Source organism: Nostoc sp. DSM 114161, from assembly GCF_052692665.1.
On record NZ_CP195141.1, the window covers coordinates 6,205,927 to 6,263,597 of the forward strand.

A 57,671-nucleotide genomic window follows, 5' to 3' on the forward strand; every position below is an offset into this window, starting at 1 on the left:
GCTTTATCTAACTCTGCAATTTCACCTGCATCTAATTGCCAACCCAACGCACCAATATTTTCCCTGGCTTGTTCTACATTCTTTGCTCCAGGGATGGGAATGGTTCCTTTACAGATGCACCAGTTAATTGCTACCTGTGACATGGTTTTGTTTCTAGACTGTGCCACTGCTTGCAAACATGCTAAAAGCGATCGCACTCCTGGTAATATCTGCCTAAACAGCAAACCTCGGATACCTTTAGGGAAAGAACCTCCAACAGAGTATTTTCCTGTCAACAGCCCCAAAGCTAGAGGACTGTAAGCAATCAATTTGATTCCTAACTCATCACAAACATCTTTTAGGTGGAGTTGAGTCACAGGATATGTAGACAAGAGAGAATATTGAACTTGCAAAGTACTAATTGCAACGCCTCGCTGGGCAAACTTTTTTTGTACTTGTTTGAGCCGTTTCGGCCCGTAATTGGATAGTCCTACTCCCTTAACCAACCCTTGCTCATAAACATCGGCCAGACCATCCAATAATTGCCCTTCTTGCCAGGGAGCATAGTTGGCTGTAGACCAATGCATTTGTACTAAATCAACATTTCTTCCCAGACGTTGAGCAGATGACTGGCAAGCCTTGACCATTGACTGGCGCGTCCATCTCCACGGGTAAGCAGCAAGCTTAGTCGCAATACAAATATTTTCTTGATTGGAACCTACATATTCTCGATTGAATCGTCCCAATAGTAGCTCACTTCGACCATTCAATCTGCCAGTTCCGTAAGAATCACCCGTATCAAATAAAGTCACACCGTTGCTGACACAAAGGTTAAAGACAGCTTGTAACTGGTCATCCATGCTTTCGTCATATCCCCAAAGCAATTGGTTGCCCCAAGCCCAAGTCCCGCAGCCCATGTTTGGGAGAGATTTTTGGAGAGTCTGCATTTTTGCTCTCTATAAATTGCCTTAATAATTATCAGACAATTCGTTGGAACTGGGGTAAAATACATCCCAACTTATTAAGAAAGCGATCGCACTGATTTATAATCAATTGTGGAAACTTCTACGCTGTTTATGCTTAGCGATCGCTTTACGTTTGCGCTTTTCCAGGGGTGTTTCAAAGTGGCGGTGCTTTCTGATATCTGGAAAAATTCCTGCCTTAGACACTTCTCGCTTAAATCTACGTAACGCTGATTCTATCCCTTCATTTTCACCTACGATTATTTGGGTCATAGTATATTCCTACTAAGTTTGCTCGATCGGTGTGCTTGGTCAACGAGAAAGCAAAAAAAAGCAGACCCCTTGTCTGCCCTCAAAACCTGAGAGTTAAATCCTTGGTTCTAGACCTTAATAGCGTCGAGAGTATCCACCACCACTACTGTTTCCTCGTCTACCACCAGAAGAACCTCCATCTGTCTTCGGTCTAGCTTTATTCACTTTTAAGCTCCGACCCATCCACTCAGCACTATCGAGGGCTTCAATTGCTGCTGCTTCTTCGGCGTCTGATTCCATTTGTACGAAACCAAAACCTCTTACCCGGCCTGTTTCTCGGTCGATAGGCAATTGAACTTCTTTTACGGTTCCATATTCTGAAAAGACTTGCCTGAGGTCATCTTCTTTGACCTCATAAGATAGATTACCGACATAAATTGACATAAAATGTCTCCAGAGGCATAGGAGTGTAGAGATTTATATCCGGAGATGTCTGTAATATCTTTAATACAAATATGTATATAAACAAACTACGCAGCCGAATTCAATCTTCCTTTGATACTTTAACATAAATTCAAGTGTGAATGTTCTTGAGTGTTGAGTGTTAACTGATAACTGTTGACTGAGGAGTTAGGAGTTATTAGTTATGAGTTGAAAACACAAAACTCCTGACTCCTCACTCTTGACTCCTCACTCCCCTGACAGGTACCTCTGTAGCGTAAAATTAATCTCCATCTGGTATTTGCTAATCCGTTGATGCCCATGTATTGTGACTACCTCATCCAAATCCTGACTGCCCGTGTGTATGATGTCGCTCAGGAAACACCACTAGAGTATGCACCAAATCTGTCTGCGCGGTTGAATAATCAACTTCTGCTGAAACGTGAGGATATGCAGTCAGTATTTTCATTTAAATTGCGGGGTGCTTATAACAAGATGGTGCAACTGCCGCCAGATATATTGGCACAGGGTGTAATCGCTGCGTCGGCGGGGAACCATGCTCAGGGGGTGGCCTTGGCAGCTAACCGTCTGGGAACGAGAGCAATTATCGTCATGCCAATAACTACACCCCAAGTTAAGGTAGATGCAGTTAGAAGTAGAGGCGGAGTAGTTGTATTACATGGAAATACCTACGACGATGCTTATGCTTATGCTCGTCAATTAGAAGCCGAAAAAGGGTTAACTTTTATTCATCCCTTTGACGATCCCCATGTCATTGCTGGACAGGGAACAATCGGGATGGAAATTTTACGGCAATGTCAGCAGCCCATCCATGCGATTTTTGTAGCTATTGGTGGAGGCGGATTAATTTCTGGGATTGGAGCTTATGTCAAACGCTTGCGTCCAGAAATTAAAGTCATTGGCGTTGAACCCGTGGATGCTGATGCCATGTCTCAATCTTTAAAAGCCGGACATCGGGTGCGCTTGTCCCAAGTGGGGTTATTTGCTGATGGGGTAGCGGTGCGGGAAGTAGGCGAAGAAACCTTCCGTTTGTGTCAGCAGTACGTAGATGAGATTATATTAGTGGATACGGATGATACTTGTGCGGCGATTAAAGACGTGTTTGAGGATACGCGATCGATTTTAGAGCCAGCAGGTGCATTGGCGATCGCAGCTGCCAAAGCCTATGCAGAACGAGAAAAAATCGAAGGGCAAACCTTAATTGCTGTAGCTTGCGGTGCAAACATGAACTTCGATCGCTTGCGGTTTGTGGCAGAACGGGCAGAGTTTGGCGAACGCCGCGAAGCTATCTTTGCAGTTACAATTCCTGAGGAGCGGGGCAGTCTGCGTCAATTTTGCGAACTGATTGGCAAACGCAATCTTACCGAGTTTAATTATCGCATTGCCGATGCCAAAACAGCCCATATTTTTGTCGGCGTGCAAATTCAAAACCGTGCTGATGCTTCAAAGATGGTAGAAACCTTTGAAGCTCACGGATTTGAAACCCTGGATTTAACAGACGACGAACTCACTAAATTACATCTGCGGCACATGGTGGGCGGACACTCTCCCCTCGCTCATAATGAATTACTCTACCGTTTTGAGTTTCCCGAACGTCCTGGTGCATTGATGAAGTTTGTTGGTTCCATGAGTCCCGACTGGAATATCAGTCTTTTTCACTACCGCAACAACGGCGCAGACTACGGCCGAATCGTTATCGGTATCCAGGTTCCTCCCCACGAAATGAAAAATTGGCAAGCATTTTTGGATACCCTTGGTTATCGGTATTGGGATGAAAACAAGAATCCAGCATACAAGTTGTTTTTAGGGTGAGTGGAGAGATGGGGAGTGTGGGGAGTGTGGGGAGTGTGGGGAGTGTGGGGAGTGTGGGGGGAAAGAGAATTTATACTTCCGGCTTTTCCTCCCACACCTCCTTTTCCTCCCATACCCAATGCCCGATGCCCTGTTTGGCCAATGCCCAATCCCTAATTCTGATAACTACCTTTAGATATCATATTGGAGTCCCAAGTATACAAGCCGATTTGGTCGGGAACTTTAGAGAATCTGCCTGTCCGATAGCCTCTAGATAATTCATTGAGCACCTTATTTTTGATCTCTCGAAGTTCTTGAGAAGTTAGTTCTCCGTAAATTCCGGCAATTACTTCAGCGACTGTGAAAACTTTACCTGGATTTTGTTCAAACAGAGAAGTCAGGGCATCAATTAAGAATTGACCTTCATAGACTTTGAGCATTGGTACTGTTTTGGGATTGGGAGGTATGAAAGGTTTCTTCTTTTTGTTTTTGACATTCCTAGAAGCACCATTGCCATTTTTTGGAGCGACTAAACTTAAATCCAAAGTATAACAACCGGGTTCTTCGGGAATAATTACCCAGTAATTCCTTTCTCTGCCTTGGGTGAGGGAAGATTGAACTCTACCTTTAACTACTTTAAACAGATTAGAATCTAATTCCCCATAAAGCGATCGCACGATGAAATCAATATGACACACAGTACCTGCCTGCTCTTGCAATAGCTGTTTTATGGCTTCCATTCGAGACAGAGATTGATACTGCGGTAGCATGGGGATTTCTGGCACCTTGCTTGAGTTATCGTTGTTCTCTAGAGATGCCTGTATATCCGGGGATGTGGTTGGAAGTTGATTTGTTTTTGTATCAACAGTGGAATTATCTATTTCAATGTTGTCTGAATCTGTAAGTTCTGACTCTATAGACTCGACCAATTTGATTTGGGAGATATCATCGTGGGCTGACAAAAACCGCACAGAGCCTTCTGGGGAAGAATTGGATGTTTCATCAGCTGCTTTGAGTCTTGATATCTGCTTGTTGCCATCAGAAAAAGACCACGTAGATAACAACGCTTCTACATGATCGAGTTGCGATCGCGCCTCCACGAATAGGCGTTCATACTCTTCTGTGAGGCGAGCATAATACTCTCGTAATTCCAACAGTGGCGAGACAAAATTGCCTGGAGGTGGTTCTAATTGTCCTTTTGAATTCATAATCGTTCAATCAATTTAAATCGGTGTCACTTGTGTAAGACATTGGCCTGGGTTTAGCTTTGCGAGATGCTGGCTGGGATTTCTTCGGTGCTTGGGGAGGGCGACATCTCTCACAATATAAAGGTCGGGGGCCATAAGTCTCACGTTTTGTCATATCGTTACACTCTTTACAGACAAATTGGAAAACACGAGTGTGAATCTGTCTTTTGTGCGCTCTAACTGTATATTCCTTAACATCGATGAATTTACTTGCCATAATTAGGAATCTTGAATTTCCTTCGTATCAATGTCCTATCAATATAGCTATTCAAGCAAATCAAACTGCATCAGTGTGTGTTTATGTAGAAGTTTTATTCAAATCAGTGAATTTGATGCCGAGGACAAGGTGTGAATATTGTTTAGCAACGAATTCAGAGTTAGTCTAGACTATCCCCTAAGCATATACTTGGTGATGAGCAAACACTATCACCATTTATATAGTGCTTGATTTGAAAAACAATTCCTACTGTCTATAACTAGCTGATTTTGCCTGACCTGATGCACTTGCAATGCAGAGTGTGTAGCCTTCAACTAAAGTATAATCCGTCTGAATCATGCCAGTGTTGTAAATCAAGCACTACATCATCAGATAATCCTGCCAACAAAAGGCAAGCACGGACTTGTTTGGTTCAATAAGACTAGTTTTGCACAACAGTGTCTTAAAGACCTCAAAGGAGCTGCTCGAACAAACTGTAGAAATCTTACCAAAGTATCCGCGCTTCAACCCCTGAACTTTATTTATAAAGATATAGACAGAGGAGATTTTCCTGCTCTCGATCGGGGAAATTTACATAGATTGACAAATCGAGTTATTGCCAGTGTATTTAATTGTTCATCCTATTTATAACCCTTCTTCCTTCTGGTAGAGGGATATCGATCGTCAAAGCCATCCTTGTATAACGAACAACCGCCTCCTGATTTTTAGAAGGCGGTGATTATCGTCGATCTAAGCATTACCAAAAACCTAAAACTCCTGAATATTTAATAGTTAAATTCTTTGGCTATACCCAAATGTTGAGTTTTGTAAACATTACTTGTTCTAGGGCAAAATACATCATCAGTGCCTTGAGGTTGTTCGCCACTCGTACTGCTGGCTGCTTGGGCGTAGACAGCGCTACCCATTTGCACTAAGGCTTGCTGTAACTTACTAGATAAAGATTTAATGCGATCGCTACTATCTTGGTTAATATAGGACTCATATTTGATTTTTGAAATATAAGTAGTCCAGTAGGGTGCGTTAGCCTTTGGCGTAACGCACAGTTAACGATTTAGGTGGGTTATGGCGTAGCCATAACCCACCCTACTAGCGTGGCAAGCTTCCCCAGTCCCTAAAATCAACCAATATTAACTTTGACGGCTCTGCCTTTTTCAGATTCGGCTTTCGGCAAAGTTAAGTGGAGAACACCATTTTTGTATTCAGCTTGTACTTTGTCGTTTTGAACTTGGGAAGGTAACGGAATTACTCGATGAAATTTGCCATAACGAAATTCAGAGCGAGTGACACCGTTTTCTTCAGTCCTGGTTTCAGTCTTACGCTCACCGCTAATCGAAATTGATTCGGGAGTGGCTTCTAGATTTATATCTTTGGCTTCCAAACCAGGTACTTCTAGTCTCAATTTGATTGCATCATCAGTTTCTTCTATTTCTGCGGCAGGAATGAAGGTAAATCCAGTCCTTTCACCACCATCAGCGGGTATTAATCTATCAAACAAGCGATTCATTTGCCGCTGTAAGGTGTCGATTTCTCGGAATGGTTCCCAACGTTCGCTATCCCGGAATGTTTGTAAGCGTTCGATATCCCGGAATGGTTCCCAACGAATGAGTGCCATAACTATCACCTCTAAAACGAGATATCTAGTCTTAGGAGGCTCAATCTTAAGCTTTCTAGCCTACGAACAACTGATATAATACCTTTGGCAAGCAATCCTCAATTTCCACTAAGCTCAATCTCAAGCTTCCTATTCATCACACTAGATCGAGATTCAAATTGAGCAGGTTCGGTTTTATGGTCATGAGCGATCGCAATAACCGTACCTTTTAGGGATTTATAAAAAATCTGAAAATGACTGTTGAGGGTTGACTGTTGAGGCTTAACAGTCAACCATCAACAATAGACCTGCCTTGAAAATAGGGACTGGGGACTGGGAAAACCAAGATATTTTCATTGTTCCTTGTGCGTGCAACTCATGGAGTCTCTTGCAAAAGTAACTTTTGCAAGAGGGGGAAAGGGAAAAGGGTTTTTATGAGCCGCTTTCCCCTGGTTGGTGAGCTTGTCGAACCATACCCCTTACCCTTTTCCCCAATAAAAGCAAGAAGTCTAATCAACATATCCCAATCAGTTTTGTAGCCCTACTGCTGACTAGGTGCAGCAGGTTGCGATTGAGGTTGACGTAAACGGCGCAAAGAGTCCCGCAACTTATTTTGGCTTGTGTTTTCTCTGCGCCGCCGTCGATTTGTGCTAGCTTGTGGCTTCTGTGATGAATTAGTAGTTGTTCGTTCGCTACGGATGCGCCGTAGAGTTTCTCTGGCACTTCCTTGAGAACTAGTTGTCCTTCTTTGGGATGATGAGCCTGCGCTTGTTGTTTCCCCTGTCTGACGACGCAGACGCCGATTAATTCCAGATTCTGCTGCTCTTGTGGCTGTAGCTTCATTAGTTGACGGTGTAAATTCTCGCCGCCTACGTCTTGAAGTTCCCTCTGTGGTATTGGAATTGGATGCTGTGGCTTGCTGGGTTTTCTGTTCTGTTTCTCTTTTTCTTTCTTGTTGGTATTGACGGTATCGTTGTGAATTTTCTTTAAAAGCCCCAGAGTTGACTCGTACCCCTCGTCTGCCACCTTGTGCCGGGTTGAATTTCCACTCACGCGCTTGTCTCAAGTGTTCTTCATCCAATTCCCGGTTGCCACTGGAACTCGCTATCCGCACATTAACAACATTACCTTGATCGTCAGTATCAAAAGCCAAACCTGTACGGCCTTCGATTCCTCGCCGTTTAAATGACTCTGGATATTTAAACTCACATTTACGGCAAGCTGCACGACCATTACTATTACCTGAAGTGTTAATTTTTGGAGGTGTTGGAGTTGTTGGCGCTGCTGCTACCGGACGGTTTGCTGGTTGATTGCCAATTCCACTGCCAGTACCGCTACCAATGCCACTGCCAGTACCGCTACCAATGCCACTGCCAGTACCGCTACCGATTCCACTACCAGTACCGCTACCGATTCCACTTCCAATGCCACTGCCAATGCCGCTACCAGTACCAGTACCAGTACCACTGCCAATACCACCGCCAGTACCAGTACCAGTTCCTCCACCAGGGCCAGTTCCGCTGCTTGTACCAACAGCGATACCGCTACCGGTACCTAAACCAACACCAGAGCCGCCACCGCCGCCACCACCTCCACCGCCACCAGATGAACTTGCTTTGGAATCTTGAGATGGAGCTGTTCGTGCGATGGGTGCAGATTTCACAGGAACTTGTGGTGCAATTGGCTGTGTAATTGTCGGCTGTGGTTTCTGAGCGACTGCTGTAATTTGTTCAAATTGCTGCTGAATTTTTTCTACTGGTGGAGTTTCTATAGGCTGTTTTTGTACAATTTCTGTTTCTTTTTTGGGTTCTTCTGTAATTTGTTCGAGTGGTTTTTCTGGTTCCACAGCTGGTGAATCAACGATCGCCACTTCTATTGATTCATCATTACCTTCAGGCATTCTTGTTAAATAATTACCTATACCTGAGGATAATACACCGATATGCAGCCCCAGTGAGCCTATTAGACTGTAAGCTAGAAAAGACTTGAGAGCCTGAACTTCTTTGGAGCGTTGCTCGACATTAATGCCGGAAAAGGTCATAGCTATTGCTACCTATTCTCACTAATTTAGTCATCTTAGAATGCAAGGTTACAAATATCAAGTAAAGAACTAAAGTTATTTTGGGTACTGTTACGTAACCCCGACATTAGTGGCAACATCTTCAAAAACTTTCAATATCACAGTTTCTAAATAAAATAAATTTTTATTTTAATTAAATTAACTTATACAAAGTCAGCAAATCATCTACAGAACTTAGGTAGCTTTGCCTGCAAAAATCTGGCTTTGAGTAAGTTATGAGAGTGGCAATTAAGCAAAATTTATTATACGTGCTGGAAGGTAAATCTGAAGAATAAGCTTATAGCGTAATAATTTTACCTCACGCTTGTCCTTTAGTTATGTGTAATTAATTCTCCACAGTACTTATATCAAAATTATAAAAATATGATTTGAAAAAGTTATCATTATATTTTAAATTTTATTGAGAAAAAGTTTCAGCTTTTCTCTAGATTCTGCTAGTCTTACTGTGTATTGTTAATGACGTTTAGAGAACATGGGAATTCAGAATCTTTTTATAGCAGGCGGTGTGGTCATGTGGCCGCTGCTGGCGTTTTCGGTGTTGGGTGTGGCGCTGATTATTGAACGTATCAGGTTTTGGGCAAGAATTAACAAGCGTCAAAACCGCGTGGTGCGGGATGTTTTGAATCTCTATCGCATCGATAATGTTGTCGGTGCAATGGATAAACTCCAGCAAAATGCAGATTTGCCACTTGCCCGGATTTTTCTTGCAGCTTTAGAATTAGAGGAGCCAAATCCAGAAGAATTTCGTTTGGCATTAGAAAGCGAAGCGCAGGCGGAAATCCCAGTACTCAAACGCTTCCAAAACATTTTCGAGACAATCATTAGTTTAGCGCCACTGTTGGGCCTTCTGGGTACAGTATTAGGATTGATCGCTTCTTTTGCCTCTTTAAATCTTGGCGATGTGGGAGGTAGCAAAACCGCAGGCGTTACCTCTGGGATTAGTGAAGCGTTGGTATCTACAGCATCAGGATTGATTGTTGCTATCTTCATACTGTTGTTTGCCAATACGTTCCGGGGATTGTATCAGCGGCAAATCGCTTTAATTCAGGAATATGGCGGGCAGCTAGAATTACTTTACCGCCGTCGTTATGAAAGAGGAGGAGAGAAGACCTATGCGGCTACAAGATGAACCAGATATTCCAGCACAGATTAATATTGTGCCGATGATTGACGTGATTTTTGCAATTTTGACATTTTTTATCATGTCAACTCTGTTTTTAACGCGATCTGAAGGCTTGCCTGTCAATTTACCAAAGGCAGCCACGGCAAAACAACAGCAAGTTCCCTCCAAAATTACTATCACGGTAGACGAACAAGGAGTAGTAAGTCTAAACCGCAAACCAATTGCTGTTGATGATTTGACACAGCAAGTACGGAGTTTAATTGGTTCTAACTCAGAAATGTTAGTGATTATTAATGCTGATGAAAAAGTTGGTCACGGGAAAGTGGTGGCTGTGATGGATCGGGTGCGTGAAGTTCCGGGGGCAAAATTAGCGATCGCTACTCAAAGAAGATAGGAAAGGGGAGCAGGGGGAGCAGGGGGAGAATAATAATTCCTAACTCCTAACTCCCAACTCTTGAGATATGAGTTTAAGTAATGAATTTTGATGAGAGTGTATAAAAAAGTGGTCGCCGTCAAACATTTGTAAAGAGATAGACATTGCTTGTTCTCGCCATGCTTGCAGAGCTTCATGACTAACTTCTTTGTCTTGCCAACCACCAAATATACTAATGGGGCAGTCTAGTGGCTGTTGTGGAGTATAAGTGTAAGTTTCCAGAACTGCAAAATCAGCCCGCAAAATTGGGAGAAAAATTTGCATCAGTTCTGGATTTTCGAGTACTGCTTTGGGTGTACCGTTGAGAGTGCGTAGTTCTTCGAGTAGCTCTGCGTCTGGTAAGACGTGGATGGGTGGTTTTGTGGGGGGGATTTGTGGGGCGCGGCGAGCAGAGATGAAAAGTTGAAACGGTTGAAGATTATATTCTAAGCGCAGTAGACGGGTTAACTCGAAGCTAACTAATCCGCCCATACTGTGCCCGAAAAAGGCGAATGGTTTGTCTAAATATGGTAGAAGAGATGAAGCGATCGCCTTTACAAGAGGTTCCAATTTTGCGATCGGTGCTGACTGCATTTGTCTTCCTCGTCCGGGATATTCCACACCACAGACTTCGACATTGCGAGGTAAGCTATTAGACCACGTGCGAAAAATCATAGAGCTACCACCAGCATAAGGAAAGCAAAATAAACGCAGATTTGCTTGCGGATTTGGTTGGGGACAGTTAATCCAAGAATTGAAAGTTGGTTTAGTTGTCATAATAGAGCTTAGAGTTAGATAACATAACTCTGCATTTAATTATTAAATATATTCACTGATAATCTTATGACAGGAATGGAACCTTGGGCGATATCAGCCGTTAGCGGTATCGCCGCTATGATTTTCCAAAACGGTGGTCAAGCTTTAGGAGTATTGGGTAAAACCCTAGATGAAAAAACCAAGAACTTAATTTTTGCTGCATCAAAGGAATATGAAAAGAACTATGAAGAACGGCATGGTATTCTCAAAGTGTTAGTAATGCGTGAACCTGTCAAGCTGGAATCGCTCTATACAGCAGTGCAGTTTTTAGATGATGATAATATTCAGAGTTTTGACTCTATTGAAAATTTAGAAGAAGTCTATCGCCAAGCTAATAGCCGAAGGTTTCAATCTCAAAATGGGGGAAAACAAGTAGGAATTAAAGTTGCTAATAATAAACAATATCTGATGGTGCTTGGTGGGCCTGGTGCAGGAAAGTCTACATTTTTACGGAAGATAGGGCTAGAAGCAATCAAAGGTCAAAAAGGAGAGTTTATACACGATTGTATTCCAGTTTTTATTGAATTAAAAAGGGTTGCATCTAGTAATATAAATATTGAAACATTTATTGTTGAAGAGTTTCGTATTTGCGGCTTTCCATCACCAGATAAATTTACAGCAAAAGCTTTAAAAGAAGGGAAATTATTAATTTTGCTCGATGGTTTAGATGAAGTACCAACAAAAAAATTGGCTGAGGCAAGTACCGAAATTCAAAACTTTGTTGACAAGTACGATCGAAATCGTTTTATTGTGTCCTGTCGCACGGCAGCTTATCGGAGCAGTTTTCGTCGCTTTAGCGATGTCTCAATGGCAGATTTCGACGATGCTCAAATTCAAAAATTTATTTGTAACTGGTTTAATTCAGATGGGGACAAGCAGGTGAAGACAAGCGAAAAATGCTGGGAGTTACTGCAAAAACCAGAAAATAAAGCTGCTAAAGAGTTGGCACATACGCCTTTGTTGTTGACATTTCTGTGTTTAGTTTATGACCGTTCCCAAAGTTTTCCAGATAATCGCAGTGTTCTTTACCGTAAAGCACTGCGGATATTGTTAGAAGAATGGGCATCAGAAAAGCGAATTCTCAGACATGAAATTTATCAAGGACTGCATACAGAATTAGAAGAGATATTACTATCAGAGGTTGCTTATACAGCTTTTGAGTCTGATAAACTATTCTTTTCACAGCGCGATATTGTTCAGCAAATTAAAACATTTTTAGCGAGTAATCTGAATGCACCTCAGCATTTAGATGGGGAATCAGTGTTGAATGCGATCGCTGTTCAACAAGGTATTTTGGTCAAACGAGCCGAGGATGTCTTTTCCTTCTCTCATCTAACCCTACAGGAATATTTAACAGCACAATATATTGATGACCATCGCCAAGTTGAGAAATTAATTAGTGAACACTTAATAAATGAACGCTGGAAAGAGGTGTTTTTGTTAGTAGCTGGGTTAATGCGGGGTGGTGCAGATGATTTGCTGCTGCTGATGGAAAAAGAAGCGCAAAAATATATTAATACCCCGAAGTTACAGGCTTTATTAAATTGGGCAGAACAGGTAACAGTTGGATCGCCAGGAGATTTTAAACCTGTGGGGAAACGTGCATTTGCCATCGCCAACGCCAATGCTTACGCCAAAGCCAACGCCATCGCTAACGCCAACGCCAACGCCATCGCCATCGCCAATGCCTATGCCAACGCCTACGCTTATGCCTACGCCAATGCCTATGCCATTGCCAACGCTATCGCCAACGCCAACGTCTACACCAAGCCCAACGCCAAAGCCTACGCTAATGCTAAAGCTTACGCCATCGCCTATACTCGTAAACTTGAAGAATTAAAAATTTTCAATAACGTTAATTTTATCGAATTGATTAAGCAATTAAAAGCACTGAAAGCTCAGGATGCTGATGATAAACAGCCAAGGGCAGTGAGTCTGGCATTTGCTAAACATCTGCAACAAACGTTACTCAATGCTTTCAATCTCACCGTAGAAATGATCGATTTATCTGAGGAAGAAATAAAAGCACTAAAAAATTATTTCTACGCAAATTACCTGATTATCCAGTGCAAACAAGCAGCGGTGCGAGTGTCGCCCCAAACTTGGGAAGCAATTGAAGCGCGGATGTTGTTGGCTCCAAATTATTAAGCAACAATAGGAAAATGACAAGATAGTTAGATCAAAACTCTATGAGTTCATTACAACAGGCTAAGGATACAAAAACTTGCACCTTTACTGTCATAACGACAAAACTTATTGTTGTTATGACACAAAGTCTTGTAGTTAGGAGTAGATAAGCTGTTGTTTTTTATCTTCTACATATATATCCTGTTCTCTGTTAATGAAAACCTCAGATAATGCCTGATAAGCTTCAGTCCAAGCGGCCATCACTTCTTCTGTAGCTGCTTCTTGCAAAACATCTTTCATCGCTTGCAATAAACTTTCTCCAACAATAGGATATTGTTCTGGTGTAACATGGGTCTGCACGTGACGATGGGCAATCTTTTCTACCATCAATTTTAAAGCAGGTAAATTATCAATTTGGTTAGCATAACTATAAACTGCTGTAGCTAATCTCGCAGGTTGAGAGCCATCTGCTTGAGCAGACATATCAAATTGTTCTTTGATTTCTGGATGGTTTTGAAACATAATTTCATACATCCGAGTTGTGATTTGTTGACCGTTTTTTTTCAAGACAGGTGCTGTAGATTTAACGATATCTATTGTTTTTTGGCTAATCATAGTTTTTTCAACCACTTAAAATATTGATTAACTTCAATTTATTGTTTATTTTTAGCAGTTACTATGAGCTAGCTCATATATAGCAGGAGTCAAAATTTACAAGTCAGAAGTCAGCCAGTAGAAAGAGTTACGGCTTTAGGTTAACGCGCCAATATACAACTCAGTCATGATGAAAATGTAAAATGCAGCTGTGTAGATTAATAATTTGTTAGATGTTAAATTTAGAATGCACACAATTAGTAAAAAGTCAACAAAAAAAGCTTGGGCAGGTGCGATCGCCAAACCAGCAACAGAATTCCCCCCTACCCAATTGCCAATTCTCTCTGGGAAAGTCCCAGATGGTTTGCGTGGTAGTCTTTATCGCAATGGCCCGGCGCGGCTAGAACGCGGTGGCGTCCCTGTAGGACACTGGTTTGATGGTGATGGCGCGATTCTTGGCGTGCATTTCACCGATGCAGGGGTGACGGGAGTTTATCGCTATGTGCAAACAGCAGAATATCAAGCTGAAAGTAAAGCAGATAAATTCCTTTATGGTGTTTATGGAATGCATACACCGGGGCCGATTTGGAAACGGTGGAATCAGCAAATCAAGAATGCAGCTAATACTTCAGTGTTGGCTTTACCGGATAAACTGTTGGCTTTGTGGGAAGCAACTCAGCCTTATGCCCTTGATTTAGAAACTTTAGAAACAAAGGGATTAGATGATTTAGCCGGTTTGGATAATGGATTACCTTATTCTGCTCATTACAAACGCGATCCACGCACAGGCGAAATTTATAATTTTGGCATCAGTTTAGGAAGTTCTGTACAACTGAATCTCTATAAAAGCGATGCCTCTGGCAAAATTATACAAAAAAATGCTTTCAAACTAGACCGCTATTCAATAATACATGATTTTGTTTTAACTCAAAGATATTTGGTATTTTTCATGCCCCCAATGCGGATGAAAATGCTGCCATTTTTACTAGGTTTAACTACCTTTAGTGACTCTTTATCATGGGAACCGCAGTTAGGAACTCAGGTATTAATTTTTGACAGAGAAAACTTATCTTTAGTGAGTCGCGGCGAAACCGAACCTTGGTTTCAATGGCATTTTGGAAATGCTTGTGAAAATCAAGACGGTTCGGTGATTTTGGATGTGGTGCGATATTCAAATTTTCAACAAAGTAATGAATATCTCAGAGAATTTGCAACTGGTGAAACGCACACCGCTTCTCATGGAACATTATGGCAAGTGCATCTCAATCCTCAAACTGCCAAAGTCACAGCAACCCACGAAGTTATCAACCGCATTTGTGAGTTTCCTGTAGTGCCACGAGGGCAAGTTGCACAACCTTGGCGTTATACTTATGTGGCATTGCTTCCAGAAAGAATGAATCCAGGTAAAGAATGGTTTAGTGCGATCGCTCGTTTTGATTACAAAACTGAAACCCTCACCGAAGTAGACTTAGGAGAAAATATTTATACCTCAGAACCCATCTATGCCCAAGATAGCCAAAACCCCGAACAAGGTTGGATATTAGTAGTAGTTTATGATGGCAATTCCGATAAAAGTGAAGTTTGGATATTTCATAGCGGCCTAGATGCAGAACCAGTTTGTAAACTAGGATTACCCAGCGTAATTCCTCACAGTTTCCACGGCACTTGGAATCCAGCGTAAAATTTAAAAGTTAGGAGTTATAAGTTAAGAGTTAGGAATGAGAATTAAAAATAATTCAAAATATTTCTAGCTCTCACTAATATTCTTAATTTTTCCACTAATCCAAAATCTCAAATCCGAAATGGAAAAATCGCATTTCTTGAACTCTTACTCTTTGCGCCTCTGCGTCTGGGCGTGACACTAATTTATATTTTCACTCAACAACCCCAAAATATAATATCCTATTAAAATTTGAGCAGGGAATTTGGAGGGAATCGCACAGTGGTTGATGATGAACGCATAGCCAATGCAGAACAGATTCATCCAAGGGACTTTTCCTGGCGATTATGGCCTGTTGTGCCACTTTACCCATACGGTAGGCGGCGGACAATCCGCAAAGAAGTCCTCAAGGATACAATCTGGAATTTTGACCAACTTCAAGGCATCTTTTACGTTGTCGTGCCAATTCGTATGACTGTGGTTAAGCTACAAACAGGCGGTCTTTTGGTTTATGCCCCTGTTGCGCCTACCCCAGAGTGCATCCGGCTTGTCAATGAGTTGGTAGCCGAACATGGTAATGTGAAATACATCATCCTGCCAACTGTCTCCGGTCTAGAACACAAGGTTTTCGTCGGCCCCTTCGCCAGATACTTCCCGACTGCACAGGTTTTTGTCGCCCCGAATCAATGGAGTTTCCCGCTAAATCTCCCCCTTAGCTGGCTTGGCTTACCTGCAAAACGCACTTCCACACTTCCAGAAGATAGCAGCAAAACACCCTTTGCTGATGAGTTTGATTATGCCATGCTCGGCCCCATCTACCTTGGGACTGGTAGGTTTGCGGAAGTTGCTTTTTTTCATAAGCGATCGCATACTCTTTTGGTAACAGATTCGGTACTTTCGATTCCAGAAGATCCGCCTGCCATTGTGCAATTAGATTCATATCCGTTGCTATTCCACGCCAAGGATAATGCTGGTGATATTGTTGCAGACATCCAAGCAAATCGCCGTAAAGGATGGCAGCGCATCTGTTTATTTGCTTTATACTTTCAACCAAGCGGTTTAGAAATACGTCCTTGGGGTAAGGTGTTCCAAGATGCCCTCAAAGCACCACAACGCTCCAAAAAAGCTTATTTTGGATTGTATCCCTTTAAATGGCAGGACTGGCAGCGATCGTTTGAAGCCTTACGAGGTAACGGTCGGTTGTTTGTAGCACCAATTTTACAGACACTAATTCTCAACCGCGCACCCAAAGAAACCATCGAGTGGGCTGATAAAGTTGCAAGTTGGAACTTCGAGTGGATTATTCCCTGCCACTTTGATGCGCCGATTAAAGCCCAGCCGTATCAATTTCGTCAAGCTTTCTCTTTTTTAGAAAAGCAGCCTGCTTTTGGTGCAGGTTTGTTTAACAGTAACAGCTATCCCTTACCAGAAGAGGATTTTAAAACACTTAAGGAAATCGACGCAGGTTTAAATAAATTTAGCATCGTCCCGCCAGCAAAAGAAAAGGTGTAGGAAAAAATGCAAAAAAGTTCCTAGTTTTAAGTAAAGAATTCCCCACTTCCAACAGACGGGATTAATCGCGTCTGTACCCATTTGCCATTTAATATCAGTGGTAAACTAAAACAACTTTCATAACAAGTCAATAAGTCTTTATTTTCGTTAGAGTTGGGATAATAATCAAAGTGTGAGGATTGATACTAAATGCGAGTATTGCTGGTGTATCCAATATTTCCCAAAACCTTTTGGTCGTATGAAAAAATTTTGGAATTAGTCGATCGCAAGGTTTTATTACCACCTCTAGGTTTAGTAACAGTAGCAGCAATTCTGCCCCAAGAATGGGAATTTAAGCTAGTAGATCGCAACATTCGTCAAGTAACAGAAGAGGAATGGGCGTGGGCAGATCTAGTAATCTTCTCGGCGATGATTGTCCAAAAACAAGATTTACTCGACCAAATCCAAGAAGCCAAGCGGCGTGGCAAGTTGGTTGCAGTCGGCGGCCCTTACCCGACTTCCGTACCTCACGAAGTGCAAAATGTGGGCGCAGATTTCCTGATTTTGGATGAAGGGGAAATCACTTTGCCGATGTTTATTGAGGCAATTCAACGCGGAGAAACTTCTGGGACTTTCCGCGCCACGGAAAAACCAGATGTCACAAGCACACCAATACCCCGGTTTGATTTATTAGAACTGGATGCCTATGACATGATGTCCGTGCAATTTTCGCGGGGGTGTCCCTTCCAGTGCGAATTTTGTGACATCATTGTTCTTTACGGTCGCAAACCGCGTACCAAAACCCCAGCCCAACTTTTAGCAGAATTAGATTACCTCTATGAACTAGGTTGGCGGCGGGGTGTGTTCATGGTGGATGATAACTTCATTGGCAACAAACGCAATGTGAAATTGTTGCTTAAAGAGTTAAAAGTCTGGATGGCCGAACATCAATATCCCTTCCGATTTGATACTGAAGCTTCAGTTGACTTGGCACAAGATCCAGAACTGTTAGAGTTGATGGTTGAATCCGGTTTTGCGGCGGTATTTTTGGGCATTGAAACACCAGATGAAGACAGTTTGCAACTAACCAAAAAATTCCAAAATACCCGCAATTCTTTAACTGATGCCGTGCAAACCATCATCAAAGCTGGATTGCGCCCGATGGCTGGGTTTATTATTGGCTTTGATGGCGAAAAAGCCGGTGCAGGCGATCGCATTGTCCGTTTTGCCGAAGAAGCAGCAATTCCCTCTACTACCTTTGCTATGTTGCAAGCGTTACCGAACACTGCGCTGTGGCATCGCCTGAAAAAAGAAGGACGACTGCGGGAAAATCAAGATGGCAACATCAACCAAACAACATTGATGAACTTTGTTCCCACCCGTCCTTTAGAAGAACTTGCCAGAGAATATATTGAGGCATTTTGTACTTTATACGACCCAGTGAAATACTTGGATCGTACCTACCGCTGCTTCTTAATGATGGGTTCGCCAAGTTGGAAAGCACCAGCTAAAATGCCAGAATGGATAATTGTCAGAGCCTTGTTACTTGTGATTTGGCGACAAGGAATCAAACGCGAAACCCGTTGGAAATTCTGGCATCATTTATTTAGCATTCTCAAACGTAATCCTGGAGTTTTTGAGCATTACCTCGCCGCTTGTGCCCATAACGAACATTTTCTTGAATATCGCCAAATTGTCCGCGATCAAATTGAAAGTCAGTTAGCAGAATATCTGGCCCAGGGTGCAGAAAAACCCTATGTGCCAGTACAGGAAAAAGCAGAGGAAAAAACTGAAGCCGCAGTTAGTTAAATGTAGTAACGGTTAATAGGTAAGTAGAAGGACTAAATTAAACCTAACTTGAAATTACCGGGTTTCGACTGCGCGGAAGTTGAGCGTAGTCGAAACTCAACCCTCTTTTAGTCAGGCTACTGAGCATTGAGCGGAGTCGAAATGCGTCTTATAAATAATTGTGTCCAACTACTTAAAAGTAAAAAAATTACTTATTAGCCGTTATTAAAAAAGGAATTCAAATGAATTTGTCATTTAAAGACATAAAGTTGATCCTTGAAGCCATCGATCGCCTGATTGATAAATACCAAGAGCGACTCAATGAAATCGAAGATATCGATGAAGATGAAGCTTCCGAGCTTGGTAATGATACTATGTTTTTAGAGTCACTTCGTAGAAAACTAGCGAATAGTTTGAATAACAGTACTAATGTCAACACGTTGGTAGTCAATGAACTTGTCCAACCTTCATCTCATGCTATGCCAGAAAAGCCGCGATCGTAGCAAAGACGAATATCAATAATTCATAATTCAGTCAAGCGGTGCGTTACGCCTTCGCGATAACGCACCCTACAAAAACTTTTTTCTAATTATTATTCAAAATTATATTTTGCCTTTCCAATCCGAGTTATTTCAAAAATTAGCTCTGCTGCTTTACTGATTAACGAAGTGTTAATTTCAATTTGATACTTGTCTTGTTTTAAAACCTCTGTTACAACTTTAACCAAATCTGCGTTACCTTTCCTCGCACCCAAACCATTAATTGCACATTCAATTTGCCTCGCGCCGCAACTTAAAGCAATGAGTGAATTATCTACCGCCATGCCCAAATCATCATGACAGTGTACTGAAACTACAACTTCATTAATATTGGGAACTCGATTAAAAATCATTTGCAGAAGTTGTGAAAACTCTTCTGGCAATGCCAAACCTAAACTATCAGGAATGCTAACAGTAGTTGCACCACTTTTGATTGCAGTTTCAATAGATTTACACAAAAAATCAGGCTCACTTCTAGGAGCATCAAAAGCACTCCATTCTACATCATCACAATAATTGCGTGCTAGAGATATGCTATCTTTGATTGTTACTAATACTTCTTCTTGACTTAATTTAGATTGATTTTTCAGATTGACTGGAGTATAAGTGTGAATTCTACCTCTGATTGCTGGTTTAATTGCTTCAGCAAGACCCATTATTTCGTTTGGATTGTAACTCGCTAGTCCACAAATAGTAGAATTTTTAATTATTTGAGAAACCTGAAAAACTTCATCAAAATCTTTTTGAGAACTTCCTGGATAACCAACTTCAATAATATCTACTCCCATTTCTTCGAGCAATTGGGAGATTCTGATTTTTTGTTGCAAATTCATTTTGACACCAGGCGTTAATTCTCCATCACGCATAGTGGTATCAAAAATGATTATTTTATTATTATTTTTTAACATTTTGACTAGAGAAAGCGATCGCTAATATCAAATACAATTTTAAGGAATACCCTCGCTTGAAAAAATTGTTTTTAAATCTTGGTAACCACTGAGAATACGTGCAACTTCACTCCGCCATCAATGGGGCGATAAAATATCAAGTAATCTTCTACTGGGAAACTACGTAAACCGCTGCCAAAAAGTTAATTTGCTGCTGATTGGGCTTCTTGATAAATTATTTCTTGAAACTGAATTAAATCTTTTTGGGGGTCGGCGTGGGCAACTTTCACTAATATCTGTTCGCCCAAATTCACAGAACGTTTGAAAGACATTGGTAACTGCAAACCCAAATCTTCTAACAAAATTAGGGCTAAGTTGCTGTCTTCCCGCAGCCACATTAACACCGTCACATTCCAAATTTGTTCTGGATGACGGCGCAAATACTCCAAAGCATAATATCTATTTGTTTGCCGTTCTACCATCGTCACTTCTTGGGTGATGGTGGTGACTGTCATCATCACTTCTTTGAGTTGTTCGGCAGAAAATGGCAAAACTTCACCGCGCAAATGGGCTTTGAGTTGAAAGTGAGTTAGCAAATCGCTGTAACGACGGATGGGAGAAGTTGCTTGGGTGTAGGTATCCAAACCCAAACCCGCATGGCGCAAAGGCGTAATGCTCATTTCACTTTTGGGCATACAACGCCGCATGGCGCAGGCGCGAACGAATCCAGCTGGTAGCTGGAGTAATTCTTCGTCTGGAGGTAATTCCGGTTGGGGCTGACCGCGAAATGGCAAGGGAATGTTATGTTTTTGGCCGTAGCGGGCAGCAACTTCACCAGCAAGTATCATCATTTCTGCTACTAATTGCCGGGAGCGTGAATCGTCCAAAATGTCAATATTAATTTCCTCGCCTTTGACTTTGATTGCTGCCTCAGGCATGGTGATGCTAATTGCTCCTTGGGCATAGCGCCAAGTTTTGCGCCGATTTGCCCAAGTGGCGATCGCTTCAATTTCTGGTTCTGCTTGTACCCCTAATTGCAGCATTTCATCTACATCTTCGTAGGTGAGGCGATAAGTCGGCTTAATTAAGCTGGTATGAATGCTGTAATCTTCTACTGCTCCAGTTGTCCCTAAAACAACTCCAAAACTCAAGGCACAACAAATCCGCCCCTGTACCAGACTCATTGGCCCAGTTGCCAAGATTTCTGGAAACATAGGAATCATACCTGTAGGTAAATATACTGTACTCCCTCGTTTTCTCGCTTCTAAATCTAATTCATCTTCTGGCACTAACCATCTAGTAGGATCGGCGATATGTACCCACAGCCGTTCCCGTCCATCGGGGAGTACTTCCCAACTCAAACCGTCGTCGATTTCTGTGGTGGTTTCATCATCAATGGTGTAGACCTTCAGGTGAGTCAGATCCAAGCGGTTGGTATCTGAGTCAATGGGTGGGAAATCCAAACGTTGTTGCGCCACTTCTAATACCTTTTGAGGAAACTGAACGGGAATTGAAGAACGACGCAGGAACAAGTTTTCATGAGGACTCCACCATGCCAAATCTACTAAGAGTTGAAAGGCTCCTTGGGGTGTTGTGGGGCGTCCCAGCAAGGTCATAGTTTCTAATACTGGGGCTGAGGGAGGATAAGCACGAGCCAGAGTGTCATAATTTACTCCCATCCGCACGGTGTCAGCAAGCAGCGCTGCGTATTTTTCTATCCCTTCTAAGCGTTGGCGATCGTGGCGCTGCCACTCTACTGCTTCACCTTTGAGCGCCTGCTCTACACGAGCTAAAAATTCCTGCTGTCCCTTAGCTTTGAGTGCCTCTACTTCTATCTGGTGCTTGCGTTCTGCAACCTGAGCAGCAGTTCGGGCTTCGTAGGCCTCTCCTTTTTGCTTGAAATACAGTTTGTCGTCTGATAACAGGCAATGGGCAGCGTAACAATGGGGCGCACCCGATTCCGAAAATAGCAAATTCGCCATTTCCTCTGGGGTGATTGTTTCCCCACCTTCAACCAATAATTCCCAAGCTACTTCCAAGCTAGATGGATCTAAATTTGGCTTGACCTGCTCTAGAAACTTGGGAATATCCGCGGGCTTATAGGTCTCTTTGTTAACTGTATAGGTTACTTGTCTCGGCGCGAGGCTGTGGGATTGGCCGCGTTCGTCCACCACAAACCAGCGAGTTTTACCGTCCGGACGTTCTACGACGCCCAGACGGCGATCGCCTTGAACCCTAAATTCAACTAGCGTCCCCTTCTCCACAACTCTCGCACTTTATTTTTTTAATGAACAGTTTAAATAATTTTAAGTTAGGAGTTAGGAGTTAAGAGTTTTGATTCATAACTCCTGTACAGACGCGATTAATCGCGTCTCTACCGATCGCTCATAACTCTTTTTAGCCTTCCGCGTTGATAAATGGCAACAAAGCCACAATCCGCGATCGCTTAATTGCTAATGTTAACTCTCGCTGTTGCTGAGACGTAAGCCCTGTAATCCGCCGTGGCAGTATCTTGCCCCGTTCGGTGATAAACTTACGCAACAAATCAACATCTTTATAATCTATTGGTTCTCCTGGCTTAATTGGAGAAAGACGACGACGGAAATAACTCATCTCTACTTAATTTCCTTGTGAACGGTATGTTTATTACAGTGGGTGCAGAACTTTTTCAGTTCTAGGCGGTTGGTGGTGTTGCGGCGGTTCTTAGTGCTGGTATAACGTGATACACCTGGAGACCGCTTTTCTGGGTTTGTCCGACACTCGGTACACTCTAATGTCACAATTATGCGGACACCTTTACTCTTAGCCATAATCTTACAAACAGTAAAGCCTGGAGAGAATTAACACAAATGACTATCTTCTCACATTCTGGCGGATATTTTCAACTAATTTTTTGATTTTGATATCCAGCGAGTAGCCCCGACGGGAAGAGACGATAAAAGTTCCACAAAAGCGATCGTGTAAAGCCTGCCGCATCTGGGCATCAGATAAGGCAGTACCACAATCAATGAATAAAGGAAGTACTAGCAGTATAGCAGTGGGATTGGCTCTAATATTGTTTAAGGCAATTGAGACAAGAAGCGCACCTAAGCCGATAATTGCCTCTCGCTTCAGTAGAGACTGTAAATCTGGGATTCTACCGATTATTTCGCCGTTTCTGACTTCCAGCACCTTTAAATCGAACGCCCAACGCCCTAAACTTTGTCCTTGATTGTTGTATGCCACCACCACCCGCAAAATCAGCCAAAGCGTTATAAAAACTAGGATTTGAGCAAATTGAATGCCGATATTGCCACTTCCCAGCAAAGAACTGACTAACCAGACAACAACAAAATCTAACCCCAATGCCATACCTCGCCGCCCAATATCAGCCTTGGGATAGTGTTTTTGCCGAACGCGTTCGATGGTCATACAAAACAAGTATTTTTATTTAAGGGTTGGGAAATAACGATCGCTCCTGTTTTTTATATTATGATGATGGCCTAGCTACTTGCTGCGGTATAAACCTTGATTATCGACGGCGTTGAGTCTGGAAAACTCGATGAAACTCCATAAGAGACGCGATAAATCGGCGTCTCTACAAGTTTTTTGGTCTATGCTTCCGTGGTGTGTGTTGAAACGAATATTGTTCGATTGCTATCCACCGCCGCAACCACCACAACCACCACCACAACTACTGCCACAGCTGCTGCCACAACTACTACCACAACTACTGCCACCACAACCACTGCTACTACTACTAGTGCTAGTAGATACTGGTGTAAATATCTTCTTCAAGTCAGCAAACATATCATTTGGTAAAACTGTCGTACCCAAAAGAGCAAATGCGACTATGAGTTTGGGATCTGTATTGCTAATTGCTGTTAAGGGTTGTATTTGTTTGTGAAGTTCTTGGAGAATGCGATCGCCATAACGACTCCGATGGGTAGAACTTAGCAACAACCATAACGCAATAATACCGACAAAGATACACATTATGGTTAGATAAGCAACAGGCTTATGGCGAGAGATTCCTACACAAATCTTGGCCATACCCAATCCTAACAAGCCAGCTATTAATATTGTTGGGTAAGTTTTAACATTGAAAGATTGTTTCTGGTTCACTAAAAGACCAAGTTCGCGCAATCGCTCCCGAACCTCATCTGTTGCTTGAATAACCTGGCTGCGAATGGTATCAATATGTCCATCTAATGCAATGGCATCTGCGACAGCTCGCTCCACAGGATGAGATAACTTTTCTACAGATTCGTTTAAAGCAAGCATTCGTTTTTTTCTGTCTGCGATCGCGTATTGCTTCTGTACTAAACTGGCGATCGCAGTATCTACAACGTGATTTTTGCCATTTGCAAGGTAGGCAGTTTCATAGGCATCAAGATGTACGGGTTGTTTCACCGGATTGCCATCAGGTAGCCGCAGAAAATCTCGGATAAATAATGCTAGACATACTACAATAATTGACACCAAAAGGTAAAAATTTAAAAATTCCGGCCCTGTAAAGTTGAGTGAATTAAGCAGGATAGGAATGACTTGCCAGCAAACAACCCCAACTATTAAAACGAACAAAAGAAACGAAAATACTGCTTGATTTAGCTGCACCTTCGGTAAATAACTCAAAAATGACTTTGGGATAATCGAATTTTGTTCTTCGTTGGTTTGTGGAGAGTGCAAATCTTTTCCAAATTTCTCTTTTGGTTGAGGCCAGATATCTATTGGAGGAACCTCACCAAAAAAGTGTTTATAGCTTTCTAATGTTTTGTTATACCATTCATCAAACTTTAACCGCTCCGATGAACCTCCACGACCTGGTTCGTGATGCAATGGCATCTTTAGAATATTTGGACAAAACTCCTGCCAATACGAACGCGTATAGTTCAAGTGCAAATGCCAAACTCGATCTACTGAATCTGATGGTGTGACTGGATGACCTGCTGCAACTGCAATAAACGCGAATTTTTTGTATTCTTCAATCACCCTCTGAGTATAATCTAACGACCAGGAATTTTCCTTTGCCAATCGTTTGCTAAAAGTTAACTCGGAATCGGACTCATCTAATGAAAAAGCCTGAATTCGTTCGTATAACTCTAGTTGCTGCAAATTCATAGATTGGTTGTTTTCAAAGTTCAACATACAGTTTTGGGTAGTGGTAAAGATTTCAGAACGAGCATTCCAGCCAAAAGGCCAGATTTTTGATTTATCGTTGTGCAATACCCCATTCCTACATTGATTTCAGCGATTTTTTAGCTACCATAACAGCCACTTTCTGACCAGATATCAGCATCCTCCTTATTTATGCTTGCTACTCTACTTACATTCACATGAAGTATTTCTATTTTTATGAAATGACTGAATGAAAATGGCACTAATATTAGCTAAAACTATTGATTGAAAGTGCTTTTGGCTATGGGGTGTGGCAATTTCAAACAAATATTAGGGAAGTTCAGTGCGAAAATAGCGTTAGGGGTAACAAGGCTGATGGAAAAGTTTGTTGTTTAGGAGCATTCAACGAAAGGAAAAAGCAATGACGACAGTCAACTTGAAACTCAGACGCACCTCACAAGAGGGATTTTTAGTAATTCTGAGAGTGAAAAACTTGGAGGAAGAAACAGAAGGTTTGTTACCTCCATTACCCCCAGAACTAAAATCCTCCTTCAACCAATGGCAGTCAGCCTATCGTCAAATTGAAGCTGTGCGTTCTTGTGTTGCTCCCGCACCAGGGTTACGTATCGTACCCAAAACAGTGACTATTTATTCCCACGAAGAACACACAGTAGCAGTAAAAAAGTACCTCAATGAATGGCTGAATTCTTCAGAGAGTAGGTGGCGGCCAATTCGAGATAGATTAATAGCGATCGCACATCAATTACATCAGTCAAATGAAGAAATTTGCATCATCATTGATGTCAAAGATATAGATTTACGTCGCCTTCCTTGGCAAGAATGGGATTTATTTGAACAACACTATCCCCAAGTCGAAGTTGCCTTCAGTTCGCCGAAAAATGCCAATCAACTGAGAAATAAAGTAGTACCGAAAGCTAAAAATATCAGGATTTTGGTTGCTGTTGGTAGAAGCGATGGTATTAATACAAAAGATGATTTAAAAGTAATTCAAGAGCTAGAGGAAAATGGGGTAGAAGTAATCTGTTTAATGCAACCAACTCGAAAGGAATTGTCTGAAGCTCTTTGGAATGAACAAGGCTATCATATTTTTATTTTCACGGGACACAGTGGCAGCCAAAAAGATGGACAAATAGGTTGGATTGAGCTTAACGATAAAGATAGCTTGAGTATTGAAGAGTTTCAAGAAGCTTTAAAGCAAGCTATTTCTAAAGGTTTGCAGTTGGCAATTTTTAATTCTTGCGATGGTTTGGGATTTGCTCACCAACTTTTACAACTACATTTACCTCGGATTATAGTCATGCGCGAACCCGTGCCAGACTTGGTGGCTGTAGAATTTTTGAAATACTTTTTTCAAGAGTTTACTAATAATAACTCTCTATTTGCTTCTGCCCAAAAAGCACGTAAACGCCTAGAACACTTTAAATCAGAATATCCAGGTGCGATTTGGCTACCGACAATTTGTATTGAACCCAATATTGAATCATTGACTTGGGAAGTCATGTGTGGCAATAACCGAAAAGACCCTACTTATGAAACGCCACACAATTTCAGCCATACAATTAATAAAAATCTTAAATTGCGGTTATTAACTGGCTTAGTTAGTATAGTTTTCGTATGTATCTTATGGTTTGGCTGGAATGTAGTGTTGCCATTACCGCCGTCAGGAATATTTCTCTATGGAGGAAGTAGTTCTTGGGAACCAATTAGAGAATTAGTCGATAAAAAAATTCGAGCTAAATGGCCGCAATTTAACCTGATATACCATACACATCCTACTTTGAAATTAGGTTCGGCTACGGGAATCAAAATGTTATTAGAAGGTCAAATTTCCTTTGCCGAATCTTCACGACATATTAAAGATGATGAGTTTTTGCGTGCAGCTGGTTTGGGGATAAAGCTAAAGCAAGTGCCTGTTGCCATTGATGCGATCGCGATCGCTGTTCATCCTAGTTTGAATATTCCTGGTTTGAGTATAGACCAATTTAAAGGTATTTATACAGGTGAAATTACCAACTGGCAACAGGTGGGGGGCCCGGATCTTCAAATCACGCCCTATTCTCGTCCTGATGGTAGTGGTACAACTGAATTTTTCAAAGAAAATATTTTGGTAAACGATAATTTTGGCGCAAATGTTAAGTTGATTTCTACTACTAATCAAGCCCTAAAACTAGTAGGTAAAAATCTCAATGATGGAGCTATCTATTATGCTTCAGCTTCTGAGTTGATTAACCAATGTATTGTTAAAACTCTACCAATTATTCGGGAGCTTGGGAAAGTAATTGCTGTAAATAAGCCTGGAAATACACCAGGATTTAAGTGTCCTTGGGAAAATCACAAAATTAATATCGATGCGTTAACTAACAATGATTATCCGCTGACTCGTTACTTGTTTGTAATTGTGAAGAAAAATGGTCAAGATGAGGAAAAAGCCGGAGAGTTCTTCGCTAATTATCTGTTAAGCGATCGAGGACAAAATATAATTGAAAAAGCTGGGTTTCTTCGGATTCATTAAATTCTAATTATTTGATTTGTTTTTCTAAATCGGATCTGCCTTAGAGGTTGTTTGAAAAGTAGTTGGCTGTAATTTGAGGCACTTATCGATCCCCCCACTACACCCCTTCAAAAGGCTATGGTGTACACACAAGTCGAATTACCCCCCTTGTCAAGGGGGGAAACAAGAAAATCCAGTTCCCTCCCCTTGACAAGGGGAGGGTTAGGGTGGGGTAAAACCTTGGTTAATCAGCTATTTCAGACTTGTGTGTACACCGTAGCTTATAAAGGGGGAAACCGGAAAATCTAGTTCCCTCCCCTTTTAAATTTCTGAGGATTGGTTTAAGTAACTACTTTGTCTTGATTTTTGAGAACTGTCGATCGCGGTGATTTGCGTCCAGAGATATCGTGTAGTAAACCCATGAGTGCGGGTACGACGGTGGGAGTCAAAATGGTGGAAAAAGCTAGACCACCAGTTAAGACGATGCCTAAGCCTTGATACAACTCTGAACCTTGACCTGGTAGCACCGCCAAGGGTAACATTCCCAGGACGCTGGTGCCGGCGGACATGAAAATTGCGCGGAGGCGATCGTTTGTGGCATTGTATAGCGATGCATCATAATCTTCGCCTGCTTCTTGGAGCTGCAAGGCGCGATCGACCAGCAAAATGGCGTTGTTAACAACCACGCCTGTGAGGATTACAAATCCCAAAGCGGTAATCATATCCAGCGCCACATTCATTCCGGGAATTTGGTTGGCAATTACTAAACTCAATAATGCGCCACTCATTCCCATTGGTACTGTTGCCATAATTACCACTGGATAAAGGAATGAGCGATACAAAGCCACGAGTAACAAGTAAGTAATCAAAATTGAAAAGACAAATGCAGCGGCTAACTGACTGACAGTTGTTGCTAACTGATCCGCTGAACCCGCAAGTTCTAGCCGATAGCCTGTTGGCAGATTGGCACGCAAAGGAGCGAGAATTTCTTCTTCGGTACGTTCTACCAGCGTCGCCAGGGGAGCGTCGGGTGCAAGGGTGACTGTGAGAGTAATTGAACGGTCTAAATCAACGTGGTTGATGGCGTCGGCTCCTGTTGTTTCGACGACTTCGGCAACATCCGCTAGTTGTACTTGTCGTCCCCGCGCATACAGGGGTAATTGGCGCAGTTGTTCTGGGGTTTCCACAGCGGTATTTTGCAATTCCACTGAGACATCTAGTTCTTCTTTGCCATCAATGAAATCGGAAGCAATGCGACCACCCAATGCTGCTTCTACCATTGAACCGATTTCGGCTTCTGAAAGTCCCACTTCTGCGAGGCGTTCGCGGTTGGGAATTACTTGTAATTCGGCTGCACCCAAGACAAAATTCGATCGCACATTCTGTACTCCCTGGAGCGATCGCAGTTTACCAGTAATTTGCTTTTCTAAATCGCCAATTTGATTCAGGTCATCGCCGACGATATCGATTTCAAATTCTTTACCGGGATCGCGGAAAATAGAAATTCGCGTGGGGATGACAAAGCGGTATCCAGCAAAGTTACTGCTTTGGGCGCGTAACCGATCTACCATGTCGGCTAGTCCGCTGGTTGTGGCAAATTCTGGTTTTAAAATAGTTGAAATCCCGCGCAAAGCCCCAGGACGGTCAACGTACATAATCCGGTCAACTTCCGGTTGCGATCGCAAAAATTTTTGCACGGGTTGAGATTGCCGAATTGCTTCGGGGATACTAGTTCCCGGCAAAGGTTCTGCCCGCAACACTACTAAGTTACGATTTCCTTCGGGCAAGTAATCCGCAGGTGGCAAAAGAAAAATACTAGTCACGAGTAAAACAACGGGAATTGACAGTACTAACAACCTGCGACCAATGCGTTTGCGTCCCAGCGACCAACTGACAGTATTAGCAAGAAAGTTTTCTAGTTTACCTTGGAAATGGCGAAAAACAGCGGAGGTTTTAGCTACCATCCGCTCAAACCAATTACCACCACGGTATTCACCGCCCTGCATCATTTGTATGGCTTCTGATTGCTTGAGGAATAACCCTGATAGCATTGGTACTAAAGTTAACGCCGCAAACAGCGAAAAGATGGAAGAGGCAGAAAGAGCGATCGCCATATCGGTGTAAAGTTGCCCTGCTTCACCCGTTACCATAATTAGCGGTACAAACACTACTACGTTGGTTAAGGTGGAACCAAGCATTGCGCCCCAAACTTCTTGGGTACCTTCAATTGCTGCCCGCAAGGCACTTTTACCTTGCTGCATGTGGGTGAAGACATTCTCAATCACGACGATGGAGTTATCTACCACCATACCCACGGAAAATGCCAGTCCTGCTAAGCTGATGATGTTTAATGTCCGTCCAAGTGCAGACATGACAATAAACACAGCAATTGTACCGATAGGAATCGTAATTGCAATTACAGCAACAGTCCGCATTGAACCAAGGAATAGCAATAAAACAATGGTTGCTAGTAATGCTCCACTAATCAAATTCTCTCCAACGAAGCTTACCGATTGGTTGATGTATTCGCTCTCGTCGTAGTTGTAGACAAAGCGAATGCCTTGGTTTTGCCGATCGAACTCCGTTTGCAAGGCGGCAATTTCCCCTCGGATGCCTTTAGCCACTTCTGGTACATTCGCCCCGATTTGCCGAATTACACCAATGGCTACCCCAGGTTTGCCGTTAAACACCAAGGCACTATCTTGGGGTTTGCGTCCCATTTGTGCTTTTGCCACATCCCGCAAATAAACTGTACCGGATTGGTCGCGCCGCAGCACAAAGCCTTCAATTTCTGATAAATCCTGAGAACGGCTGACTGTACGTACTCGATATTCCCTGCGTCCTAAAATTAACGGGCCGCCGCGGATATCGCGGTTGTTTTCTTGTAAAACTCTGACTACATCGCCGATTGTGAGATTGCGATCGCTCAATGCCTTAGGATCGACCTTCACCTCAACTTCTCGTTCTTGTCCCCCCACTACTAAAAATTGTCCGGTTCCTTCCACTCGCCGCAAACGGGGAATCACCACTTCTTCGGCTAAATCTCGATAGCGGTTGGCATCCGGTTGAAATCCTTCTTTTGTATCAAAGGGAATCCACATCATCGGCGAAGTGTTACCACCTACCAGTTCTACGTTCGATTCTTGAGCTTCTGGGGGCAAACTTTCTACCTGTTGCAAGCGGTTGAGAACATCCACCACCCGTTCTTGCACATTGGCATCCTGAGCAAATTCCAGGGTGATGCTGCTGCGTCCAGCACGAGAAGTACTACTGATTTCTTGAACGCCAAGCACCTCCTCCATCTGTTCCTCGATGGGACGGGTAATTAGGTCTTCTACCTCCGTCGGCCCGGCTCCAGGATAGGTAGTTGTAATTGTAATTTCCGGGCGATCGCCTCCTGGCTGCAATTCTAGAGGTAACTTGAACAGCGAGAATACCCCAAACATTGCCACCAAGCAAAATAGAACGAAAGTACCATGTCGCCAGCGAACGGCAGTTTCAATAAAGTTCATAGTAATTCGTAATTCAGAAAGTAATATTTAAACTGAGTTTGTAGGCTTTTAAAGAAGAAAGGGTTAAAGGAGAAAGAGAAAAGGAAAATTTTTACCTCTATTCTTCCTCTTTAACCGAATTCTGCAAGAAGTTTATAAGAAGTGTTGGTACGGCCTATGTTTTAAGTTGGATCGACTATCTTTACAGGCGCACCATCTTGCAAACCGTCACCACCGCGTAGGACAATGCGTTGACCAGTACGTAAGGTGGGATGATAAATTGCGACATCTTTACCCATGTCAGCAAGCATTTCTACTGGAATTTGTTTGGCTTTGCCATCGGCAACGGCGAAAACTAACCACTGATTTTGGCGTCTGGTTAAGGCATCTCTTGATATCACAAAACTAGCGCGGTTTGAGGGGAGGTTGAGATTGCCTGCGATCGCCATTCCTGGTATTAATCCTGTTGGCGGTTTGTTAATTTGGACGCGCACGCGCTGGCGACGGGAGGCGGGATCGGCGGCAGGAACTACGGCGGTAATGGTGGCGCGTTGTTTCCATTGGGGTAAGGCGCGGGCACTGAGATCGATTGTCATGCCTGGGGTAACTGTGCCGCTGAGTTCTTCTGGTAACTCTAGAAAAATGTCGAAGCGATCGCCAGCTACTAGGGTGACAATTTGACTGGAATTTTGCACTAAATCGCCGCTACTGATATGGCGAGTTTGCACTATCCCCGATTCCGATGCCAGAATTCGAGTGCGTTGCTGTGCTAATTCGGCTTGGGCTAGGGCGGCTCTAGCTGCTTCTACGTTTGCTCTTTGGGCGGAAATTTCTTCTTGAATCGGCCCGGCTTTGGCTTCAGCCAGTTCAGCCTCGGCTTCTAAGCGTTCTCCTTGGATGTTATTTAATTGTGCTTGGGCTTCAACTAATAATCTTTGAGATAAAGCACCCTCTTTCACAAGGTTGCTGGTGCGTTTGAGATTATCTTGTGCTTCTAGTTCTCGCGCCTTAGCAGATGTGACCGCTGCTTGACGTTGGGCAATGATTTCTTTGCGAGTACCGACTTCCAAGCGTGCCAGATTGCTGCGTTGTTGTGCCAATTGCGCCCGTGCTTGGCTAATTGCCAATTGCTGATCGGTATCGTCCAAAAACGCGATCGCCATACCTGTTCGCACGCGATCGCCTGGTTGCACGAAAATTCTCTTGACAATTCCACTAGTTTGAGCGCGGAGTATTGATTGCTGACTGGCTTCCACTTGTCCTAAAAGCTGAACACTTCTTGTAGCCCGTCCGTTTGCCAAAGCGATGGTTTCAATTGCCTTTGGTGCTGGTGCTTGCTGCTGTTGTGCAACAGAAGAACGTGGTGCCCCACCAGGAGCCAGCATCCGCCACAGAACAATACTACCAGCCGCCACAAATAGAATCAGCAATCTCCAGAACCAACGTTTACCCGAACGAGCAGGTGCTAACTCAGAAGGTGCAGAACTATCTGATTGAGTTTCAACCTTTGAAACTTGAGCTTCAGAAGTATCCATATTCACAGTGAGCTATTAAGGGTTAAAGATGGAGTAAAAGAAAATGGGGATTGAGGATTGGGAAAACTCCTCCCTAGTCCTGTTGAATGTCACCTATTTAAAGGTCAATTATTTTGGATAAATGTAAAATTACATTACCTTTTTTAGAGTCTATGGAATAAATATGACAAGCAAATGTCAAAGGCAATAGCACATAGGGCATGGGGCATTGTAAGCCTTGAGTTCAAAGGTGGATGAACGAGTATCAAAGCCTCATTAATGGGGTTCAAAGCCTCATTAATGGAGTTCAAAGACTCATTAATGCAGTTCAAAGACTCATTAATGGAGTTCAAAGCCTCATTAATGGAGTCCAAAGCCTCATTAATGCAGTTCAAAGACTCATTAATGGAGTTCAAAGCCTCATTAATGGAGTCCAAAGACTCATTAATGGAGTTCAAAGACTCATTAATGGAGTTCAATAATGAATAAACGAGAAGCTAATTAACATTTCAATTCCATCTTTACGTCCCCGCATCTTCCCTATCTCCCCATCTCCCTATTTCCCCATCTCCCCATTTCCCTCACTCTCCCACTTCTACAATCAATTCTTGAACTCGATCGCGTGGTAGCCCTAACTCCTGACTGAGAGTAGCTTGAAGTTGGCTCATATCGGTGGTTGGAAATTCAAATACTATCGTTTTGAGGACTGAATTATTCGTTTTCACGTTTACCCGTGAAAATCCTTGTTGTCTAAGAATTTCCACCTCAATGGCTACTACTTTTTTCATCATTTGCCGTGCTGATTGGGTATCAGCTAGGAGATATTTTTTGGTGGTGCGGGAATGACTCAAAATTCGATCTCCAACAAAGCCGCTTCCCAGCCAAAAAACTAGCCCAATCAAGGGTAAGGACAACCAAAACACCAAGCCCAGCGATCGCAACACTTGAAAACGTCGAAGTTGCTGCATGGAAAGCATGAGATAGAATACTTACTGTTACTTCTGTGTTATTATTTCACCTTAAATCTTAAGGCTAGGAAGTAAACAAAGACAGCAAGTTAAGCAAATGGAATGTTGATCTTACTAGTAGAAGATGACCCATCGCAGTTAGAGCCGCTACGAGCAGCATTGTTAAAAGCAGGGCATATAGTAGATGCGCTGACTGATGGTGAAACGGCGCAGTGGTATGTTTTTCGCAAAGACTATGATTTGCTGATATTAGATTGGATGTTGCCTAAAGTCAGTGGCGTAGAATTGTGTCAAGTGTATCGACAGGCTGGTAAAGTAGCTCCCATACTCATGCTGACAGCGAAAGATACGGTTACAGATAAAGTCAGAGGTTTAGATGCTGGAGCCGATGATTACTTAGTCAAGCCCGTAGATGTGATGGAGTTATTGGCACGGGTGCGGGCACTAGGGAGGCGATCGCCAATGTGGCAAGGAGATATACTTACCCTGGGCGATTTGCAACTTCATTTATCCAATTTGATACTCGAACGCGGTTCCTTAACAACTCAACTTTCCAGCCGCGAGTTTCAACTCATGGAATATATGATGCGTCACCCCCGCCAAGTTTTATCTCACGGCCAAATTGAGCAAGCCCTTTGGAATTGGGGAGAAGAACCCGAAAGTAACGCAGTTACCACCTTAGTTCGCCGTTTACGCCAACGCCTACAAACTATTGGCATCAAAGATTGGATAGAAACCGTACATCGCATGGGGTATCGGTTAAATCCGCCAAATTAGAGAAGGGGGGCAGAGGGGCAGGGGAAGCAGGGGAAGCAGGGGAAGCAGGGGAAGCAGGGGAAGAAAAAACTAATGACCAATGACCAATGACCAATGACCAATGACTAATGACTAATGTTTGAACATAGCCGCCGTAATCTTGCTCACTGGTTTGCCCTGTCGATGGGTGGAATTTTGTTTGCCTTTGCTGGGGTGGGTTACTGTCTGAGTGTGGAAGAACAGTTGCGGGTTTTTGATGAGGAACTATTTTCGCAAAGTAAGGCTTTTACTGCTAAAACTGAATACTCGCTTTATCAAAGTCAATGGCAAAATCAGCGCCGCCAACAAACTCCTGTAGAAAACGGTGCATCGTTGAATGGTGGACTAGTGTACGCCCGATGGTATAACTCTCAGAAACAACTGGTGCAATTTATTGGTTCGTCTGGTAACAAACAATTGACTGCTGAACCAGGATTTCAAGCGCTGGAAACACCACTCAATTCAGATTTACCCAGCAAAACAACCTGGGTTCGCCAAGTTACAGTTCCTGTTTTGTCAGATAAGGAGCTAATTGGCTACTTTCAAACGGCGGTTCCGATGAACTCTTTACACAGTAGCTTGAACCAAGCCCGCTTGTTTCTCACTTTGGGGGTTCCTGTTACCTTTGGTGTAATTGGAATTACGGGTTGGTTTTTGGGCGGGTTGGCGATGCGCCCAAGCTTACGGGCTTATCAGCAATTGCAGCGATTTACAGCCGATGCTTCTCATGAATTACGCGCACCTGTGGCTACGGTATTGAGTAATGCCCAAGTTGCGCTGATGCCACCGGAAGATTTATCCGAACAAAGATTGCGGTTGCAAAATATTGCCGAAACTGCTAAATCCATGAGTACGCTAATTAATAATCTGCTTTTCCTGTCGCGTCATAATGGTTCGCTGACGGACACGATATTAAAACCTGTTGATTTGCGTGAAATTTTGAAATCCCTTGCTCAGGATTTTGCAGCTCAGGCTCCTACCCAAAACCTGAATTTCAATGCGCGATTTCCAGAACAACCCGTAATGTTAGAAGCTGATGCTAATTTGCTCAAACAAGCGGCGATTAATCTACTGACTAATGCTTTCAAATATACGCCAGCAGGCGGCAAAGTCGAATTACTACTTTTTACCCAATCTCACTGGGCGGTAATTCAGGTTAAAGACGACGGCATTGGCATTCCGACTGCTGATTTACCACATATTTTCGATCGCTTTTATCGTGTAGATACTGTTCGTTCTCGTGAAACAGGCGGCTTTGGATTAGGGCTGGCGATCGCTCAACAAATTGTGCAAGGATACAATGGCCAAATAACTGTTAAAAGTACAGTTGGTCAAGGTTCAACTTTTCAAATTAACCTTCCCCTTAAAGTTTGATGCTAAAAGATATCAGTGAATAATGTAGAGACGTAGCAATGCTACGTCTCTACATGGGTTCTGGATAACGCATATTTAATTTCTGGAGATGCCTAATTAAATAGGTACAATTCCAATACTGCTCGGTTAACCATTTTTAACTCGGCATTGGGTTTGGGGTAAAGGTTAAAGGTTTTTTCTTTCCTCTTTTCCCCAAAATCCGACAAGTATTGCGTACAATTCGCATTCTCTCATCAATGGAAACATAAAAATGCGTAGTATCATTATTTCAAGCTCCAGATTTGAGTCATGGGGTAAAAATTACGAATTACGAATTACGTAGCTTGCTTCTCACGCCTTGGCGAGTATTACGAATTACAAATTACAAATTATTGTGGCTATGCTATCAGTCAGCAATGCACAAGCAATTATCTTAAATTTGGCGCAGCCGTTGGATAACCAGCGGGATACAGAAGTTGTGGATTTATTAGCAGCCTTTAGCCGGATTTTGGCAGCACCTGTCACAAGTTCTCTCGATTTTCCCCATTGGGATAACTCTGCGATGGATGGGTATGCAGTCCGATACGAAGATGTGCAGCACTCTAGCGCCGAACAACCAACTGTTTTGGAAATTATTGAAGAGATTCCGGCTGGTTATCAGCCCAAGTCTACCATTGGGGCGGGGCAAGCAGCGCGAATTTTCACAGGTGCGGTGATGCCAGCAGGCGGTGATACTGTTGTGATGCAAGAAAAGACGCGGCGGGAAGAAAACCGCGTTTTCATCCTAGCCGCACCACAACCCCAAGAATTTGTCAGATATAAAGCGTCTTTTTACCAAGCTGGTACACAACTACTACCAGCAGGTATTAAGTTAAATGCCCCAGAAATCGCCGTGTTAGCAGCAGCACAGTGTCCGCAATTAAATGTTTACCGCCGTCCGCGCGTGGCAATTTTTTCTACTGGTGACGAGTTGGTAACAGTTAATGAATCTTTGCAACCGGGGCAAATTGTGGATTCTAATCAATATGCACTAGCAGCTTTAGTCAAAGAATGTGGTGCAGAACCATTGTTATTAGGCATTGTCAAAGATGAACCAGTTGCCTTGAGGAAAGTTATTACCGATGCAGCTGCGATCGCTGATATAGTTCTATCTTCCGGTGGTGTTTCAGTGGGAGATTATGACTATGTTGATAAAATTCTCGAATCAATAGAAGCCAAAATCCACATTCAGGCTGTAGACATTAGGCCAGGTAAACCCCTCACCGTCGCCACCCTTCGCACAGACAAGGGTTATGGCGTCTCTACCCACCTCCCGCTTTACTTTGGTTTACCAGGAAATCCTGCATCGGTATTAGTAACTTTTTGGCGGTTTGTGCTACCAGCCATCAAAAAACTTTCAGGAATTAAAGAAGGTTGGGAACCAGTATTTTTAAAAGTGCGATCGCATGATGAATTGCGATCGGATGGTAAGCGTGAAACCTATCTTTGGGGGAAATTACATTTAATTGATGGAGTTTATGAATTTCACAAAGCTGGTGGCAGCCACAGTTCTGGTAATTTAATTAATTTAGCTCAAACCAATGCATTAGCTGTTCTACCTGTGGGTAAAACATTAATTTCTCCACAAGAAGAGGTGGAAATTTTACAATTGATTACGCCTTAAAACCTATCTTCCGCACCCTAACAATCTTTTGGGACAATTGTTGCTAACTGTTCGATAGTGGTATTTTGCAAGAAGGTTGCTAAGGAAATATCTTTACCAAACTGCTGTTTAATTTGAGCCATTAAGTAAAGTGCTACAAGGGAATGACCGCCGAGGTCAAAAAAGTTATCTTGTACTCCTAGCTTGTCAATTTTGAGAATCTTTAACCACAGTTGAGTTAGAACTAATACCAATTCTCTATAAACTTGCACTAAATAATTTAATCTCTCTTCTTGCTATTTTCTTGGCGCTCTTCTCTACGAGACGCTAAGAGCGAACGAGAGGCTTCTCTACAAGACGCTACGCGAACGCGTTGGCGGAAGCCTCTCGTAGAGAAGGCGGTTCGTTAATCAAAAATTATGCGATTGAATGTTGGGATTGTTTGTGTAGCCGTTTCTTTCTGATTAATAGGTGGTGCAGGATTTTCCTGAGTGTTAGCTGGTAGAGGATTATTATTTTTATTATTTAAAGATGGTATAGTGCTATCTTGACTAACAATCTTTCTTCGGCAATCATCAACTATGATATTATTAGGATTACCTGAGATTCTCGCTAGAAGTGCATAATAATGCACTATATGATGTGGTGATTGAGATTGAGATTCTAATTTTCCTTCATTGTTGGAATAAGGCAGGGGGCAGAGGAGAAAGAGTTTGAGCCTTATTTACTTTTCTTCACATAGTTTGGTTTTATTGCACTGACTTACTTAACTGTTCGTCTACAACCAATTACCAACTAACACATAAGGCGCCCAGTAAAGAGGACGAATGTATTCAGAACTAGACAGCAGCTTTAATTGAGCTTCGCGTAAAGCTTCTGCTGTAGTTTTGCCAGTTATTAACTGATGGTAGAATTCACTAATAAACAAAGCAGTAGAGTCATCCCCAATCTGCCATAGCGACGCTAAAGTACTGCGTGCCCCAGCACGCAGGGCAACTCCCGCTAATCCTAATACAGCACGGTTATCTCTTTGTGCTGTTTCGCAAGCACTTAAAACAAGTAATTCCACTGGTTGTGTTCGTTTTTGCTCTCTACTTTTGAGCAAGGTATCTAATTCATTGACGTAGATGCGTTTATCGGCTGCTAAGATAAAAGTGTCTTTTGCTTTAGAACTAAATTGTCCGTGAGTTGCCAAGTGAACAACTGTAAAAGGTTGGGCGTTAATCGTTTTTCTTAAAGTTGTACTTTTGAAATTTTCATCCAATAATATCTTTGTTGATACGCCCGATTGCTGAATCAATTTCAGTTCAACCTTTACGTTGGGAAGCGGTGCAAACTTTTCATGCTTGGGTGGTTGCGACAGTCCTCCAGCAAGAGCGTTTAATCTTTCTTGGGCTAGAGGTTTGGGGGTAAATAGTTGCAATCCTGGGCTAATGGCTACAGCATACTTCTGAACTGGCGTTGCATAATAGAGGGATGAATTGAGGTCGTCTACTGTGCAATGTCCATACTGTAGGTCTACGAAAATACGGAAGAATGGAAAACGCAGAGGTAAACAAAATCACATTTGTACAAACTGCGACGTGCGTTCCGCCCCGCTTCGCTAACGCCAATTTATCGACGTGTACGATCCGCCCAAAGGATATTCAGAGGAACTGAAACAAGAATGCTTAAAAATGTACTTGAATGGCATGGGTTTTCGTGGGATAGAACGGGTTAAAGGTGTACATCATACGACGATCATTTATTGGGTTAAGCAATTAGGAGAAAAACTTTCAGATGTACCCAAAGAAGAGGAAATTCCCGAAGTTGGAGAATTGGATGAGTTGGAAACATTTATAGGTTCAAAAAAAACATAATTTGGCTGTGGACGGCAGTAAATCACTTTAATCAAGGAATTTTAGCCTGGGTTTTAGGAGATCGAAGTGCTAAAACATTTGAGCCATTGTGGGAAACCGTGAAACAATGGAAAAGCTATTTTTATGTAACAGATGGCTGGAAAGTTTACCCTATTTTTATTCCCAATGGAGACCAAATTATTAGCAAAACATACATGACAAGAGTTGAAAATGAGAATACCCGATTACGCCATTATCTTGCACGACTTCACCGAAAAACTTTATGTTATTCCAAGTCAGAAGAAATGCTGAGGTACTCAATTAAATTATTACTGCACTATTTGAAGTATCAAAACTTACCTGCATAAATTAATTCATCCCTGAATTCAGCAACGCCTCTGAACTAAATACAATGCGCCATCATATAATGCAGACATCGGAATATTTTGTAGTGACCCGTCTGGAATAAAGACTAGAGTATTAACTTTACTATTTTTGAGTTCACTTTCAACTGGTTTAATTAACCAATCATAAAGCTGCTGGGAAACCGCTTGAAATTTCTTACTAGCTTCAGGTTGAACGATCGTATCTCGCATTTGGGCGATCGCCTGCTCTACTTGCTGATGGTTCACCACAGAAGTTTTATGTATCAAAGGTTGGTTGGGAAGCTTGAGGATAACTTCTAATATCATGTCCGGCTAAATACGTGTCATAACATTGGCGTAAGCCTTAAGGCAGGGTACGCAGCGATAGCAGAGTGAAGCGATCTCGCCGAGTCCGAAGTGATTGCTACTCTATGGGTTCACAAGTAATTAAGTTTTTACCATAATTACTGTGGAATTACTCTTACGAGAAATATTCTCGGCAATATTTCCTTGAATTGCTTGTTGCAATAGACTTTCACGGCTAGCTCCTAGAACAATCACATCACTATCATCAAGTTCTGCACACTCAAGTACAGCCTCAGAAACAGAATTGGCCTGGAGTGGAGTAGCCACCACCTTACCTTTAACTCGGCGTTGCAGAAAGCGAACAGATTTATCGAGTAATGTTGTATCAGGGATGGAGTTATTAGGCTGGAAAACCTGGCAGAGCTTGATTTGGGGTGAGGTACTTAGAGAAGCAAGGGCAGGTAATAATTTAATTGCTTGCCGAGAGTTAGGGCCGCCTGCCATCGGCAGCAGCCAACGGTCAAAGGCTTTTTTACCATCGAATTTAGCTAGGACAACATCACAAGGAGCTTGGCGAATTACAGTATCCACTACTCGGCTGAAAACTCTGCCAGGAGTTGACGTAGTACCTTTCCATCCCATCAACACCAAGTCAATATGTCGTTCTTTGACAGTCTCTAAAATTGCGCCAGCGACATTATGAGCAACTCGGATCTGGGTGTGAACGGGAATTCGCCACTTTTCTCCTAACAGGATTGCCCTTTGCAGAAGACGATCGCTTTTAGTGATGTCTACTGGTATTTCAGAGGGGATACGGCTAGATGGAACGGTAATCACTTGTAAGCATTCTATTTCGTAATTGCGATCTTTAGCGATCGCTGCTGCCATTTCCAGTAAAGTTTGGGCTGTCTGTGGATGTGAAAGCGGTACTAGTAGCCTGCCTTTGCCTGTAGCCGGAGCGCGAGTTTGGTAAACTACATAAGAAGGTGCTGATTTTGGTTCTAGCTGTTCGGTGTTGCCACTGAGTCGCTCTGCTTCTACACGGATAATATCACTACGGGTAATAATTCCTACTAACTTGCGACCTTCTGTAACCGGCAAGCAGCTGAGGTGATAACGATTGAGTATATGCAACACATGGGCCAGTGTAGCTGTGGGGCTGACTGTTACTGGCTCTGGTGTCATAATTTCGCTGATGGTTGTGTCTCCACTCAACTGCTGGGAGGCAATATTAATTAAATCTTTTTGAGTGATAATACCAACAACTTTGCCATTTTCCAAAATTGGGAAGTTGCGATGGTGAGAGTGGGAAAATGCCTGTACTGCTTCATCAATGCTCATCTGGCTAGATAGAGTTTCAACACGTCGCTGCATCACATCTGCGGCGCTTAATTCTGCTAAAAGTCCATCTGTAGTCGGCTCTTTTTTAATGTGAATTCCTTTCCACTCTAGTAGAAGATCGTAGAGCGATCGCGGGTCGATTTTTTCCGCTACTAAATAGGCAATTATAGACGCAATCATTAGCGGTAGCACCAGATTGAAATCAGTTGTCATCTCAAATACAATGACGACTGCTGTAATTGGTACTTTGGAGACGGCGCTAAAAAAAGCAGCCATGCCGACATGAGCATAGACTGTTGCAGCACTCATTCCCAGTAAACTGTGTTCGACAGCACCCACTAAGTAACCAAGGGCAGCTCCCAACGCCAAAGTTGGAACTAGTAAACCCCCTGGCGCTCCAGAGCCGTAGGTAAAAATAATTAGGGTAAACTGAACTAAAAGAGCGATCGCTGCAAATGACCAGTTAGTATTACCCACAAGCAAAATTTCTCTCAGCCCAGCATGATCGCGAAAGGTAACCGGTAATAAAGCGATCGCCAAACCACTGACTAACCCAGCAATTCCAATTCGCCAAGGTAAACTCAGGTGTAAGAAGCGGCGGTTAATTGCTAGACTCGCAAGAATACCTTTATTAAACACAATGCCTAGAAGTCCCGCCAGCACGCCCAAAATCAAGTAGAAAGGGATTTCCTGAGCGAAGAAAGTTGTATCGGGAAGACCTAAATTTAGATGATTCAGATCCAGGTTATGGCTACCATAGAGTCGGGAGATAACTGAAGCGATGAAAGAAGCCAAAATCGCAGTACCAAGAGTGATACCTGATACATCTTGCAGTAATTCTTCCACTACAAAAAGCACACCAGCGATCGGTGCATTAAAAGCCGCAGCTAAACCAGCCCCAGCACCGGCGGCGATGAGTTGGCGACGATGTTCTGGGGAAGTTGGCACCCAATTACTCAGCCCATTTGCCAAAGCTGCCCCAATTTGCACAGTCGGCCCTTCCCGTCCTAAAGGCATTCCAGAACCCAGCACTAGAGTAGCGCTCACCAGTTTGACCAAAGCAATCCGCAGATTTAGCGGCATCGGCACGCGAGCCAATACTGCTTTGACCTCAGACATCCCACTACCTGATGCTTCCGGTGCAAAGCGTTCTACTAACCAACCAGCTAAGATTCCTCCGCCTAGTCCAATGCCTGGTAGCACTAAGTAGCCAGGCCAAAGGTAAGAAATATGCACTCGCCATGCGCCTGCCCAGTCAACTGCCTGTCCTAACAGAACTGCCGCTAGCCCAGAAACTAGACCAATCAGGCAAGCTTCAACGAAAGCCAAGCGCCTGGGTTGAAGTAACTGACGCCAAATCCTCAACCAGAAAATTTTCCCCTTGACTAACATATTTTTAGCGATCGCTTGTTATAAATGGCTGAAATGTTTTCACGTTCGCCCCATCTATAAGCTTTTCGCCAAAAAATGAAATTAGAATGAAATTTTTCTCTGTCAAAAGATGGGTATATGCATTAGTAGTAGTGAGTAGACTTGTCCGAAAATTCCAAAGCCAGACTGTTCAAAGCTTTGGGGCAAAACTTTGATATCTTCGGAAAAACGGAGCCATAAGGGTTTGAGATAGTTAGTGATAGTTTAGAGGCATAAAAATAAACTCCTAATTTTTGAGAATTTATGATTACTGCTAATAGCTAAGTTGGGAGAACAAAGCTACCAATTTTTAATCTAACTAACCCGCAAACTGTTAATATAATTTGCTCATAAGTATCGAGCTTTAAGCGGAATCTTTGTGAAGCAATCCGAAATATTTTAAGTAGTCGAATTAAATGCTCGATAAATATCCGATTACTAGACAAAGCCTTATTTTCATCTTTTTGTTGTTGACTTAATTCTCGCTTGGGTTTTCTTTTATGAGGAGTAATAATGTTTTTACCCCCTTGGAAAGCTTTATCACCTGAAAAAGGTTGAGACTTATCAAACTTTTTCTGAGATTTACGGAACTTTCTTTATATCTGCTGTTGGGCCAGGAACACCTACTTCTACCTCCACAATATCCTTACCTTCTGGTATCCCAATCATTAAACTTTTTAATGTATGTTGCCTCTTCTTGCCAGAAAAATATTTTTGTTGTTCTTTTTGATCGCAATGCCTATATATTGGCTGTTCTAGGCTATCGACTAATAGCCTAAAATTGGTTAATACTTCTTGAACAAAAAGTAATTCACTTTCATTATTTGAGACTTGCTCTAATAAACTTGAAGGTAAAATATCTCGCAGAATTGGTATCCAGTAATGAAAAGTATCGTTGGCTTCTGTCTTCGATACCCCAAATAACATTCCTAATACTTGAAATGTTGGTATCTGTCTGAGATAAAATAGGCATAAACATACTTGTTCTTGGATTGATAATAATTCTTTACGACCTCCACCAGCTGCATTAATTCTTATTTTTCGGCTTTCTTGCTGAATTTTAATTTATTGATGACGTTTGCAGGCACAATTTAATAGTGATTGTAATTGTTCGTAACTAATCCCTAAAATCTGTTTTGTTCGGTGTGGGTACTTTTGCATATAGTCAAAAACCATAACTAAGTTTGAAAAATGGTAGACACTCAATTCAACGTTTTACCATTTTTCTTTTCCTAAGTTAATATTTCGGACAAGTCTATTAAGACTTGTGTAGGCTGGGGAGATAGAGGAAGCAGAAGAGAAAGAATCTGCTCATTGTTTTCACTCTCAAAGTTAGACAATTTCATTTCTGGAATTTCCTTATCTCCTCTCTTTTTCCTAAACGTTTGCAGACAATTGTGCTAAATAAGGGGACTAAATCAAGCGCACTGCCTTCTCCTGAGTGCTGAATTCCTACCTTCAAACTACTTCGTTTTTAAGACTTCCGTCAGGGAAATATTTAGCTACTAAAGCGAGGTGTGTCATGCAATGCTCTTTTGTGCCTAGAATTGGGTGCAACCCTATGCACCTAATCTCGGTGCCATCTTTTTAGAGAGTGAATAAGCGGCGAAAAACTGTTACAAAAGCGCACAGCCGTTTGCATAACTGCTATACGAAGAGATGCAAGAATGAGCGATCGCGTTTTGTATTTAGATGAGTAAGTTTCATGGTGCTTAGTTAGCTTTAATACAGCAGAGGGTACAGATCGTTTTCAGAGTTTTTGCTTAAAAGACTTAATACAAGTTGTGAACATGTAGCTGGAGGACAGGACACGCCCACCAAATATCTAAAAATGCTATCATTCGATGATTTTATCGGGTATACCTAAAAGTTATAAGTTTGATGCCCATAAAGCATTAGACGTTACGAACTTGTCCTATTACCCTGATATTTGATGGTTCTTAATTTTCATGAATTAAATTCCGTAACAGTGGATATAACTAGCTAAGGAGTATATTAATTGCTGCAAAACGTTACTTTATTTGGTGTACTTGCGATCGCGATCGGTGCTATTCCTGGGGCGGTGAGTCGTTATTACGTGACTGAATTTTGTAAAAGAGCCATAGGGACAAACTTTCCTTACGGGACTTTTATTATCAATTTCACAGGCTGTTTACTAATGGGCTTTTTCTTCACCTTGTTTAAGGGGATTAAAGGATTTCCACCTGAAATGGATTTGCTTGTAAGAACTGGTTTTTTGGGTGCTTATACAACCTTCTCAACCTACGGATACGATACATTGACGTTGTGGCGTAATGGCAAGCAAGGAGGCACCATTTTTTACTTGGCAGGCAGCGCAATTTTAGCTGTAGTTGGTATTATATTAGGTCGTGATTTAGCACAGCTAATTGTCGGTTCGTAACGATTTGCTGAAAGAAAAATACCAATCTCTATTCAATTTCCAAATTACAAAGGATTTTAATAATGCAAAATACTTTTCTTCGGACTGTCATGGCGATCGCTTTGGGTGCTATTCCTGGCGCTTTAGGACGCTACTTTATCACTGAATTTACTAAAGCAATTATTGAGAAAGACTTTTCCTACTATGGCACGTTTTTTATTAATATCACAGGCTGTTTTATCATTGCTTTGTTTTACACTTTAAACGAGCAAAAGTTTAGAAGTCTTTCACCTGAAATTCGGTTAGCGATCGCCACTGGTTTTTGCGGTGCTTATACCACTTTTTCAACTTATGGATTAGAGACTTTTACCCAAATAGATAAAGGTAATATAACAATAGCTTTAATCTATTGGTTAGGCAGTATGCTAATTGGGATACTTGGCGTACAATTGGGTGTAACTTTAGGTAAGCTCTATTCTAAATCTAGGGTTACTGATTAATGGTATGAATCTTGTGGGATGGACAGAACAGCGTTCTAATACAACGAAGGAGTTGTTCTGTCATTCCACAAGACCAGTAAAATTATCGCGCAAATATACAATAGACCTCTTGCAATCAATTGCTTTTTGCACTCTTGCAGAAAAAGGGACTCATCTTTATTGGGGAAAAAGAAAATACCAAACCTTTCCCCCGCCCCTTATCCCCTTCAGGGGCCCCACCTTCCCCTTTTCCCGACTTCTGCAAGAAGTCTAATGCCCTAAATCCAATTAAGCTAACATCTAGTGGCATAAACACAACTTTGAGATCGGACAAATGGCGAATAATAGGTAAATTAGGTACAGGAAGTCAAGGAAAGATGAAACTCATCAGGAGATCGACTTGGTTAGATTTAGCAATTGATTTAAGAAGTTCTGTGATTAGTGCCATTTGGCGACGAGTTCTAGCTACGATGATATTTGCTTTTATAATTGCGATTGCTTATCACAAAGGATTTGCTGTCAACCAACCTACTCTAGCTGGTTTAATCTGTTGGATACCAAATAGATGTGCTGATTCAGTCAACAGGCACAGGTGTATCTGAGTTAATGTATATAATATCACTTAGAAAATTACTGAATACGCTCGTGAATCACCAACGCCGTAATATCCTTTTTACTTTAGGTGCAAGCTTGACAGGATTTTTTTCTAGTACAGCCCTGGCCACTGCTGGCGCTAGATCTCCCAACCAACTAAATACTCAAGTAACTGTGAATACCGCAAACCTGCAAAAATTAGTAGACCGTGCTTCCATTATTGATGCTGTAAATATCATTGGTATGGGTGCAGATTTACGAGATTGGAAAGCCTGTCGCGCTGCGTTTGCCGATCGAGTTCTGACTGACTACACCTCCCTGAATGGGGGTACTCCCAATACTGTAGCAGCAGATACCTTAGTTGCTGGTTGGGCGGATTTTTTCACTAAAACCTTTAAAGCTACTCAGCACATGATTACCAATCATATTGTCACAGTTAATGGCGATCGAGCAACCTGCACCTCTCACTTTCGGGCACATCACATCTATCTTGGTGGTGAATCGGGTAAAACTTGGACATTGGGTGGCTTCTACAATCATGGGCTAACCCGCATCAAAGGTCGCTGGAAAGTTACACAAATGAAAATGACCTGGACTTACGAAGAAGGTATTCGCCCTGGTTAATTGTATGATACAGCCTGATATTTTCATTCTCCAAGCTTCTTGGGATGTGATTAGAGTCAAGTTTAGCGATCGCTAAACTAATTACTGCTCTACTACCTGTAAAAGTCGCTCTTTTTCGTGATAATTATAGTTTGAAGTTCTTAAAATCATAAAAAATTATCCTCAAATATTTGGAATTTAATGTTTAGTCTGCGCGATTAGCAACAAGATTTAGTTTCAAAAACTTTTAGCGCTTGGTCTAGCGGAATCAGAAAAGTATTATTGCAACTAAGCACGGGTGGTGGCAAAACTATTATTTTTGCGCTGGTGAAAAGTCAGGGAAAGGGAAAGGGGTATGGTTCGACAAGCTCACCAACCGGGGAAAAGGGGAAAGATTAAATTTATTCCTTTTCCCTTTAACCTTTTCCCCTGCCTCCCAATCCCCAATCCCCAGCGGCTACGTATTCGGAATCAACCTACCGCAAGGATAAGTAGCTGTTGGCTGTGAGGCATTTTCAGCTACGACTGCTGGAACTCGATCTGATGGTTGAGTTTTGGCTGCTAAATAGTCTGCTTGCAGTTTCTCTAAAATTGCTTCTCGTCTGTCATACAAGCGTTTTAGGGGACGAGGTTGGCACTTGTTGAGGACGTATGCTGTTACAAGTGGTAAGGCGATGGTGCTATCCGTGTAACAAACAATTGTGTTAGGTAATTCTTCTGGGTCAATCTTACCCCAGCTCACGGCTTCCGATGGGGTTGCCCCAGACAAACCACCTGTATCTGGACGAGCATCGGTAAATTGCACAAAGTAATCATGTCCGCGTTCTTCTAGTCCTAATACCTCGTGAATTTGCGGTTGCGTTTGTAGCAAAAAGTTTTTGGGACTGCCACCACCGAGAATGACAGCGGCACTTTTACCTTCTGCTTCACGGGCATTATAAGCGATCGCTGCTGTCTCATTCACGTCTATAGCAGGGTCTAATACTAATTGCGAACCTTCTAATGCCAAAGCTGCTACGTTCATCCCAATAGAACTATCTCCAGGGGAAGAAGTATAAATTGGTACGCCATATTCATAAGCCGTAGCCAGCAAGCAAGAATTCTCCACCCCCAATTGCTTTTCTACTTCCCGGACATACTTGCCTAGTAAATGGTGAAACTCAGCGGTTCCCATACGTTTTTGGAAAGGTTCTGCTTGCAGAATTTTGCGGATAAAAGCATCGGTTTCTAACAGTACATCGTAGCCAAAGATAATGTCATAAATCCGGATTGTGCCTTGTTGGCGCAGTTTCACGTCATCTAAAAACGGATTACCAGCAAACAGTTCAAAACCCAAACCATAATGCATATCGTGGTAAAGATTTGCGCCAGTACTAATCATCCAGTCAATAAAGCCGTTGCGAATTAAAGGTGCAAGTGCTGAAACCCCAAATCCGGCTGGCGTCATTGCACCGGAAAGGCTAACTCCCACGGTGACACCTTCTGTTAGCACATCGCGGCTGAGTAGTTGGCAGATTTCGCGCAAACGTGCTGAGTTGTAGGCAGTGAAGTAATTATCAATTAAATCTACCACGCCAATATCATTAGATATAGGTGTGGGTGCGATTTTTTGACCCAGCTGTTTAGACATTTTGGCACTCCTGAACAGTAAACACGCCGAATCTAATGTTATAGCAAAGTACTGGGTTCGGAGTTGAGAGTTAAAAATTATACTAGTTTTTCAGAAAAGCGTAACTAATTAAAAAATGAGTATAAACACTACATAGAGAATGAAATTTTAATTGATATAAATTGAACTTTAATTAGGCTGTTTGATAATCTTCTAAGGTAAATATTATCATCTTGGTATGCGAATCATTGCCCGCAGCACTTTACGGCAATTTTGGGAAACACATCCTTCTTCCGAGCAGTCACTCAAAGCTTGGTATGATGAAGCGTCTCGTGCAGACTGGAATAGTCCGACAGATATCAAAAGTACTTATCGCAACGCCAGTATTATTGCTAATAATCGTGTGGTTTTTAATATTAAAGGCAATGATTACCGCTTAATTGTTCGCATTCGTTATGACATTAGAATTATTTTTATCCGCTTTGTAGGAACGCACTCTGAATACGATAACGTAGACGCAACAGCAATTTAAGGTAAGTATATGCTTAAACCCGATCCCATCCGAACTGAAGCTGATTATCGTGCTGCACTTGATGAAATTGAAAAATTATTTGATGCAGAGCCTAATACACCAGAGTGCGATCTTTTGGAAGTTTTAACAACGCTGGTGGAAACCTACGAACAGCAACATTATCCTATTGCTCCACCAGACCCAATTGAGGCAATTTTATATTATCTCGAATCTCGTGGGCTTTCTTACCAAGATTTAGAGTCTGTTATTGGAAGCCGTGGAGAGGTTGAGGAAATTTTAAATCGCCAGCAAGCACTAACACTAGAAATGATTCGGCGTTTGCATTATTCCTTGGGTATTCCGGCAGAGGTGTTGATTCAACCATACTCTTTAATGAAAGATTCAGCTTAGGTTTTCATCCTCCGCAAGTCCGTCAGTATACCGATTTTGGAGTGGCGTGAGCGATAAGTAAGCTAGCTTAAAAAAGGGAGTAGGGGAGGAAAGCTTTTTTATTGTTGGTTGTGGGATTTTCCTCTAACCTTGTACCTTAAAAAGGGGTAGACTCATTGCTCGCAACTGTAAGTTCATCTAATGCTATTAAAGGATGTTGGCTATCTAAAGATGAAACCTGCGCTTCTAACTTGTCACAGCACTCCCGCACTAAACGCAAGCCTTGTTCTCGTGAAAGTTCCGTAGTTGCAGGGGTAAATTTTTGCAGAATTTCCGCTTCGATACTTTGATATTGCTCTAGTTCTGCTCTCAATTTTGTTAAATATTTTGCTCCTTCACCGCCTTCTGTAATGGCAAACTCTAAAACAGAATCTACGTAAGCTTTGACTTTCGGATGCTTAACTCCCTCTGTAGCCGCAGCATACAGTAATTGACCGTTTAAATACTCAAAATCTGGCACCCAAAGATGATTTCCACTTAGATGAAATGTATCAACTTCTTTATTTGGCATGACTTTTAGTTGTTCTGTTCTGACGCGGCGAGCAGCTTTTTCTAAAAGTGCGATTACAGAAATTATGACTGAGGGAAAGTTGCTATCAATACATCTAATTTCTACTGTGCCGAGTTTGTTAAGTCGAATTGGGTTCCAAGCTGATTTAAATAAGCTTCCTCCTGCTTGTTTGAAAAGATGACGCTCAATTCCCGCTTTGTCCATTGCTTGCAACCAAGCATAATAGCGAGCGAACTGGTTTTCAACTAAGGTTTCAACACTGTCAGCATAAGGCATCAATCCACCGACAGACTGTAAATGAGTGTAAACTCCTTCCCAGTCAAAGGTTTCGCTACCACGATAACGAATTGTGTGCATGGCTAGTCCGATCGCTCGTCCTTCATAAAACGGACACGATCGCGTTAAGCAAATTAATGCTGAGTCGAAGGCTGTAGCTAAATTATAAATATTTAGTAGTTCTTCTCGCTCTGCGGCATTTGAATTGTAAGACACTACCACGCGAGAATCAATAACTCCTGCTGGCACTTCTAGATGTACGTGCGTACCCGTACATTTGCCAGCGTGTAAAAATTTATCGTAACCGACAGTCCGCGCTTGGATATGATAATTGAGTTGGTCGCGCATGACTGGCATGATATGTAAGGGGTAGCTCGATTGAGGATAAAGCCTTAAATTCATCTCTCGCGCTACAGCGATCGCTAGTTTTAAATTTCTCAGATATTCTTTTACTAAGTCTGTGGCAGTATACGCTGGCGCGGTGTTAATTTCCACCATATTCTTGACGAACTCTGCCACAAAATATTGTGGGTTCACTCCTTGTGCTTGTGCGGCTAAATGACAAGCCTCTAAAAATTCATCTGCGCGATTACTGATTTCACCCGTTTCATTTACTAGAAAAAACTCTTGCTCAAGACCAATGCGACGTTTTAGTACATCCATTTGTCAAGTCTCTCTTAGTGAATTTGCTGTAATTATCGATTTACTGCAATTTGGCGGCAGTATTAGAGATTATTAAAAAATATCAAGTGGAACTTTTAATTCCCAACATAGATATGCTACTAAAACATGGGCAATAATCTCAAAGATTTATTTGTAAGTTGCGTTTGAGGATAAAATTTCAACTTCTTAAGATTGCCAATTTGCAATACCCCCAAAGCGGGAAGCAAGCTACGTAATTCGCAATTAAATAGGACTTACGCAAGAAATCTCTGAAACCCTCTTTCCTTTGTGTTCTTCTCTGACCAGACGCTGCGCGAATGCGTTCTTTGCGGTTCTTTTTTTCATAATTTTGGGTAAGTCTAATTAAGATACAAAAAATCTGCTCAATTAAATAATTAAACAATTAATGGGTTTCAAGCCCCAACTAATTGTAACTGCGATCGCGTAACGTCTCGTAGAGAGGAACAAGCTTACCTGGAAATTGCGAATTGTCTTGACTTTCGCAAAACTGGGTAAAACTCAACAAAACTTTTCCCTACCCCGTACCTACCCAAATGTATTCTTCCCTTTGATAGAAGTTAGAAGATGACAGGTTTTTCAAGATTTGAGTTAGGACTTACCCAGCGAGGCGATAAATCTACATGGCTCAAGATATCTTTGAATTACCCGGCCCAGAAACGAACTCTATCGTGGGTAGTCTCCTTGATTTTGGTCGCGACCCTTTGGGATTTTTAACTATGTGCGCTCGTGAATATGGTGATATTGTACCTATACGTTTAGGGTTAACCCCGGCTTGTTTATTAACTAATCCTAGCTATATCGAGCAAGTACTCAAAAACACAAATTTATTTGTTAAAAGTCGTTCTTTACATGCCCTTAAAACCTTATTGGGTGAAGGACTTCTCACTAGCGAAGGAGATTCTTGGTTTCGCCAACGAAGGTTGATACAACCTGTTTTCCACCAAAAACGCATCGCTAGTTATGGCGATATCATGGTCGCCTACACTCAACAAATGCTGGATACTTGGCAAGATGGCGAGACTCGTGATGTCCATCGAGATATGATGCGCCTAACATTAAATATTGTGATGAAAACAATATTTAACCGCGACCTCGCCGAGGGAGAAGCGCAAGATGTTGCCCATGCACTAGATGTAACATCAGATTGGTTTGAAAGTAAACGCCAGCAAAATTTTATCTTTTTGGAATGGTTCCCTAGACCTGAAAATATTCGCTACAGAAATGCCATCAAGCAGATGGATAAAACTATTTATGAGATTATAAATCAACGGCGGACTAGTGGCGAAAATCCTGGGGATTTACTGTCAATGTTAATGGCAGCAAAGGATGAAGAAGATGGCAGCCAAATGAGCGATCGCCAATTACGAGATGAAATCGCAACTTTAATGTTAGCAGGACATGAAACTACATCTAATACTTTAACGGGAGCATGGATACTTTTATCTCGATATCCACAAGTACGTACTCAATTATTAACAGAATTACAACAAGTTTTAAAAGGGCGTTCTCCGACAATTGCAGATATACCAAACTTGCGCTACACCGATATGATTATTAAGGAGACAATGCGAATATTTCCTCCCGTATATAGCATGGCGCGTAAAGCTAGCCAAGATTGTGAAATTGGCGGTTATCAAGTGCCGCAAGATTGTACGATGATTATGAGCCAGTGGGTAATGCATCGCAATCCTCACTACTTTGAAGACCCAGAAATATTTAAACCAGAACGCTGGGCTAATGATTTAGAGAAAAAGCTGCCGAGAGGAGTTTACTTTCCCTTTGGTGACGGCCCGCGGATTTGTATAGGTAAAAGTTTTGCCTTGATGGAAGCAGTTTTATTATTAGCAACCATCGCCCAAAAATTTGAATTAAATCTTGTACCAAACCATAAAATTGTTCCTCAAGCTTCAATTACCCTACGTCCAGCAACTGGGGTAAAAGTCACATTGAAGCAAACTACAGACCTCACCCACCCAGCCTCCCTCTCCTCGAAGGAGAGGGAGGAGTAAGAAAAGATTAGGCTTTTTGCTCCCCTCTCCTTGAAGGAGAGGGGCTGGGGGTGAGGTCAAAATCCTGTAATCGAATTCACGTTGATTTATCTCATGCACAGACACAAAAGCGCACAGAGAAGGAGAACTTTTATCTTTTCTTGCCCAATGCCATAAATTAGATGTTGTTGCCGTAGTATAACAGTAGTGTCAGAAAAAATTAACAATTTGGAGAGTAAAGTTGTGCATTTTTCAGGGATATTGTGGGGTTAATTAAAAACCACAGTTTTTCCATCGGTTTGAGTGCAAAAGAGAGAATTTTTTTAGATAAATATTTCAAAAGGTTTTCTGTATAAGTAATACAGCTTGCTCGAAGTTGCGATCGCCACTTTCTAAATTTAGGAAATTAGACACTGAAATTAAATTCCCACTTTTTCATGTGTCTATGTGGTTTTTCTGCCAATTCCAAGTTTTCACACTGCATAATTTTCAGTTATCTGGCGTAAATTAATTGTGTAGAAAGCGGCAAGTTAAACTGATACATCTTATGAATAACAATATTTTTAACCTAACAGTTTCTCCAACTACTATTGCAATTATTGGTGGTGGTTTGAGCGGTTCTTTGGTTGCAGCTAATCTTTTACGCGATGCAACTACGCCATTATCTATTAAATTAATCGAACGGAATTCTGAAGTAGGTAGAGGAGTTGCTTACGGTACGCCAGTGGATTGTCATTTGCTGAATGTCCCAGCTGGTAAGATGAGTGTATTTGCCGATGAACCAAATCACTTTCTCAACTGGCTGCACAGCAACGGACACGAACAGGTAACGGCATGTACCTTTGTTCCACGCCGGGTTTATGGGGATTATGTCCAGGCGACTTTAAAAGCAGCACAGGAAAAGGCAGTGGCAAATGTGCAGTTAGAGAAAATTGTAGATGAAGCGATCGCCATTGAAACAAAATCCTCTAGCACAATAATATATCTGGGCAGCGGTCAGTGTTTGCACGTGCAAAAGGCTGTGTTAGCTTTGGGGAATTTCCCAGCAATTTTGCCCAAACCAATTGCGAATTTAAACAAGCAATATGTCAAAGATGCTTGGTCGAGTCATGCGATCGCTGACTTAAATCCAGAAGATGCTATTCTCTTGGTAGGCACCGGCTTAACAATGGCAGATACCATAGTTGCCTTACGCCAACAAGGTTTCCAAGGAAAAATCCATGCTGTCTCGCGTCACGGATTAATGCCTTGTCGCCACAAATCAACAACTCCTTACCCAGCATTTATCGATGTCGAAACAGCACCAAAAACCGCACGAGGACTGCTACATTTAGTACGTCAACAACTGCGGACACTTACCCCAGGGGAAGATTGGCGTGGGGTAATCGATGCCATTCGTCCAGTGACTCAACAACTGTGGCAAGCACTACCATTGCCAGAACAGAAGCGATTTTTGCGCCATGTCAAAGCTTATTGGGAAGTTCACCGCCATCGCATTGCCGAAGAAATTGCCCAAATACTCGATACTGCAATGGAATCTGGTCAACTCATCCATTACGCAGGTCGAATTCAAAGCTGTCAGCAGTTGGAAAATGGCGTAGATGTAAAAATCTGCGAAGGCGGAACGCACAAAAATATTGTTGTGCGAGTCAAGCGAATTATCAACTGCACCGGCGCAAATTGCGATTACCGCAGATTGCAACACCCATTGGTGGCTAGCTTGCAAGAACAACGTTTGATTCGCGCTAATTCATTGTCAATGGGAATCGACACAGCCGCCAATGGTGCGCTGATAGATGCAGATGGCAAAGCATCTCAAATGCTTTACACCTTAGGGACACCGCGCAAAGGCAATCTTTGGGAAACCACCGCTGTTCCAGAAATTCGCCTTCAAGCAGCAAGTTTGGCGCAGGAGTTACTGAAATCCTTCAATTATCATGCTACTGCTGGGGAAAGAAACCTATCATTCACGTTGAGGAAACCTGTTATGCTATTTCGTCAACTGTTCGATAAAGAATCGAGTACTTATACTTACTTAATTGCTGACCCAGAAACGAAAACAGCCATCTTAGTTGATTCTGTATTGGAACAAGTTGAACGCGATTTAAAAGTATTGCAACAATTAGATTTGACTCTGCGCTACTGTCTGGAAACTCACATTCATGCCGACCACATCACTGGTACGGATAGACTCAGGTCGCTGACAGGTTGTTTAGCTGTTGTGCCTGAGAACTCAGCGACTACCTGTGCAGACCAATATATTGGCGATGGTAATATCTTGCAATTGGGCAGCGTTCAAATTCGAGCGATCGCTACTCCTGGCCATACTAACAGCCACTTGGCATACTTAGTCAACGACACACATCTGTTAACTGGAGATGCCTTATTTATTGGGGGTTGCGGTCGTACCGACTTCCAAAACGGCGACCCAGGAGAACTATATGATGCCGTTACTCAAAAGCTGTTCGCATTACCAGAAGACACCTTAGTATATCCCGCTCACGATTACCAAGGACAAACAGTATCCACCATTGGCGAAGAAAAGCGCTGGAATCCCCGGTTTGCTGGACGCACTCGTAGCCAGTTCATCGAACAAATGAACAACCTCAACTTACCCCAACCAAAAAAGATATTGGAAGCCGTACCCGCAAATCAACAATGTGGCAGAGTTTTACTTGCACTGGACTATCAAATCTAACAATAATAAATACTTATATAGGTCATCGATCCTAGTCAAAAATAGGACACTTGTACGATGCGTTCATTAAGGCGATCGCTGTAGGATATACTAATCCAATAATTACAGCACTTTTCATGTATTTGAACCACATCTGTCGTAGGGGCACAGCATTGCTCATTGGTGTCAACTTAAGCTAAAACGCTTATCCCACAGGCACTTTACCCCACCCCCAACCCCTCCCCTTAGCAAGGGGAGGGGAGGTTTTGCGCCAGCTAAACCGGGGTGGGGTAACGCGGATCTGGATGGTAAGTGAGTAGAAGCTCATCACGTTTTCACCAGGGTTTCACGTTAAGTTGACACGTATGAGCATTGCTGTGCCCTTACCGCTTGGCTTCTCCAAAATCATTGGTCTGAAATTCAAGCTTTGAAAGGAGAACTCAATCAGATTAAGAGTGAAATCAAAGTCTTGAAAAACCCTACAAAATGGCAAAAAATGACAACACAAATAGTCTTAAATAAAAAAGTATCCTTATCTGCAAATGTTCTGACTCAAGACTTAGCAGGAGAATCAGTTTTATTGAATCTGCAAAGCGAAGAATATTTTAGTCAAAACGAAGTTGGTACAAAAATATTCTTTGTGCTAACTGAATCAGATTCTATCCAGACAGCTTACGACACCTTGCTAAAAGAGTATGATGTCGAGCCAGAAAAGTTAAAACAAGACTTGATCGAGTTTATTGATAAATTGGTTAAGGCTGGACTAGTGGAAATTACTGATTCTTAACTCTTAACTTAAAGCAAAAAATCAAATCATGCGTGTACTGATGATTGGTGCTGGGGGCGTTGCCTTGACAAGACCCTTAGATTGGGTAGTTAAAGCAGGTTATGAAGTTTGGCTACTAGGAGATGTAGACCCCTATGAAACTGAAGCTCCCAAAAATTATCGCTATTTCCCCACTGTTTGGCGAAAGTATCTAGAGGAGTTTACCAACACCTACCCATACGAAGATCGGATGGCCGAGGAAATGGCGGAGCCGTTACGTAAGCTTGCAGACGAATTTCAGCCTGATATTATCCATGTCCACGCCATTGGTTGGCACGCCCAGTGTTGTGTCCTGGCGAATCTAAGCCCTCTTGTCGTCTCTGCTTGGGGCTTTTTAAATCATTTGCTACAACCAGAATGGGAACAAAGCAAGCATACAGATAGGGTTAGCCAAGTGTTTAAGAACACTGGTGTACTGATTGTAGAGACACCTAGTTTGATAGAAAAATCCAAAGCACTGTTGAACCCTAATCAACGAGTAGAATTAATTCCTTTAGGGACAAACCCCCAACATTTTCGCACTGGAGTCACCAAGGATTTGCCAAAATGGCGACGGGAAGTGTTGAAGATTACCGAAGCACCCACAATTCTGCTTTCGCCCCGTGGTTGGTCTAAAGTATATAACCATGAGCAGATATTTACAGCCTATGCACAGGCTTTTCCTCAATTCACCAAACCGACGGTACTCGTCTTTTCAAAGCTAGGGCGTGGTGGTGGGGAGGAAGCAGTGGCTATTTACGAAAGCATCCGCAAAAAAGCAGAAGAACTCGGCTTATTAGATAATCTGCGCTGGATGCCTGCCTTACCTTATAATTTTATGCCTACAGGCTACAACTTAGCAGATGTAATTATCAATTATCCTGTCAGCGATGCCTTTCCTTCGACACTAATTGAAGCAGTTGCCTGTGAACGCCCAGTTATTACCTGTGATTTGTTAGCTTATCGAGATACTTATATTGAAGAATTTTGTACTTTGGTAGAACCTGAAAACCCTACTGCTCTAGCAGAGGCAATGATTAAAGTTGTCAATCAACCTCCCCAAGAGCGAGAAGCACATCTAGCACAAGCACGGCAAGTTATTGTCGAGGAATATGATGAAGCAATTTTACAAAAGCGGCTGTTCCAAATATATGAAGATTTGGCATCTACTAAGGTAGTCTCTGCCTAAATTTTCCATCACTCAATTTGATTAGGACTTACCAATAAGTCGCAAAATAGCTAACTCTAAAGGGGACTTTGATTCTGGTTCTCCCCTTTTTAAGGGGTGTAGTGGGGGGATCTAAACGTGTCCAAAATCACAGCAAAAAACTTTTAAAACAACCTCTTAGGAGAGTTTTTGTGTAAATCATACCAATTCAAATAATGTTTGCGACACATCAATTTATTTGTAAGGGCACAACATTGTTGTGCCCCTACCCATCTGTCGCATTCTT

48 protein-coding genes and 1 pseudogene (1 of these 49 running past the window's edge) are annotated in these 57,671 nt (G+C 42.3%); 22 read left to right on the plus strand and 27 right to left on the minus strand.

What is annotated here, in order from left to right; all coding sequences use genetic code 11:
- The 3 genes from NSTC745_RS26200 to NSTC745_RS26210 form a co-directional block, all read right to left on the minus strand.
- On the minus strand, positions 1-926 hold the 5' portion of the coding sequence (locus tag NSTC745_RS26200) for an aldo/keto reductase (RefSeq protein ID WP_445633593.1). Its footprint begins 52 nt before the window's first position; the window shows 926 of its 978 coding nt (coding positions 1-926); it begins with the start codon at positions 924-926; its stop codon lies beyond the left edge, outside the window.
- Positions 927-1,028: 102 nt separating this feature from the next.
- Positions 1,029-1,214: a 30S ribosomal protein S21 gene (gene rpsU / locus NSTC745_RS26205; RefSeq protein ID WP_445633594.1), complete on the minus strand. Its 186-nt coding sequence runs from the start codon at positions 1,212-1,214 to the stop codon at positions 1,029-1,031.
- A gap of 114 nt (positions 1,215-1,328) precedes the next feature.
- Positions 1,329-1,637 (minus strand): RNA recognition motif domain-containing protein, encoded by a 309-nt coding sequence (locus NSTC745_RS26210; protein WP_445633595.1) that lies wholly within the window; start codon positions 1,635-1,637, stop codon positions 1,329-1,331.
- 318 nt (positions 1,638-1,955) lie between these two features.
- Here NSTC745_RS26210 and ilvA point away from each other — a divergent pair, with 318 nt between their 5' ends.
- Complete coding sequence (gene ilvA / locus NSTC745_RS26215) at positions 1,956-3,467, plus strand: threonine ammonia-lyase, biosynthetic (protein ID WP_445638688.1); 1,512 nt, start codon at positions 1,956-1,958, stop codon at positions 3,465-3,467.
- 152 nt (positions 3,468-3,619) lie between these two features.
- Here the strand turns inward: ilvA and NSTC745_RS26220 are convergent, their stop codons facing one another.
- From NSTC745_RS26220 to NSTC745_RS26240, 5 genes are all read right to left on the minus strand, one after another.
- On the minus strand, positions 3,620-4,654 hold the full coding sequence (locus tag NSTC745_RS26220) for a hypothetical protein (RefSeq protein WP_445633596.1): 1,035 nt from the start codon (positions 4,652-4,654) through the stop codon (positions 3,620-3,622).
- A gap of 10 nt (positions 4,655-4,664) precedes the next feature.
- Positions 4,665-4,910 (minus strand): hypothetical protein, encoded by a 246-nt coding sequence (locus NSTC745_RS26225; protein WP_445633597.1) that lies wholly within the window; start codon positions 4,908-4,910, stop codon positions 4,665-4,667.
- Between the two features lie 764 nt (positions 4,911-5,674).
- Positions 5,675-5,815, minus strand: coding sequence for a hypothetical protein (locus NSTC745_RS26230; RefSeq protein ID WP_445633598.1), 141 nt, complete (start codon positions 5,813-5,815; stop codon positions 5,675-5,677).
- Positions 5,816-6,027: 212 nt separating this feature from the next.
- Positions 6,028-6,522 carry an Hsp20/alpha crystallin family protein gene (locus NSTC745_RS26235; protein WP_445633599.1) on the minus strand — a complete coding sequence of 165 codons (495 nt, stop codon included), beginning with the start codon at positions 6,520-6,522 and terminating at the stop codon, positions 6,028-6,030.
- A 520-nt stretch (positions 6,523-7,042) separates the two neighbouring features.
- Positions 7,043-8,542, minus strand: coding sequence for an energy transducer TonB (locus tag NSTC745_RS26240; RefSeq protein ID WP_445633600.1), 1,500 nt, complete (start codon positions 8,540-8,542; stop codon positions 7,043-7,045).
- A 511-nt stretch (positions 8,543-9,053) separates the two neighbouring features.
- Here NSTC745_RS26240 and NSTC745_RS26245 point away from each other — a divergent pair.
- Together NSTC745_RS26245 and NSTC745_RS26250 are read left to right on the plus strand one after the other, a co-directional pair.
- Positions 9,054-9,710, plus strand: coding sequence for a MotA/TolQ/ExbB proton channel family protein (locus tag NSTC745_RS26245; RefSeq protein ID WP_445633601.1), 657 nt, complete (start codon positions 9,054-9,056; stop codon positions 9,708-9,710).
- On the plus strand, positions 9,694-10,098 hold the full coding sequence (locus NSTC745_RS26250; protein ID WP_096540154.1) for an ExbD/TolR family protein: 405 nt from the start codon (positions 9,694-9,696) through the stop codon (positions 10,096-10,098). The genes NSTC745_RS26245 and NSTC745_RS26250 overlap by 17 nt, the downstream gene beginning before the upstream one ends.
- Before the next feature lie 39 nt (positions 10,099-10,137).
- Here the strand turns inward: NSTC745_RS26250 and NSTC745_RS26255 are convergent, their stop codons facing one another.
- Positions 10,138-10,893: a thioesterase II family protein gene (locus NSTC745_RS26255; RefSeq protein ID WP_445633602.1), complete on the minus strand. Its 756-nt coding sequence runs from the start codon at positions 10,891-10,893 to the stop codon at positions 10,138-10,140.
- 66 nt (positions 10,894-10,959) lie between these two features.
- Between NSTC745_RS26255 and NSTC745_RS26260 the strand changes: the two genes are divergently transcribed.
- Positions 10,960-13,080 (plus strand): NACHT domain-containing protein, encoded by a 2,121-nt coding sequence (locus tag NSTC745_RS26260; protein WP_445633603.1) that lies wholly within the window; start codon positions 10,960-10,962, stop codon positions 13,078-13,080.
- 135 nt (positions 13,081-13,215) lie between these two features.
- On the opposite strand, the gene NSTC745_RS26265 is transcribed toward NSTC745_RS26260, so the two are convergent.
- Positions 13,216-13,674 carry a globin domain-containing protein gene (locus tag NSTC745_RS26265; protein WP_445633604.1) on the minus strand — a complete coding sequence of 153 codons (459 nt, stop codon included), beginning with the start codon at positions 13,672-13,674 and terminating at the stop codon, positions 13,216-13,218.
- Between the two features lie 226 nt (positions 13,675-13,900).
- Between NSTC745_RS26265 and NSTC745_RS26270 the strand changes: the two genes are divergently transcribed.
- The 4 genes from NSTC745_RS26270 to NSTC745_RS26285 all read left to right on the plus strand — a co-directional run bounded on the left by NSTC745_RS26270 (position 13,901) and on the right by NSTC745_RS26285 (position 19,095).
- On the plus strand, positions 13,901-15,334 hold the full coding sequence (locus tag NSTC745_RS26270) for a carotenoid oxygenase family protein (protein ID WP_445633605.1): 1,434 nt from the start codon (positions 13,901-13,903) through the stop codon (positions 15,332-15,334).
- 261 nt (positions 15,335-15,595) lie between these two features.
- Positions 15,596-16,825, plus strand: coding sequence for a DUF4336 domain-containing protein (locus NSTC745_RS26275; protein ID WP_445633606.1), 1,230 nt, complete (start codon positions 15,596-15,598; stop codon positions 16,823-16,825).
- 189 nt (positions 16,826-17,014) lie between these two features.
- On the plus strand, positions 17,015-18,613 hold the full coding sequence (locus NSTC745_RS26280; RefSeq protein ID WP_445633607.1) for a B12-binding domain-containing radical SAM protein: 1,599 nt from the start codon (positions 17,015-17,017) through the stop codon (positions 18,611-18,613).
- A 221-nt stretch (positions 18,614-18,834) separates the two neighbouring features.
- Positions 18,835-19,095: a hypothetical protein gene (locus tag NSTC745_RS26285; protein ID WP_445633608.1), complete on the plus strand. Its 261-nt coding sequence runs from the start codon at positions 18,835-18,837 to the stop codon at positions 19,093-19,095.
- Between the two features lie 89 nt (positions 19,096-19,184).
- On the opposite strand, the gene NSTC745_RS26290 is transcribed toward NSTC745_RS26285, so the two are convergent.
- From NSTC745_RS26290 to NSTC745_RS26315, 6 genes are all read right to left on the minus strand, one after another.
- The gene (locus tag NSTC745_RS26290) at positions 19,185-20,039 is read right to left on the minus strand and encodes a 2-isopropylmalate synthase (RefSeq protein WP_445633609.1); all 855 of its coding nucleotides are present in this window, start codon (positions 20,037-20,039) and stop codon (positions 19,185-19,187) included.
- Positions 20,040-20,221: 182 nt separating this feature from the next.
- Positions 20,222-22,282 (minus strand): ribonuclease catalytic domain-containing protein, encoded by a 2,061-nt coding sequence (locus tag NSTC745_RS26295; protein ID WP_445633610.1) that lies wholly within the window; start codon positions 22,280-22,282, stop codon positions 20,222-20,224.
- A 133-nt stretch (positions 22,283-22,415) separates the two neighbouring features.
- Positions 22,416-22,631, minus strand: coding sequence for a 30S ribosomal protein S18 (gene rpsR, locus NSTC745_RS26300; protein ID WP_073639644.1), 216 nt, complete (start codon positions 22,629-22,631; stop codon positions 22,416-22,418).
- A 2-nt stretch (positions 22,632-22,633) separates the two neighbouring features.
- The gene (rpmG, locus tag NSTC745_RS26305) at positions 22,634-22,828 is read right to left on the minus strand and encodes a 50S ribosomal protein L33 (RefSeq protein WP_081603023.1); all 195 of its coding nucleotides are present in this window, start codon (positions 22,826-22,828) and stop codon (positions 22,634-22,636) included.
- 43 nt (positions 22,829-22,871) lie between these two features.
- A complete protein-coding gene (locus NSTC745_RS26310; protein WP_445633611.1) occupies positions 22,872-23,429 on the minus strand; it encodes an RDD family protein in 558 nt (185 codons plus the stop codon).
- 225 nt (positions 23,430-23,654) lie between these two features.
- Complete coding sequence (locus tag NSTC745_RS26315; protein WP_445633612.1) at positions 23,655-25,223, minus strand: TIGR04222 domain-containing membrane protein; 1,569 nt, start codon at positions 25,221-25,223, stop codon at positions 23,655-23,657.
- Between the two features lie 313 nt (positions 25,224-25,536).
- Between NSTC745_RS26315 and NSTC745_RS26320 the strand changes: the two genes are divergently transcribed.
- Entirely contained in the window at positions 25,537-27,648 is a 2,112-nt protein-coding gene (locus NSTC745_RS26320) for a substrate-binding domain-containing protein (protein WP_445633613.1), read from the plus strand.
- Positions 27,649-27,968: 320 nt separating this feature from the next.
- Here the strand turns inward: NSTC745_RS26320 and NSTC745_RS26325 are convergent, their stop codons facing one another.
- The 3 genes from NSTC745_RS26325 to NSTC745_RS26335 all read right to left on the minus strand — a co-directional run bounded on the left by NSTC745_RS26325 (position 27,969) and on the right by NSTC745_RS26335 (position 33,600).
- A complete protein-coding gene (locus NSTC745_RS26325; protein ID WP_445633614.1) occupies positions 27,969-31,139 on the minus strand; it encodes an efflux RND transporter permease subunit in 3,171 nt (1,056 codons plus the stop codon).
- A gap of 161 nt (positions 31,140-31,300) precedes the next feature.
- Entirely contained in the window at positions 31,301-32,653 is a 1,353-nt protein-coding gene (locus NSTC745_RS26330) for an efflux RND transporter periplasmic adaptor subunit (RefSeq protein WP_445633615.1), read from the minus strand.
- Between the two features lie 560 nt (positions 32,654-33,213).
- A complete protein-coding gene (locus NSTC745_RS26335; RefSeq protein WP_445633616.1) occupies positions 33,214-33,600 on the minus strand; it encodes a hypothetical protein in 387 nt (128 codons plus the stop codon).
- A gap of 102 nt (positions 33,601-33,702) precedes the next feature.
- Here NSTC745_RS26335 and rppA point away from each other — a divergent pair, with 102 nt between their 5' ends.
- The 3 genes from rppA to NSTC745_RS26350 all read left to right on the plus strand — a co-directional run bounded on the left by rppA (position 33,703) and on the right by NSTC745_RS26350 (position 37,411).
- A complete protein-coding gene (gene rppA, locus NSTC745_RS26340) occupies positions 33,703-34,377 on the plus strand; it encodes a two-component system response regulator RppA (protein WP_445633617.1) in 675 nt (224 codons plus the stop codon).
- 114 nt (positions 34,378-34,491) lie between these two features.
- Positions 34,492-35,769, plus strand: coding sequence for a sensor histidine kinase (locus tag NSTC745_RS26345; protein ID WP_445633618.1), 1,278 nt, complete (start codon positions 34,492-34,494; stop codon positions 35,767-35,769).
- Positions 35,770-36,148: 379 nt separating this feature from the next.
- Positions 36,149-37,411 (plus strand): molybdopterin molybdotransferase MoeA, encoded by a 1,263-nt coding sequence (locus tag NSTC745_RS26350; RefSeq protein ID WP_445638689.1) that lies wholly within the window; start codon positions 36,149-36,151, stop codon positions 37,409-37,411.
- Between the two features lie 17 nt (positions 37,412-37,428).
- On the opposite strand, the gene NSTC745_RS26355 is transcribed toward NSTC745_RS26350, so the two are convergent.
- Both NSTC745_RS26355 and NSTC745_RS26360 read right to left on the minus strand, forming a co-directional pair.
- On the minus strand, positions 37,429-37,662 hold the full coding sequence (locus NSTC745_RS26355; RefSeq protein ID WP_445633619.1) for a phosphopantetheine-binding protein: 234 nt from the start codon (positions 37,660-37,662) through the stop codon (positions 37,429-37,431).
- Between the two features lie 506 nt (positions 37,663-38,168).
- Positions 38,169-38,939 carry a CHAT domain-containing protein gene (locus tag NSTC745_RS26360; RefSeq protein ID WP_445638690.1) on the minus strand — a complete coding sequence of 257 codons (771 nt, stop codon included), beginning with the start codon at positions 38,937-38,939 and terminating at the stop codon, positions 38,169-38,171.
- On the opposite strand from NSTC745_RS26360, the pseudogene NSTC745_RS26365 reads away from it, so the two are divergent.
- Positions 38,887-39,596, plus strand: a pseudogene (locus NSTC745_RS26365) (IS1 family transposase). The gene NSTC745_RS26360 and the pseudogene NSTC745_RS26365 sit on opposite strands and share 53 nt — an antisense overlap.
- 18 nt (positions 39,597-39,614) lie before the next feature.
- Here the strand turns inward: NSTC745_RS26365 and NSTC745_RS26370 are convergent.
- From NSTC745_RS26370 to NSTC745_RS26385, 4 genes are all read right to left on the minus strand, one after another.
- Entirely contained in the window at positions 39,615-39,920 is a 306-nt protein-coding gene (locus tag NSTC745_RS26370) for a CHAT domain-containing protein (protein ID WP_445633620.1), read from the minus strand.
- Between the two features lie 120 nt (positions 39,921-40,040).
- Positions 40,041-42,632 carry a chloride channel protein gene (locus tag NSTC745_RS26375; protein WP_445633621.1) on the minus strand — a complete coding sequence of 864 codons (2,592 nt, stop codon included), beginning with the start codon at positions 42,630-42,632 and terminating at the stop codon, positions 40,041-40,043.
- A gap of 299 nt (positions 42,633-42,931) precedes the next feature.
- The gene (locus NSTC745_RS26380) at positions 42,932-43,165 is read right to left on the minus strand and encodes a transposase family protein (protein ID WP_445638691.1); all 234 of its coding nucleotides are present in this window, start codon (positions 43,163-43,165) and stop codon (positions 42,932-42,934) included.
- A 67-nt stretch (positions 43,166-43,232) separates the two neighbouring features.
- Positions 43,233-43,715 carry a transposase family protein gene (locus tag NSTC745_RS26385; protein WP_445638692.1) on the minus strand — a complete coding sequence of 161 codons (483 nt, stop codon included), beginning with the start codon at positions 43,713-43,715 and terminating at the stop codon, positions 43,233-43,235.
- Between the two features lie 934 nt (positions 43,716-44,649).
- Between NSTC745_RS26385 and crcB (NSTC745_RS26390) the strand changes: the two genes are divergently transcribed.
- The 3 genes from crcB (NSTC745_RS26390) to NSTC745_RS26400 all read left to right on the plus strand — a co-directional run bounded on the left by crcB (NSTC745_RS26390) (position 44,650) and on the right by NSTC745_RS26400 (position 46,727).
- A complete protein-coding gene (crcB, locus tag NSTC745_RS26390) occupies positions 44,650-45,051 on the plus strand; it encodes a fluoride efflux transporter CrcB (protein ID WP_445633622.1) in 402 nt (133 codons plus the stop codon).
- Between the two features lie 62 nt (positions 45,052-45,113).
- Positions 45,114-45,530 carry a fluoride efflux transporter CrcB gene (gene crcB, locus NSTC745_RS26395; RefSeq protein WP_445633623.1) on the plus strand — a complete coding sequence of 139 codons (417 nt, stop codon included), beginning with the start codon at positions 45,114-45,116 and terminating at the stop codon, positions 45,528-45,530.
- Positions 45,531-46,154: 624 nt separating this feature from the next.
- Positions 46,155-46,727, plus strand: a complete 573-nt coding sequence (locus tag NSTC745_RS26400) for a nuclear transport factor 2 family protein (RefSeq protein WP_445633624.1) — start codon at positions 46,155-46,157, stop codon at positions 46,725-46,727.
- A 436-nt stretch (positions 46,728-47,163) separates the two neighbouring features.
- Here NSTC745_RS26400 and NSTC745_RS26405 read toward each other — a convergent pair whose 3' ends face one another.
- Positions 47,164-48,336 carry a homospermidine biosynthesis protein gene (locus NSTC745_RS26405; protein WP_445633625.1) on the minus strand — a complete coding sequence of 391 codons (1,173 nt, stop codon included), beginning with the start codon at positions 48,334-48,336 and terminating at the stop codon, positions 47,164-47,166.
- A gap of 217 nt (positions 48,337-48,553) precedes the next feature.
- On the opposite strand from NSTC745_RS26405, the gene NSTC745_RS26410 reads away from it, so the two are divergent.
- Positions 48,554-48,847 carry a type II toxin-antitoxin system HigB family toxin gene (locus NSTC745_RS26410; RefSeq protein ID WP_445633626.1) on the plus strand — a complete coding sequence of 98 codons (294 nt, stop codon included), beginning with the start codon at positions 48,554-48,556 and terminating at the stop codon, positions 48,845-48,847.
- Between the two features lie 9 nt (positions 48,848-48,856).
- The gene (locus tag NSTC745_RS26415) at positions 48,857-49,237 is read left to right on the plus strand and encodes a helix-turn-helix domain-containing protein (RefSeq protein ID WP_445633627.1); all 381 of its coding nucleotides are present in this window, start codon (positions 48,857-48,859) and stop codon (positions 49,235-49,237) included.
- A 136-nt stretch (positions 49,238-49,373) separates the two neighbouring features.
- On the opposite strand, the gene NSTC745_RS26420 is transcribed toward NSTC745_RS26415, so the two are convergent.
- Positions 49,374-50,726: a glutamate-cysteine ligase family protein gene (locus NSTC745_RS26420; RefSeq protein WP_445633628.1), complete on the minus strand. Its 1,353-nt coding sequence runs from the start codon at positions 50,724-50,726 to the stop codon at positions 49,374-49,376.
- Positions 50,727-51,367: 641 nt separating this feature from the next.
- On the opposite strand from NSTC745_RS26420, the gene NSTC745_RS26425 reads away from it, so the two are divergent.
- The 4 genes from NSTC745_RS26425 to NSTC745_RS26440 all read left to right on the plus strand — a co-directional run bounded on the left by NSTC745_RS26425 (position 51,368) and on the right by NSTC745_RS26440 (position 57,406).
- Complete coding sequence (locus NSTC745_RS26425; protein WP_445633629.1) at positions 51,368-52,756, plus strand: cytochrome P450; 1,389 nt, start codon at positions 51,368-51,370, stop codon at positions 52,754-52,756.
- A 526-nt stretch (positions 52,757-53,282) separates the two neighbouring features.
- Positions 53,283-55,433, plus strand: coding sequence for an FAD/NAD(P)-binding protein (locus NSTC745_RS26430; RefSeq protein ID WP_445633630.1), 2,151 nt, complete (start codon positions 53,283-53,285; stop codon positions 55,431-55,433).
- A gap of 475 nt (positions 55,434-55,908) precedes the next feature.
- Positions 55,909-56,199: a PqqD family protein gene (locus NSTC745_RS26435; RefSeq protein WP_445633631.1), complete on the plus strand. Its 291-nt coding sequence runs from the start codon at positions 55,909-55,911 to the stop codon at positions 56,197-56,199.
- 28 nt (positions 56,200-56,227) lie between these two features.
- A complete protein-coding gene (locus NSTC745_RS26440; RefSeq protein ID WP_445633632.1) occupies positions 56,228-57,406 on the plus strand; it encodes a glycosyltransferase in 1,179 nt (392 codons plus the stop codon).
- The last annotated feature ends 265 nt before the right edge of the window (positions 57,407-57,671 follow it).

What these genes read in the sequence shown, in the direction of transcription:
- NSTC745_RS26335 (WP_445633616.1), bottom strand. Translation starts at nt 33,600, where the DNA reads ATGCAGCAACTTCGACGTTTTCAAGTGTTGCGATCGCTGGGCTTGGTG.
- NSTC745_RS26235 (WP_445633599.1), bottom strand. Translation starts at nt 6,522, where the DNA reads ATGGCACTCATTCGTTGGGAACCATTCCGGGATATCGAACGCTTACAA.
- NSTC745_RS26250 (WP_096540154.1), top strand. Translation starts at nt 9,694, where the DNA reads ATGCGGCTACAAGATGAACCAGATATTCCAGCACAGATTAATATTGTG.
- NSTC745_RS26260 (WP_445633603.1), top strand. Translation starts at nt 10,960, where the DNA reads ATGACAGGAATGGAACCTTGGGCGATATCAGCCGTTAGCGGTATCGCC.
- NSTC745_RS26350 (WP_445638689.1), top strand. Translation starts at nt 36,149, where the DNA reads ATGCTATCAGTCAGCAATGCACAAGCAATTATCTTAAATTTGGCGCAG.
- rpsR (WP_073639644.1), bottom strand. Translation starts at nt 22,631, where the DNA reads ATGAGTTATTTCCGTCGTCGTCTTTCTCCAATTAAGCCAGGAGAACCA.
- NSTC745_RS26290 (WP_445633609.1), bottom strand. Translation starts at nt 20,039, where the DNA reads ATGTTAAAAAATAATAATAAAATAATCATTTTTGATACCACTATGCGT.
- NSTC745_RS26225 (WP_445633597.1), bottom strand. Translation starts at nt 4,910, where the DNA reads ATGGCAAGTAAATTCATCGATGTTAAGGAATATACAGTTAGAGCGCAC.
- NSTC745_RS26440 (WP_445633632.1), top strand. Translation starts at nt 56,228, where the DNA reads ATGCGTGTACTGATGATTGGTGCTGGGGGCGTTGCCTTGACAAGACCC.
- NSTC745_RS26325 (WP_445633614.1), bottom strand. Translation starts at nt 31,139, where the DNA reads ATGAACTTTATTGAAACTGCCGTTCGCTGGCGACATGGTACTTTCGTT.
- NSTC745_RS26245 (WP_445633601.1), top strand. Translation starts at nt 9,054, where the DNA reads ATGGGAATTCAGAATCTTTTTATAGCAGGCGGTGTGGTCATGTGGCCG.
- NSTC745_RS26435 (WP_445633631.1), top strand. Translation starts at nt 55,909, where the DNA reads ATGACAACACAAATAGTCTTAAATAAAAAAGTATCCTTATCTGCAAAT.
- NSTC745_RS26230 (WP_445633598.1), bottom strand. Translation starts at nt 5,815, where the DNA reads ATGGGTAGCGCTGTCTACGCCCAAGCAGCCAGCAGTACGAGTGGCGAA.
- rpsU (WP_445633594.1), bottom strand. Translation starts at nt 1,214, where the DNA reads ATGACCCAAATAATCGTAGGTGAAAATGAAGGGATAGAATCAGCGTTA.
- ilvA (WP_445638688.1), top strand. Translation starts at nt 1,956, where the DNA reads ATGTATTGTGACTACCTCATCCAAATCCTGACTGCCCGTGTGTATGAT.
- NSTC745_RS26240 (WP_445633600.1), bottom strand. Translation starts at nt 8,542, where the DNA reads ATGACCTTTTCCGGCATTAATGTCGAGCAACGCTCCAAAGAAGTTCAG.
- NSTC745_RS26280 (WP_445633607.1), top strand. Translation starts at nt 17,015, where the DNA reads ATGCGAGTATTGCTGGTGTATCCAATATTTCCCAAAACCTTTTGGTCG.
- NSTC745_RS26210 (WP_445633595.1), bottom strand. Translation starts at nt 1,637, where the DNA reads ATGTCAATTTATGTCGGTAATCTATCTTATGAGGTCAAAGAAGATGAC.
- NSTC745_RS26410 (WP_445633626.1), top strand. Translation starts at nt 48,554, where the DNA reads ATGCGAATCATTGCCCGCAGCACTTTACGGCAATTTTGGGAAACACAT.
- crcB (WP_445633623.1), top strand. Translation starts at nt 45,114, where the DNA reads ATGCAAAATACTTTTCTTCGGACTGTCATGGCGATCGCTTTGGGTGCT.
- NSTC745_RS26330 (WP_445633615.1), bottom strand. Translation starts at nt 32,653, where the DNA reads ATGGATACTTCTGAAGCTCAAGTTTCAAAGGTTGAAACTCAATCAGAT.
- rpmG (WP_081603023.1), bottom strand. Translation starts at nt 22,828, where the DNA reads ATGGCTAAGAGTAAAGGTGTCCGCATAATTGTGACATTAGAGTGTACC.
- NSTC745_RS26375 (WP_445633621.1), bottom strand. Translation starts at nt 42,632, where the DNA reads ATGTTAGTCAAGGGGAAAATTTTCTGGTTGAGGATTTGGCGTCAGTTA.
- NSTC745_RS26220 (WP_445633596.1), bottom strand. Translation starts at nt 4,654, where the DNA reads ATGAATTCAAAAGGACAATTAGAACCACCTCCAGGCAATTTTGTCTCG.
- NSTC745_RS26415 (WP_445633627.1), top strand. Translation starts at nt 48,857, where the DNA reads ATGCTTAAACCCGATCCCATCCGAACTGAAGCTGATTATCGTGCTGCA.
- NSTC745_RS26420 (WP_445633628.1), bottom strand. Translation starts at nt 50,726, where the DNA reads ATGGATGTACTAAAACGTCGCATTGGTCTTGAGCAAGAGTTTTTTCTA.
- NSTC745_RS26370 (WP_445633620.1), bottom strand. Translation starts at nt 39,920, where the DNA reads ATGATATTAGAAGTTATCCTCAAGCTTCCCAACCAACCTTTGATACAT.
- NSTC745_RS26425 (WP_445633629.1), top strand. Translation starts at nt 51,368, where the DNA reads ATGGCTCAAGATATCTTTGAATTACCCGGCCCAGAAACGAACTCTATC.
- NSTC745_RS26345 (WP_445633618.1), top strand. Translation starts at nt 34,492, where the DNA reads ATGTTTGAACATAGCCGCCGTAATCTTGCTCACTGGTTTGCCCTGTCG.
- NSTC745_RS26270 (WP_445633605.1), top strand. Translation starts at nt 13,901, where the DNA reads ATGCACACAATTAGTAAAAAGTCAACAAAAAAAGCTTGGGCAGGTGCG.
- NSTC745_RS26265 (WP_445633604.1), bottom strand. Translation starts at nt 13,674, where the DNA reads ATGATTAGCCAAAAAACAATAGATATCGTTAAATCTACAGCACCTGTC.
- NSTC745_RS26320 (WP_445633613.1), top strand. Translation starts at nt 25,537, where the DNA reads ATGACGACAGTCAACTTGAAACTCAGACGCACCTCACAAGAGGGATTT.
- NSTC745_RS26255 (WP_445633602.1), bottom strand. Translation starts at nt 10,893, where the DNA reads ATGACAACTAAACCAACTTTCAATTCTTGGATTAACTGTCCCCAACCA.
- rppA (WP_445633617.1), top strand. Translation starts at nt 33,703, where the DNA reads ATGTTGATCTTACTAGTAGAAGATGACCCATCGCAGTTAGAGCCGCTA.
- NSTC745_RS26310 (WP_445633611.1), bottom strand. Translation starts at nt 23,429, where the DNA reads ATGACCATCGAACGCGTTCGGCAAAAACACTATCCCAAGGCTGATATT.
- NSTC745_RS26405 (WP_445633625.1), bottom strand. Translation starts at nt 48,336, where the DNA reads ATGTCTAAACAGCTGGGTCAAAAAATCGCACCCACACCTATATCTAAT.
- NSTC745_RS26430 (WP_445633630.1), top strand. Translation starts at nt 53,283, where the DNA reads ATGAATAACAATATTTTTAACCTAACAGTTTCTCCAACTACTATTGCA.
- NSTC745_RS26285 (WP_445633608.1), top strand. Translation starts at nt 18,835, where the DNA reads ATGAATTTGTCATTTAAAGACATAAAGTTGATCCTTGAAGCCATCGAT.